52 protein-coding genes (1 of these 52 running past the window's edge) are annotated in these 57,671 nt (G+C 49.4%); 23 read left to right on the top strand and 29 right to left on the bottom strand.

Annotation, left to right across the window (positions count from 1 at the left end):
* Positions 1 to 347, bottom strand: partial view of a MalY/PatB family protein gene (locus tag OGY01_RS23390; RefSeq protein WP_286493835.1) — the 5' end (the start) only. 826 nt of this gene lie to the left of the window's left edge; the window shows 347 of its 1,173 coding nt (coding positions 1–347); it begins with the start codon at positions 345 to 347; its stop codon lies off the left edge, out of view.
* Positions 348 to 357: 10 nt separating this feature from the next.
* Positions 358 to 1,950 (bottom strand): maltose/glucose-specific PTS transporter subunit IIBC, encoded by a 1,593-nt coding sequence (gene malX, locus OGY01_RS23385; protein WP_045442589.1) that lies wholly within the window; start codon positions 1,948 to 1,950, stop codon positions 358 to 360.
* A 170-nt stretch (positions 1,951 to 2,120) separates the two neighbouring features.
* On the opposite strand from malX, the gene OGY01_RS23380 reads away from it, so the two are divergent.
* Positions 2,121 to 3,146 (top strand): Mal regulon transcriptional regulator MalI, encoded by a 1,026-nt coding sequence (locus tag OGY01_RS23380; protein WP_045442599.1) that lies wholly within the window; start codon positions 2,121 to 2,123, stop codon positions 3,144 to 3,146.
* A 56-nt stretch (positions 3,147 to 3,202) separates the two neighbouring features.
* Here OGY01_RS23380 and OGY01_RS23375 read toward each other — a convergent pair whose 3' ends face one another.
* Both OGY01_RS23375 and manA read right to left on the bottom strand, forming a co-directional pair.
* Positions 3,203 to 4,711 (bottom strand): YdgA family protein, encoded by a 1,509-nt coding sequence (locus OGY01_RS23375; protein WP_286493855.1) that lies wholly within the window; start codon positions 4,709 to 4,711, stop codon positions 3,203 to 3,205.
* Positions 4,712 to 4,818: 107 nt separating this feature from the next.
* Complete coding sequence (manA, locus tag OGY01_RS23370; RefSeq protein ID WP_045442602.1) at positions 4,819 to 5,994, bottom strand: mannose-6-phosphate isomerase; 1,176 nt, start codon at positions 5,992 to 5,994, stop codon at positions 4,819 to 4,821.
* 264 nt (positions 5,995 to 6,258) lie between these two features.
* Between manA and fumB the strand changes: the two genes are divergently transcribed.
* Positions 6,259 to 7,905: a class I fumarate hydratase gene (fumB, locus tag OGY01_RS23365; protein WP_286493833.1), complete on the top strand. Its 1,647-nt coding sequence runs from the start codon at positions 6,259 to 6,261 to the stop codon at positions 7,903 to 7,905.
* A gap of 142 nt (positions 7,906 to 8,047) precedes the next feature.
* A complete protein-coding gene (gene fumC / locus OGY01_RS23360; protein ID WP_048221503.1) occupies positions 8,048 to 9,451 on the top strand; it encodes a class II fumarate hydratase in 1,404 nt (467 codons plus the stop codon).
* Here the strand turns inward: fumC and tus are convergent.
* Together tus and rstB are read right to left on the bottom strand one after the other, a co-directional pair.
* Complete coding sequence (tus, locus tag OGY01_RS23355; protein ID WP_286493831.1) at positions 9,448 to 10,377, bottom strand: DNA replication terminus site-binding protein; 930 nt, start codon at positions 10,375 to 10,377, stop codon at positions 9,448 to 9,450. The genes fumC and tus overlap by 4 nt on opposite strands.
* Positions 10,378 to 10,450: 73 nt before the next feature.
* Positions 10,451 to 11,752 (bottom strand): two-component system sensor histidine kinase RstB, encoded by a 1,302-nt coding sequence (rstB, locus tag OGY01_RS23350; protein WP_045442610.1) that lies wholly within the window; start codon positions 11,750 to 11,752, stop codon positions 10,451 to 10,453.
* A 181-nt stretch (positions 11,753 to 11,933) separates the two neighbouring features.
* Between rstB and OGY01_RS23345 the strand changes: the two genes are divergently transcribed.
* Both OGY01_RS23345 and OGY01_RS23340 read left to right on the top strand, forming a co-directional pair.
* Complete coding sequence (locus OGY01_RS23345) at positions 11,934 to 12,752, top strand: aminoglycoside phosphotransferase family protein (RefSeq protein ID WP_286493829.1); 819 nt, start codon at positions 11,934 to 11,936, stop codon at positions 12,750 to 12,752.
* 132 nt (positions 12,753 to 12,884) lie between these two features.
* Entirely contained in the window at positions 12,885 to 13,913 is a 1,029-nt protein-coding gene (locus tag OGY01_RS23340; RefSeq protein ID WP_286493827.1) for a HoxN/HupN/NixA family nickel/cobalt transporter, read from the top strand.
* A 70-nt stretch (positions 13,914 to 13,983) separates the two neighbouring features.
* On the opposite strand, the gene OGY01_RS23335 is transcribed toward OGY01_RS23340, so the two are convergent.
* Together OGY01_RS23335 and rstA are read right to left on the bottom strand one after the other, a co-directional pair.
* Positions 13,984 to 15,324, bottom strand: coding sequence for a cation:dicarboxylate symporter family transporter (locus OGY01_RS23335; protein WP_286493825.1), 1,341 nt, complete (start codon positions 15,322 to 15,324; stop codon positions 13,984 to 13,986).
* 288 nt (positions 15,325 to 15,612) lie between these two features.
* On the bottom strand, positions 15,613 to 16,347 hold the full coding sequence (gene rstA, locus OGY01_RS23330) for a two-component system response regulator RstA (protein WP_286493823.1): 735 nt from the start codon (positions 16,345 to 16,347) through the stop codon (positions 15,613 to 15,615).
* A 126-nt stretch (positions 16,348 to 16,473) separates the two neighbouring features.
* On the opposite strand from rstA, the gene OGY01_RS23325 reads away from it, so the two are divergent.
* Positions 16,474 to 16,809: a GlpM family protein gene (locus OGY01_RS23325; RefSeq protein WP_045442622.1), complete on the top strand. Its 336-nt coding sequence runs from the start codon at positions 16,474 to 16,476 to the stop codon at positions 16,807 to 16,809.
* Here OGY01_RS23325 and folM read toward each other — a convergent pair.
* The 3 genes from folM to ydgH all read right to left on the bottom strand — a co-directional run bounded on the left by folM (position 16,806) and on the right by ydgH (position 20,148).
* Complete coding sequence (folM, locus tag OGY01_RS23320; RefSeq protein WP_045442625.1) at positions 16,806 to 17,528, bottom strand: dihydromonapterin reductase; 723 nt, start codon at positions 17,526 to 17,528, stop codon at positions 16,806 to 16,808. The two genes, OGY01_RS23325 and folM, sit on opposite strands and share 4 nt — an antisense overlap.
* A gap of 37 nt (positions 17,529 to 17,565) precedes the next feature.
* Positions 17,566 to 18,948 (bottom strand): amino acid permease, encoded by a 1,383-nt coding sequence (locus OGY01_RS23315; RefSeq protein ID WP_225760887.1) that lies wholly within the window; start codon positions 18,946 to 18,948, stop codon positions 17,566 to 17,568.
* Positions 18,949 to 19,203: 255 nt separating this feature from the next.
* Entirely contained in the window at positions 19,204 to 20,148 is a 945-nt protein-coding gene (ydgH, locus tag OGY01_RS23310) for a DUF1471 family protein YdgH (RefSeq protein WP_045442630.1), read from the bottom strand.
* Between the two features lie 525 nt (positions 20,149 to 20,673).
* Here ydgH and pntA point away from each other — a divergent pair.
* Positions 20,674 to 22,203 carry a Re/Si-specific NAD(P)(+) transhydrogenase subunit alpha gene (gene pntA / locus OGY01_RS23305; protein WP_048222692.1) on the top strand — a complete coding sequence of 510 codons (1,530 nt, stop codon included), beginning with the start codon at positions 20,674 to 20,676 and terminating at the stop codon, positions 22,201 to 22,203.
* 10 nt (positions 22,204 to 22,213) lie between these two features.
* Positions 22,214 to 23,602, top strand: coding sequence for a Re/Si-specific NAD(P)(+) transhydrogenase subunit beta (gene pntB, locus OGY01_RS23300; protein WP_048221498.1), 1,389 nt, complete (start codon positions 22,214 to 22,216; stop codon positions 23,600 to 23,602).
* Between the two features lie 180 nt (positions 23,603 to 23,782).
* Here pntB and OGY01_RS23295 read toward each other — a convergent pair whose 3' ends face one another.
* The gene (locus OGY01_RS23295) at positions 23,783 to 24,817 is read right to left on the bottom strand and encodes an AI-2E family transporter (protein ID WP_045442636.1); all 1,035 of its coding nucleotides are present in this window, start codon (positions 24,815 to 24,817) and stop codon (positions 23,783 to 23,785) included.
* Positions 24,818 to 24,961: 144 nt separating this feature from the next.
* On the opposite strand from OGY01_RS23295, the gene OGY01_RS23835 reads away from it, so the two are divergent.
* From OGY01_RS23835 to mdtI, 3 genes are all read left to right on the top strand, one after another.
* Positions 24,962 to 25,132 (top strand): protein YdgV, encoded by a 171-nt coding sequence (locus tag OGY01_RS23835; protein WP_136345589.1) that lies wholly within the window; start codon positions 24,962 to 24,964, stop codon positions 25,130 to 25,132.
* 107 nt (positions 25,133 to 25,239) lie between these two features.
* Positions 25,240 to 25,605 carry a multidrug/spermidine efflux SMR transporter subunit MdtJ gene (gene mdtJ, locus OGY01_RS23290; RefSeq protein WP_190284577.1) on the top strand — a complete coding sequence of 122 codons (366 nt, stop codon included), beginning with the start codon at positions 25,240 to 25,242 and terminating at the stop codon, positions 25,603 to 25,605.
* Positions 25,592 to 25,921, top strand: a complete 330-nt coding sequence (gene mdtI / locus OGY01_RS23285) for a multidrug/spermidine efflux SMR transporter subunit MdtI (protein ID WP_045442642.1) — start codon at positions 25,592 to 25,594, stop codon at positions 25,919 to 25,921. Before mdtJ ends, mdtI begins: the two co-directional genes overlap by 14 nt.
* A gap of 35 nt (positions 25,922 to 25,956) precedes the next feature.
* Here the strand turns inward: mdtI and OGY01_RS23280 are convergent, their stop codons facing one another.
* The 4 genes from OGY01_RS23280 to OGY01_RS23270 form a co-directional block, all read right to left on the bottom strand.
* Positions 25,957 to 26,778 carry a trypsin-like serine peptidase gene (locus tag OGY01_RS23280; RefSeq protein WP_286493822.1) on the bottom strand — a complete coding sequence of 274 codons (822 nt, stop codon included), beginning with the start codon at positions 26,776 to 26,778 and terminating at the stop codon, positions 25,957 to 25,959.
* Between the two features lie 100 nt (positions 26,779 to 26,878).
* Positions 26,879 to 26,962 (bottom strand): small membrane protein YdgU, encoded by an 84-nt coding sequence (gene ydgU, locus OGY01_RS23830; RefSeq protein ID WP_476579522.1) that lies wholly within the window; start codon positions 26,960 to 26,962, stop codon positions 26,879 to 26,881.
* A gap of 86 nt (positions 26,963 to 27,048) precedes the next feature.
* Positions 27,049 to 27,444, bottom strand: coding sequence for an acid resistance repetitive basic protein Asr (gene asr, locus OGY01_RS23275; RefSeq protein WP_048221496.1), 396 nt, complete (start codon positions 27,442 to 27,444; stop codon positions 27,049 to 27,051).
* 137 nt (positions 27,445 to 27,581) lie between these two features.
* Positions 27,582 to 29,069, bottom strand: coding sequence for a carboxypeptidase M32 (locus tag OGY01_RS23270; protein WP_045442650.1), 1,488 nt, complete (start codon positions 29,067 to 29,069; stop codon positions 27,582 to 27,584).
* 239 nt (positions 29,070 to 29,308) lie between these two features.
* On the opposite strand from OGY01_RS23270, the gene OGY01_RS23265 reads away from it, so the two are divergent.
* The gene (locus OGY01_RS23265; RefSeq protein WP_404842380.1) at positions 29,309 to 29,935 is read left to right on the top strand and encodes a CPBP family intramembrane glutamic endopeptidase; all 627 of its coding nucleotides are present in this window, start codon (positions 29,309 to 29,311) and stop codon (positions 29,933 to 29,935) included.
* Positions 29,936 to 29,980: 45 nt separating this feature from the next.
* Here the strand turns inward: OGY01_RS23265 and ynfM are convergent, their stop codons facing one another.
* Complete coding sequence (ynfM, locus tag OGY01_RS23260; protein WP_045449601.1) at positions 29,981 to 31,234, bottom strand: multidrug efflux MFS transporter YnfM/SxtP(Kp); 1,254 nt, start codon at positions 31,232 to 31,234, stop codon at positions 29,981 to 29,983.
* Between the two features lie 106 nt (positions 31,235 to 31,340).
* Here ynfM and ynfL point away from each other — a divergent pair, with 106 nt between their 5' ends.
* From ynfL to bioD, 3 genes are all read left to right on the top strand, one after another.
* Positions 31,341 to 32,240 carry a multidrug efflux transcriptional activator YnfL/SxtR(Kp) gene (gene ynfL / locus OGY01_RS23255; RefSeq protein ID WP_286493821.1) on the top strand — a complete coding sequence of 300 codons (900 nt, stop codon included), beginning with the start codon at positions 31,341 to 31,343 and terminating at the stop codon, positions 32,238 to 32,240.
* Between the two features lie 128 nt (positions 32,241 to 32,368).
* Positions 32,369 to 33,589 carry a sugar metabolism global transcriptional regulator Mlc gene (gene mlc / locus OGY01_RS23250; protein ID WP_045442657.1) on the top strand — a complete coding sequence of 407 codons (1,221 nt, stop codon included), beginning with the start codon at positions 32,369 to 32,371 and terminating at the stop codon, positions 33,587 to 33,589.
* A 124-nt stretch (positions 33,590 to 33,713) separates the two neighbouring features.
* Complete coding sequence (bioD, locus tag OGY01_RS23245; protein ID WP_045442660.1) at positions 33,714 to 34,409, top strand: dethiobiotin synthase; 696 nt, start codon at positions 33,714 to 33,716, stop codon at positions 34,407 to 34,409.
* Here the strand turns inward: bioD and clcB are convergent.
* From clcB to OGY01_RS23215, 6 genes are all read right to left on the bottom strand, one after another.
* Positions 34,365 to 35,654 (bottom strand): voltage-gated ClC-type chloride channel ClcB, encoded by a 1,290-nt coding sequence (gene clcB, locus OGY01_RS23240; protein ID WP_284097235.1) that lies wholly within the window; start codon positions 35,652 to 35,654, stop codon positions 34,365 to 34,367. The genes bioD and clcB overlap by 45 nt on opposite strands.
* A gap of 119 nt (positions 35,655 to 35,773) precedes the next feature.
* Complete coding sequence (dmsD, locus tag OGY01_RS23235) at positions 35,774 to 36,388, bottom strand: Tat proofreading chaperone DmsD (protein ID WP_045442664.1); 615 nt, start codon at positions 36,386 to 36,388, stop codon at positions 35,774 to 35,776.
* A 42-nt stretch (positions 36,389 to 36,430) separates the two neighbouring features.
* The gene (locus tag OGY01_RS23230) at positions 36,431 to 37,285 is read right to left on the bottom strand and encodes a dimethyl sulfoxide reductase anchor subunit family protein (RefSeq protein ID WP_286493819.1); all 855 of its coding nucleotides are present in this window, start codon (positions 37,283 to 37,285) and stop codon (positions 36,431 to 36,433) included.
* A 1-nt stretch (position 37,286) separates the two neighbouring features.
* Positions 37,287 to 37,904 carry a DMSO/selenate family reductase complex B subunit gene (locus OGY01_RS23225; RefSeq protein WP_045442670.1) on the bottom strand — a complete coding sequence of 206 codons (618 nt, stop codon included), beginning with the start codon at positions 37,902 to 37,904 and terminating at the stop codon, positions 37,287 to 37,289.
* A gap of 10 nt (positions 37,905 to 37,914) precedes the next feature.
* Complete coding sequence (ynfE, locus tag OGY01_RS23220; protein WP_286493853.1) at positions 37,915 to 40,353, bottom strand: selenate/tellurate reductase subunit YnfE; 2,439 nt, start codon at positions 40,351 to 40,353, stop codon at positions 37,915 to 37,917.
* A 149-nt stretch (positions 40,354 to 40,502) separates the two neighbouring features.
* Complete coding sequence (locus tag OGY01_RS23215; protein ID WP_045442674.1) at positions 40,503 to 40,808, bottom strand: DUF1161 domain-containing protein; 306 nt, start codon at positions 40,806 to 40,808, stop codon at positions 40,503 to 40,505.
* 106 nt (positions 40,809 to 40,914) lie between these two features.
* Here OGY01_RS23215 and OGY01_RS23210 point away from each other — a divergent pair, with 106 nt between their 5' ends.
* On the top strand, positions 40,915 to 41,625 hold the full coding sequence (locus tag OGY01_RS23210) for a YnfC family lipoprotein (RefSeq protein ID WP_286493851.1): 711 nt from the start codon (positions 40,915 to 40,917) through the stop codon (positions 41,623 to 41,625).
* A gap of 6 nt (positions 41,626 to 41,631) precedes the next feature.
* On the opposite strand, the gene speG is transcribed toward OGY01_RS23210, so the two are convergent.
* Together speG and OGY01_RS23200 are read right to left on the bottom strand one after the other, a co-directional pair.
* On the bottom strand, positions 41,632 to 42,192 hold the full coding sequence (gene speG / locus OGY01_RS23205) for a spermidine N1-acetyltransferase (RefSeq protein WP_045442679.1): 561 nt from the start codon (positions 42,190 to 42,192) through the stop codon (positions 41,632 to 41,634).
* Between the two features lie 36 nt (positions 42,193 to 42,228).
* Positions 42,229 to 42,570: a DUF1283 family protein gene (locus tag OGY01_RS23200; RefSeq protein WP_045442681.1), complete on the bottom strand. Its 342-nt coding sequence runs from the start codon at positions 42,568 to 42,570 to the stop codon at positions 42,229 to 42,231.
* Positions 42,571 to 42,711: 141 nt separating this feature from the next.
* On the opposite strand from OGY01_RS23200, the gene OGY01_RS23195 reads away from it, so the two are divergent.
* The 5 genes from OGY01_RS23195 to OGY01_RS23175 all read left to right on the top strand — a co-directional run bounded on the left by OGY01_RS23195 (position 42,712) and on the right by OGY01_RS23175 (position 48,388).
* Entirely contained in the window at positions 42,712 to 43,038 is a 327-nt protein-coding gene (locus OGY01_RS23195; protein ID WP_200013001.1) for a YnfA family protein, read from the top strand.
* Positions 43,039 to 43,145: 107 nt separating this feature from the next.
* A complete protein-coding gene (gene rspA, locus OGY01_RS23190; protein ID WP_048221489.1) occupies positions 43,146 to 44,360 on the top strand; it encodes a starvation-sensing protein RspA in 1,215 nt (404 codons plus the stop codon).
* 14 nt (positions 44,361 to 44,374) lie between these two features.
* The gene (locus OGY01_RS23185; RefSeq protein WP_045442687.1) at positions 44,375 to 45,394 is read left to right on the top strand and encodes a Zn-dependent oxidoreductase; all 1,020 of its coding nucleotides are present in this window, start codon (positions 44,375 to 44,377) and stop codon (positions 45,392 to 45,394) included.
* Positions 45,395 to 45,451: 57 nt separating this feature from the next.
* A complete protein-coding gene (locus OGY01_RS23180; protein WP_071828925.1) occupies positions 45,452 to 46,819 on the top strand; it encodes an MHS family MFS transporter in 1,368 nt (455 codons plus the stop codon).
* A 102-nt stretch (positions 46,820 to 46,921) separates the two neighbouring features.
* Positions 46,922 to 48,388: a mannitol dehydrogenase family protein gene (locus tag OGY01_RS23175; protein ID WP_286493818.1), complete on the top strand. Its 1,467-nt coding sequence runs from the start codon at positions 46,922 to 46,924 to the stop codon at positions 48,386 to 48,388.
* A 76-nt stretch (positions 48,389 to 48,464) separates the two neighbouring features.
* Here OGY01_RS23175 and ydfZ read toward each other — a convergent pair whose 3' ends face one another.
* From ydfZ to ydfG, 3 genes are all read right to left on the bottom strand, one after another.
* Positions 48,465 to 48,668, bottom strand: coding sequence for a putative selenium delivery protein YdfZ (gene ydfZ, locus OGY01_RS23170; protein WP_045442690.1), 204 nt, complete (start codon positions 48,666 to 48,668; stop codon positions 48,465 to 48,467).
* A 190-nt stretch (positions 48,669 to 48,858) separates the two neighbouring features.
* Positions 48,859 to 49,545, bottom strand: a complete 687-nt coding sequence (gene rspR, locus OGY01_RS23165) for a DNA-binding transcriptional regulator rspR (protein WP_045442691.1) — start codon at positions 49,543 to 49,545, stop codon at positions 48,859 to 48,861.
* 86 nt (positions 49,546 to 49,631) lie between these two features.
* The gene (gene ydfG / locus OGY01_RS23160; protein WP_045442692.1) at positions 49,632 to 50,378 is read right to left on the bottom strand and encodes a bifunctional NADP-dependent 3-hydroxy acid dehydrogenase/3-hydroxypropionate dehydrogenase YdfG; all 747 of its coding nucleotides are present in this window, start codon (positions 50,376 to 50,378) and stop codon (positions 49,632 to 49,634) included.
* A gap of 140 nt (positions 50,379 to 50,518) precedes the next feature.
* Here ydfG and dcp point away from each other — a divergent pair, with 140 nt between their 5' ends.
* Positions 50,519 to 52,561, top strand: coding sequence for a peptidyl-dipeptidase Dcp (gene dcp / locus OGY01_RS23155; RefSeq protein WP_286493849.1), 2,043 nt, complete (start codon positions 50,519 to 50,521; stop codon positions 52,559 to 52,561).
* Positions 52,562 to 52,846: 285 nt separating this feature from the next.
* Here the strand turns inward: dcp and OGY01_RS23150 are convergent, their stop codons facing one another.
* Positions 52,847 to 53,380, bottom strand: coding sequence for a response regulator transcription factor (locus tag OGY01_RS23150; RefSeq protein WP_045442694.1), 534 nt, complete (start codon positions 53,378 to 53,380; stop codon positions 52,847 to 52,849).
* 1,132 nt (positions 53,381 to 54,512) lie between these two features.
* On the opposite strand from OGY01_RS23150, the gene OGY01_RS23145 reads away from it, so the two are divergent.
* On the top strand, positions 54,513 to 57,668 hold the full coding sequence (locus tag OGY01_RS23145; protein WP_286493817.1) for an autotransporter outer membrane beta-barrel domain-containing protein: 3,156 nt from the start codon (positions 54,513 to 54,515) through the stop codon (positions 57,666 to 57,668).
* The last annotated feature ends 3 nt before the right edge of the window (positions 57,669 to 57,671 follow it).

The following is a 57,671-nucleotide window of genomic DNA, read 5'->3' as shown; positions in this document are numbered from 1 at the left end:
ATAACCACGGCATCACCGGCAGACGACCACTGGCGGATCAGCTCTGACACCATATAGATGACGGAGGGGCCGTAAACCAAAGACTGAGGGTCAATCCTGGTATCGTGGCGGGTAAGAAACCAGTGGCTGATCGCCGCTAAAAACTCATCATTTTTCCAGCGACTGTAGCCCAGCACTCCGTGTGAAAGGCGCTTTGTCAGCGCCTCCAGGATGCAGGGGGCGGTGGTAAAATCCATGTCAGAGATTGTGAATGGCAGCAGATCGGCAGAGCCAAAACGATCGGCGACATAATCCCACTGGGTACACCATGTGCCATGCCTGTCCACAACCTTTGAAAAATCAAACATTTCGTTGTCCTTAAGCCTGTACGGTATTCATCAGAACCGCGATTTCGTCTTTGACTGACTGGACCTGCGGACCAATAACGACCTGAAGGTTATGCTGATTAAGTTGTACTACGCCAATCGCACGATTGTCCTTCAGTGCCTGGACGTTAACAAGCGACATATCTTTTACTGATAAACGCAACCGCGTAATACAGTTATCCAGACTGACGATATTTTCCGCACCGCCCAGCGCTGCCAGAATAGCTGGTACGTTGTAGCCAGATTTACCCGGTGTTCCCGCCATGACTTTTTCGATATTGCTGGCAATTTCAACGTCACGACCCGGTGTTTTCAGATTAAATCGCGTGATCGCAAAGCGGAAGATAATGTAGTACACCGCGAACCAGATGGCCGCCACAACAGGGACCAGATACCATTTGGTGGACAGCCCGTGCAGGATACCGAACACCACAAAGTCAATCAGGTTGCCGTCAGTATTGCCGATGGTTACGCCGAGAATTGCCATTACGGTGAAGCCAAGGCCGGTCAACAGAGCGTGAATAACATACAGGACTGGCGCTACGAACAGGAACAGGAACTCCAGAGGTTCGGTGGTACCACCGATGACGCAGGCGATGAGGCCGGAAATTAATAACCCTTTAATTTTATGACGATTTTCAGGTCGTGCGCAATGGTACATCGCTAATGCAGCTCCTGGTAATCCACCAAGGAACGCCGGCATTTTACCCTGCGACAGGAAGCGAGTTGCGCTTTCAGAGAAGCCCTGCGTTGTCGGGCAGCTCAGCTGCGCCTGGAAAATCGTCAGCGCGCCACTTACGCTATGACCACACACTTCCTGTGTACCACCTGCTTCGGTGAAACGAATGAGTGCCACCAGAATATGATGCAGACCAAAAGGCAACAGCAGACGTTCACCGGTACCAAACAGCATCGGACCAAATTCACCCGCGCTATTGATGATGTGGCCTAGCCCGGTAATACCCATGGCAAAAACAGGCCATATCAGTGGAATTACCAACCCAACCAGTCCCATCACGACCGAGGAGATGATAGGAACAAAACGGGTGCCACCAAAGAATGCCAGCGCATCAGGAAGACGGATATTGTGGAAGCGTTCATGCAGCATCCACACGATGATCCCGGCAATTACCGCCCCCAGGATCCCGGTATCGATCGACTGGATCCCAAGAATATTTTGTACGTTGTTGGCTTTCAGGATCGCCGCATCAGTCGTGGGTAAAATCCCTTTGGCCGTTAACCAAAAGTTGACGGCGAGATTCATTACCGCATAGCCGACAAATCCCGCAAATGCGGCCACGCCTTTATTTTCACGTGCCAGACCGAGGGGGATGGCGATACAAAACATCACTGGCAGGAAGCTAAAAGCGAAAGAGCCGACTTTACTCATCCAGGTAAAAATAGCCTGTAGTACTGGATTACCCAATGCCGGGATCAACGTTAAGACATCATGACTGCTTAACGAGCTGCCGATCCCCAACATGATCCCGCAAAAGGAGAGCAGAGCTACGGGCAGCATAAAGGTTTTGCCCAACTGTTGGAAAAATTCCCATAACGTTATTTTTGGTGTGGTTCTCGTCGTCATCTAACGACTCCTCATGTAAAGCTCGGTGACTAATGATGGCGAGAAGATAAAACGTTTTACCTAATTTTAGTGCGGTATAAATCACATTATCGAATGATAATAGGGCGTATAAATATAACCGATTGATAAAACGTTTTATCTGTCACGTTATCAGGGGGTTTTCCGTTTTTATGGCTATAGCCAAAAAAATCACCATCCATGATGTTGCACTGGCTGCGGGGGTTTCGGTCAGTACAGTCTCATTGGTACTCAGTGGAAAAGGGCGTATCTCATCAGCAACCGGCGAACGGGTAAATGCGGCCATAGAGCAACTGGGTTTTGTACGCAACCGGCAAGCATCAGCACTTCGCGGTGGGCAGAGCGGTGTTATTGGTTTGATTGTTCGCGATCTCTCCACCCCTTTTTATGCTGAACTTACCGCAGGGTTGACCGAAGCGTTAGAAGCTCAGGGACGTATGGTGTTTTTATTGCATGGCGGTAAGGATGGTGAGCAACTGGCGCAGCGCTTTGCAATGTTACTTAATCAAGGCGTTGATGGTGTGGTGATCGCCGGTGCTGCAGGCAGTAGCGATGCGCTTCGATACCTGGCCAATGATAAAGGGATCCCCGTTGTATTTGCTTCCCGCGCCAGCTACCTGGATGATGCAGACACCGTCAGACCTGACAATATGCAGGCAGCACAACTGCTGGTTGAACATCTCATCCATCATGGGCATCAACGGATAGCCTGGTTGGGGGGACAAAGCTCATCGTTGACCCGAGCTGAACGCGTGGGAGGGTATTGTGCAACGCTGCTAAAATTTGGTCTGCCATTTCATAGCGATTGGGTTCTGGAGTGTTCTTCCAGTCAGAAGCAGGCCGCTGAGACCGTTACGGCGCTTTTACGCCATAATCCGACCATCAGCGCGGTGGTTTGTTACAACGAAACCATTGCGGCTGGTGCATGGTTTGGCCTGATGAAAGCAGGGCGTCAGAGCGGCGAAATCGGTGTCGATCGTTACTTTGAGCAACAGGTCTCACTGGCCGCTTTTGCCGATGTGGCGGAAAACGCGCTGGACGATCTCCCTATTACCTGGGCCTGTACGCCCGCGCGTGAGATGGGTTACACCCTTGCTGAACGCGTGCTGCAACGAATTGGACATGATGAAAGTCACTCGCGCAATATGACGCTTTCCGCCCGACTGGTAACGTGCTAAGCATAAAAAAGCCCGATAAACAAAGTTACCGGGCATACGCTGATAGCAGATAAGGATTACTGCTGTGGGGTCGCCGGTGCATCCGGCTCTGAAAGCGTCGGCATACCAAACATGCCAACAAATTCATCCAGCGACATTTTTTGGCCGTTGAGAGTTACCTGACCATTTGCATACTGCAGACTGGAGCCGATAGTGTTGTCCTGCATCGTAGTTACACGGAACATTTGACCCATTGCCGCCAGACCATTGACTTGCTGCCTGGCAAGCCCTGCCGCTTCTTCCTGCTGGTATCCTTCCAGTTTGGCAATCTGTGTCATGAACTCAGTTGCCATATCTACGGGGATAGCAAGCTTAGCGTCCAGTGATTTGACTGAACGATCAACTTCCTGCGCCAGCGTTTGCGGCTCGTCCTGATTTGTCGATGGATCTTTCAGGAACAGTGACAGATTAAAGGCCGTCTCACCTTTGGCATTCTTCCAGCTTAGTGGGGCAATGGTGATAACCGGTTCGCCTTTCATCAGCACTGGCAGGGCGCTAAAGAACGCTTCTGTCACTTTTTGTTGATAAAGTTCAGGATTCTGTACCACATCGATCTGCGCCATCAGCGCCTTGGTTTGCGCGGTATACTGCTGACTGAACTGATGTAACGCCTCACCATCAATCTGGGCCACTTTCAGCGTCAGCTTGCCGCTACCTAAATCCTGACCCTGCAATTTAAGGCTGTTCAGTGTGTAATCCAGCTGGCTGTTGACAGTTTTACCATCGTTAACCAGATCGGATTTACCATCGATGCCCATGCCTTCAAGGACGGCCAGCTCTTTACCTTCAACCGAAATCGACAGCTTATCGAGAGACAATTTTTGATCGCCAATGCGTTCGCCAAAACTGGCTACGCTGCTGGAGCCTTCGGTTGTCAGGTTATTAAAGGTAACTTGTACTTTCTGGTTGTACTCATTGACTGCATTCACCACACCGCTCTGCGCTTCTCCTGTCACAGAGACTGCGTTCCCGTCTTTGTCTGCCGTGAACTGGAATTCTCCGCCGCTAAAGGCCACTTTTTCGTCGCCTTTTTCGTAGTTCAGTGGTTTGAGAGAAAGATCGGAACGGGTGTCGCCGCTATAGCCAATACGGGAATTAATGGTGAAAGGAGATTCCCCTTTAGCGATGTCAAATAGCGGTTTTGTAACGTCGTTATTCACCAGCGTTGTTTTCACTGCCGCCATGGCTGGCATAAGATTCAATGATTTAAGCTGCACCAGCGGGAAGGGGCCGTGATCAACAGATTCATTCAGAACGATAGTTTGCCCAGGTTTCAGCCAGGCATTTTCCTGACCGGCAATAGGTTTCACCACCAGTTGCAACTGGCTGTTAAACACGCCGCGCTGGTAGTTCTGATAACTCAGTTCAATACCGGACTCAGGTGAGTAGCGTTTGATCTGATCATTTGCCTGCGTCACCATCTCGGCGAGATGCGTTTCAAGTTTCTTTCCGGTGTACCAGGCGCCGCCTGTCCAGACGATACCTAACGCAACTACCACACCCGCAGCTACCAGCGATTTTTTCATTTCGATATCCATAAAATAAATCCAGGCGTTTGAAAGCGCCTGGAGGAGTGACATGTCTTTGACTCACTATTAGCTTAGCAAGAGTTGCTAAAAATATCAGTATCTTGCTAGAGCTTGTTGTAAACCCGAGCTAAACGGCCGACGCCGCTGACATTAATCGGTGATTCGTTTGCACTAATAAATGCCGATTCACCCGGTTTCAGTACCAGTCGCTGCTCGCCTTTATGTAGCACGGCCTCTCCCTCGATACAGAACAGGATGGCGGCGCTTTGTTGGCTAATTGCCGCTTCTCCGGCTGACAGTTCATGCAGGGAGAAAGCGAAGTCATCAACCGGGATCGGGAAGTCCAGCTCTCCACCTGTTTTATTTGGGGTCGTTAGCAGTTGGTTTGCCGGTTTAGCTTCAAATTTAACGTTGGCGACCAGTTCAGGAATATCAATATATTTTGGCGTGAGTCCGGCGCGCAGAACGTTATCGGAGTTAGCCATCACCTCGAGCGCAACACCCTGCAGGTAGGCATGGGGCGTTTCAGCAAACAAAAACATAGCTTCGCCAGGATTCAGCTTAACCACGTTGAGCAGCAGAGGAGAGAAGAGACCGCTATCGTCAGGGTAGAAGTCAGCGATTAGGCGAATAGTTTGCCATGGTTCACCCTGTTGGCTGTTAAGCGCAGATTTCAGGACTGCCAGTGCGCGGGATTTCTCTTCGCCCTGCATATTCAGCAAGCTGGCGAAAAGATGGCTCAGACGCTCTGCACCTGGTTCCTGCAGGAAATGTGCAATGGCAGGATGCGCACCAGCGACAGGTTGTAACAATGCCACAATGTCAGAGAACTCGCGGAACGCATTCATGGCCAGGAAGGGCGTCAGGGCAAAAACCAGCTCAGGCTTGTGGTTAGGATCTTTGTAATTACGCTCCGCGGCGTCCATCGGGATCCCTGCGGCGTTTTCTTTAGCAAATCCAATTTCAGAGTTGCGTTTGTTAGGGTGAACCTGAATAGAAAGAGGTTGTGCGGCACAGAGCACTTTAAACAGGAAGGGCAATTCACCAAAGCGCTTCGCCACGGCATCACCTAACACAGCAGATTTATCGTGTTCGATAGCATCACGCAGAGAAATTAACTGACCCTCAGCGCTCTGAACCTGAGAGCTGCTTTTCGGATGGGCGCCCATCCACAGTTCAGCCATCGGCTGGTTTGACGGATTGGCAATGCCATAAAGTTCGGTTAACGCCGTTTTACTTCCCCAGGCGTAGTTCTGCACTGAGTTGATGAGTTTTTGCATTATCAATGCCCTGTTTCAATGTTGAAATTTCTCTGTCCATTAAACCAAGAAAACCGGGGGGAAGTAACCTGCACATGTAAAAAGTCGTCTTTGTCTCAGTTTTTGTTAAAAAATTGTGTAGGATATGGTGACTCGCTTTTAATACCCTGAGCAATTCCGGTTGCAGAAAAGCCACGCCTTCTACAACCCGAGCTGCGACAGGGAAGCAGGGCAACGGAACATCTGCCCAGAGAATAACCAGACCGAGCTGTAAGTGAGAGCACAATGTCAAACAAACCCTTTCATTATCAACATCCTTTTCCCCTCAACAAGGATGATACCGAATACTATCTGCTGACCAGCGACCATGTTTCCGTTGCCGAATTTGAAGGGCAGGAAATCGTAAAAGTTGCGCCTGAAGCGTTAACTCTCCTCGCGCGTCAGGCATTTCATGATGCGTCGTTTATGCTGCGGCCTGCGCATCAGCAGCAAGTCGCTGATATTCTGCGCGACCCGGATGCCAGCGAAAACGACAAATATGTTGCCCTGCAATTCCTGCGCAACTCAGATATTGCGGCAAAAGGTGTTTTGCCGACCTGTCAGGACACCGGGACGGCCATTATCGTTGGTAAAAAAGGTCAGCGTGTCTGGACCGGAGGTGGCGATGAGGCTGCGCTGGCGCGAGGTGTCTATAACACCTATATCGAAGACAACCTGCGCTATTCACAAAATGCTGCGCTGGATATGTACAACGAGGTGAATACCGGGACTAACCTTCCTGCGCAAATCGATCTGTATAGTGTGGATGGTGATGAGTATAAATTCCTGTGCATTGCCAAAGGCGGTGGCTCGGCGAATAAGACCTATCTGTATCAGGAAACCAAAGCGCTTTTAACGCCGGGGAAATTGAAAAATTACCTGGTGGACAAGATGCGTACGCTGGGAACCGCAGCATGTCCACCGTACCACATTGCGTTTGTGATTGGCGGAACTTCCGCAGAAACCACTTTGAAAACCGTCAAGCTGGCTTCTGCGAAATATTATGACGAGTTGCCTACTGAAGGTAATGAGCATGGACAGGCCTTCCGCGACGTTGAACTGGAAAAAGAGTTGCTGATTGAGGCGCAGAATCTGGGGTTAGGCGCGCAGTTTGGCGGGAAATATTTCGCCCATGATATCCGCGTGATCCGTCTGCCGCGTCACGGTGCATCGTGCCCGGTTGGAATGGGCGTCTCCTGTTCGGCTGATCGTAATATTAAAGCCAAGATCAACCGTGAAGGTATCTGGATCGAGAAGCTGGAAAACAACCCAGGCAAATACATCCCGGAAGAGCTGCGTCAGGCAGGCGAGGGCGAAGCCGTACGTGTGGACCTTAACCGCCCGATGAAAGAGATCCTGGCCCAGTTGTCGCAGTATCCTGTTTCCACCCGTCTGTCGCTCAATGGTACGATCATTGTCGGGCGTGATATTGCGCATGCAAAACTGAAAGAACGTATGGATAACGGCGAGAGTTTGCCGCAGTATGTAAAAGATCACCCTATTTATTACGCTGGCCCGGCCAAAACGCCGGAAGGTTATGCTTCGGGCTCGCTGGGTCCAACCACTGCTGGTCGTATGGACTCATATGTTGACCAGCTTCAGTCCGAAGGCGGGAGTATGATTATGCTGGCAAAAGGAAACCGTAGTCAGCAGGTCACAGATGCCTGTCATAAACATGGCGGCTTCTACCTGGGCAGTATTGGCGGTCCCGCAGCGGTGCTGGCACAGGGCAGTATCAAAAGTCTGGAATGTGTGGAATATCCGGAACTGGGGATGGAAGCCATCTGGAAAATTGAAGTGGAGGATTTCCCGGCGTTTATCCTTGTGGATGACAAAGGTAATGATTTCTTCCAGCAGATTCAGACGTCGCAGTGCGCACGCTGCGTTAAGTAACGTCAGCCGCCCTTCGGGGCGGTTTTTTTTACCGCACGAACCACCAAACGACAGCTTTATCCTCGTTAATACTCATAAGACCAATGGCAAGTGGGCAATGTCGAAACATAACCTAATCAATAGATAATATAAGGAGCAGGTAATGGTAACGGTACGCCGCGAAAATGATTCAATGGGTGCGATAGATGTTCCGGCTGATAAACTCTGGGGGGCGCAAACCCAACGATCGCTGGAACATTTTCGCATCTCAACGGAGAAAATGCCGGTCTCGCTGATCCATGCACTGGCGCTGACTAAACGCGCCGCTGCGAAGGTTAATCAGGATTTGGGACTGTTGGCGGCAGACAAAGCGAACGCCATCATGCAGGCGGCGGATGAGGTGTTAGCGGATAAGCATCGTGATGAGTTTCCGCTGGCTATCTGGCAGACCGGTTCCGGTACGCAAAGCAATATGAACATGAACGAAGTGCTGGCAAATAGAGCCAGTGAATTGCTGGGCGGCGTACGGGGTATGGAGCGTAAAATACATCCAAATGACGACGTGAATAAAAGCCAAAGTTCTAACGACGTCTTTCCCACGGCGATGCACGTTGCCGCGCTGCTGGCTCTGCGTGAGCACCTTATCCCGCAACTGAATGTGTTAACCACCACGCTGCGAGAAAAATCGCATGCTTTTGCTGATATCGTAAAAATCGGACGAACCCATCTGCAGGATGCCACGCCGCTGACGCTGGGCCAGGAGATCTCAGGCTGGGTCGCGATGTTAGAACATAACCTGAGGCATATCGAATACAGCTTACCGCACGTTGCTGAACTGGCGTTGGGTGGTACTGCGGTCGGCACCGGGCTGAATACCCATCCTGAATATGCCGTGCGTGTCGCGGATGAACTGGCGGCGCTAACCTCCGCACCGTTTGTTACCGCGCCGAATAAATTCGAGGCGTTAGCTACTTGCGATGCGCTGGTACATGCTCATGGGGCGCTAAAAGGACTGGCTGCGTCGCTGATGAAAATCGCTAATGATGTGCGCTGGCTGGCATCCGGCCCACGCTGTGGTATTGGCGAGATATCAATTCCTGAAAATGAGCCGGGTAGTTCTATTATGCCGGGTAAAGTTAATCCGACTCAGTGTGAAGCGCTGACTATGCTGTGCTGTCAGGTAATGGGTAATGATGTCGCGGTTAATATTGGTGGGGCGTCAGGTAATTTTGAGCTGAATGTCTATCGTCCGATGGTTATTCATAACTTCCTGCAATCAGTTCGCCTGCTGGCAGATGGTATGGAAAGTTTCAACGAGCACTGTGCTACCGGGATTGAACCGAATCGCGAGCGAATTGATCAGTTACTCAATGAATCGCTCATGCTGGTTACCGCGCTCAATACTCATATTGGTTACGATAAAGCCGCAGAGATTGCCAAGAAGGCCCACAAAGAAGGACTGACCTTAAAAGCGTCCGCCCTGGCGCTGGGGTATCTTACCGAAGCCGAGTTTGACAGTTGGGTACGTCCGGAACTGATGGTCGGTAGCATGCGACCAGGACGTTAATCCGCAACATACAGGTGCAGCCGGGGGATAATGAGTCTTAACGGCTGTGCCTGAGGTTTAAAGCGGTGCTGCACGTTTTCAGCATCGTAATTCAGCAGTTCACCGATATCAGGCACACTCATACCATTGTCGCTATTAATCAGTGCAATCAGCGGAGTCGGGCAAGCATATTGCACCTGTTTTTGCTGTCCTTTGTACCAAACGCGGGCAATGGGCTGGACTTTTACCGGTCTTTTGATCTTCAGTTTGGCCTGCTGTGGCAGTGCAGCGATATCCTGATATTCACGCTCCAGTCTGGCCTGCCATTCTTCACGCGTCCAGGGATGCACGCTGCGTGGTGAGTTTAGGCTCTTTTCCAGTTGTTCCAGCATCTCATCACGTTTCAGGTTTTTAATGATGTGTTTGTTCGCCCAGCCAAATCGCAGGGTAGCCGGTTCCCTGACAACGGTTAGCGTGCGATAAGCGTTTAGCGTAATCAGGCCGGGTAAGTGTCGATGTACCCATTCGAAACGTGCTGCCGGAGCCAGCCCGGAATCCACTGTCACAATGCGTTCAAACGTTGTTTTCAACTGGTTAATGCGTTGTATTTGCTCTTCAAGTGCGGTCTGTACGCTGTTATTGACCTGGTAGCACAACACGCCAGGCAGGCGAACGGCCGCTTTGCTGCTGCGGTTCTCAGATTGCTGCTGAATAAACAGGTGGCGGAAGTGGCGTAGCGCCAGCATTTCAGCCTCTTTGCCCAAATGCTGCTTAACATCAATGCTCTCCAGCGGGGCATGTTCTGCCTCTTTTGCCACTTCTGGCAGAGAAAACACGCGCGCAATCAGCAGCGTTCGCTGCTGCAAATTTTCAGTCAGTTGCGCCAGTTCCTGTTCCATCTGGCGAAAGGTGCCGTTCAGTCGTTCGACGAGATCGTAACGAGTCATAGGGTTACCATTTTAGTTACAACATACTTTTTTATAGCACAATGTTTAGCACCTGACCACCGAGCTGTATAGGTCAGGCAGCGGAAAATTCGGGAATGTTATGCCAGACGGGCCAGCTAAAAGTGAATCTGGCTCCGCCCAGCTCGCTTTCGTCACAGACTACAGTACCGCCCATTGCCAGCGCGATGGAGTGCACGATAGCTAAACCCAGCCCGCAGCCACCGGTGGCGCGGTCGCGGCTGGGATCAAGGCGAACAAACGGTTCAAAAATTTGCTCGCGGGCGTTGGGTTCGATACCCGGACCGTCATCTTCGACAACCAGTGTTGCCTGATTTCCGTGCAGCAGCAGGCTGGCTTGTACCGTAGACTGGCAATAGCGCAGGGCATTATTTAGCAAGTTATCCAGTACGCGCTCCATCAGACGCATATCCAGTGCGCCGTAATCACCGGTTATAAGATGACGCAAACGCACCGAACGCTCAGGGGTGACGCTTTGTACATCTTCCAGATGGGTTACCAGCCAAACGGGCAGGTCCGGTACACTGAGCTTTAGCTCATTCTGCGGGCGATCCAGTCTGGCGTAAGTGAGTAATTCTTCAATTAGCGCTTCCAGTTGGCCAATATCGCGGTTCAGAGCCTGAGACTCTTGCTCGGTGAGGTTATCACTCATCTCCAGTCGGTAACGTAATCGCACCAGGGGGGTACGAAGTTCATGGGCAATACCATCGATAAGCTGCTTTTTGCTGGCGATCAGCGCATTGATATTGTCCGCCATCTGATTAAACGCCACGCCCAGCCGTTCAAAACTGGATCCGCTGTCAAAGTGCAGTCGCTCACTCAGATGTCCTTCTCCAAAACGCTGCGCGGCGGCTTCCAGTCTAAGCATCTCCTGCCAGTGTGGGCGCATCCAGATTAGCACCGGGAAGGCGAGGGAGATGGCAATAAACGCCATTAGCGCGACATCCAGCAGGCGCATTTGATGCAGAAAATAGAGATAGGGAACCGGACCTACGGCCAGCACGTAATGGCTGCGGGGAATACGCTGAATAAATGTGTACTGATCGTCGAGTGCAACGATATCGCCTTCGCGCAGCCGCTGCATGGTCGGAGCATCCAGATGGTATTTATTCAGTGGCTCAACGCGGAGATCAAACGAGAGGTTCAAATCCATCTCCTTCAGCGTTTTCCCCCAGTCGCGTGGGGGAATTTCACGTAATTCGCTGCGCATCAGATACAACGAGCTTTTCATCAAATCATCAAGTGACTGTCTGCCAGCGCGCTCTGCGGTAAATTTGTACACCAGCCCGACCAATAAGGTCATGACCAGAAAGCAGACGAACAGCAAGAGGTAAAACTGCACAAACAGCTTCTTCATAAAAATTCACCGGATACTTAACATGGTAGCGATGCGTTTTAGCTATGGAGGCGTTTTTCGGTTCAGAACTGCTCTCCGTTTACCATCACGCGCACTTATCCTGGCAGAGTACAGTTATACTGCTGCAAAAGAAACTCGCTAAACGTTCTTACCCGGCAACCAAAAATGTTGGAAATAACACATGTTCAGTAACTATCTCAGTCGCTGGGGACTTATTCCTGATGGCGTTCCTGTCATAACTCATACGTCGCAGCTTTTACCGGTAATGATGCGTAAAGATCACCAAAAAGCGATCCTAAAAATCACGAATGATGATAGTGAGCGTCGAGGTTGCGAGCTAATGGCCTGGTGGAACGGGCGGGGAGCAGCGAACGTGCTGGCTCATGAGGATGGGGCAATACTCTTAGAGCGGGCGACAGGGGTTGGCTCTTTATCTACCCTGTCGATCACAGGACAGGATGAGCAAGCATGTCGCATAATCTGCCACACGGCAAGGCAGCTCCATGTACCGCCAAATGCATCTTTGCCAACGCTAATTCCACTGCATCACTGGTTTCATGATCTTGCGCCTGCTGCACAAATTCATGGCGGTATCATGATGCGTTGCGCAGAGTTGGCAAAATCATTGTTCTCCAGTCCTCGCGAGGTTGTAGTTCTTCACGGTGATTTGCACCACAACAATGTTCTTGATTTTGGTGTTTCAGGATGGCTGGCAATTGATCCCAAAGGATTAATCGGTGAGCGTGGGTTTGATTATGCCAATATTTTCACTAATCCCGATCTTGCGGATACCACAATGTCAGTTGCTATTGAACCTGAAACATTCGTACAACGCGTAGACGTTGTCTCTGAGGTTGCCGAACTTGAACGTGAACGACTCCTGATGTGGATAGCGGCATGGTGCGGACTGTCTTCCGCATGGTTTCTGGAAGAGGGTGATAATGCGGCTATAACCCTGCGGGTGGCTGAGTTAGCCATAGCTGAACTTGAGCATGGCTAGCATCAACTTTGATCTACAGCACTGGTTGGTAATTTTTAAACGTTATCATTAGGCTGGTAAATGTTTTATTAATCAACCAGAGAACAGCGGTTCAGTTGTGTCTTTGACTACAAAATTAATTTGGCGGAAATAGTGAATTTGTTGTTTTCCTTCCTTAAAAAACGCCCACACATTATTCTGCTGGTGACTCTTCTGGTCGGTGCAAATGTTGTGGCCTGGCTCTGGGCGTTCACTGCGTTTAGCAATAACACTTCACTACTGGCGCTATGTCTTATCGCATGGTGTTATGGGCTGCGCCACGCTGTTGACGCCGATCACATTGCCGCCATCGACAGTGCGACACGAAAACTTATTCAGCAGAAAAAACGCGCGCTGACCACCGGGGCTTGGTTTTCATTGGGGCATTCCACCATTGTGGTGCTGGCCAGCATTGGTATCGCCCTGACTACCAGTGCATTTAAACAGCATATGCTATGGTTGCAAAATGTCGGGGGAGTTATAGGGACCGCAGTTTCTGCCGCATTTTTGCTTATTCTGGCTACCATCAATCTCATCATTTTTTGTCAGGTATGGAAGGCATTTCGTCACCTGAAAAAGACGGGTATCTATGCTGGTTCCACTGAAGATGTCACCGTTGCTGGTCCGCTGAGCTGGATCTTCCGCCCGGCATTCAGACTGGTGGGCAAAGACTGGCATATGTACTTTGTCGGTTTCTTATTTGGTCTGGGTTTTGATACTGCTACGGAAATTTCGCTGTTAGGTATTTCTGCTTCAAGCGCTTCGAGTGGTATGTCCATCTGGTCAATCCTGATATTTCCGGCGCTCTTCACCTGTGGAATGGCGTTGATTGATTGCCTTGACAGTATGTTGATGGTCGAAGCCTATGGCTGGGCGTTTAATAAGCCGCAACGAAAACTCTATTACAATATGACCATCACCGGGACATCAGTAATTGTTGCTGTATTTATCGGTGGGCTGGAAGCTCTGGGTCTGTTGTCAGAGGTATTTTCACTGCAGGGCGGTTTATGGGACACAGTAGGCCGCCTGAGTGAACATATGGGGAATGTTGGGTTCGTTATTATCGGCGTATTTATTACCTGTTGGATTATCTCTGCATTGAATTATCGCTGGAAAAAATACGACGGGTTGACGTTCAGTTGAAATATTAAAGCCTTTCTGTGGACAGAAAGGCTTTTGTCTGCAGAGCAATTAACGGGTTTATTGAGGACGATTAATTCGCATTGACCCGTTGCTGTGCAGGCGACTCCTTATTCAAAATACGGTTTGCCAGTACCCCAGACATCATCGAGCCATTAACGTTTAATGCCGTCCTTGCCATATCGACAATGGGTTCAATGGCAATGAAAATACCCACCAGTGCGACCGGAAAATTGAGTGTTGAAAGGACGATCAGTGCGGCAAATGTGCCACCGCCACCGACACCAGCAACCCCAATCGATCCCAGCGCAATCGCCGGTAGCATGGCAAGGAGAAAGTGAATTGAAAGCGGATCGATGCCCATCGTCGGGGCAATCATTGCTACCATAATCGCGGGGTAGATCCCGGCGCAGCCATTTTGCCCCATACTGGAGCCAAATGAAGCAGCGATATTGGCAATGGTATTTTGAACGCCAAACTTTTCCTGCGCTGTAATAGCCAGCGGAATCGATGCCGCGCTGCTGCGCGAAACAAACGCAAAGGTTAATACCGGCCAGACAGTTTTAAAATAGCGAATGGGATTGTTACCACTCAGTACCAGTATCAGTGCGTGAACGAAAAACATCATCAGTATCGCGATGTAACAGGCACCAATAAATCCCAGCAGACTGGCAAATTGCTCTAAGCGATAAGCGGAGAAGACTCCGGCCATTAATGCCATCACGCCATATGGGGTCAGCGCAATAACTATCCGCACCATTTTCATGACCCAAATCTGGATGGCATTGATCCCTGCGCTTAATTTTTCACCTTCTTCTGGCGCGTCCTGTTTGACTTTTAATAATGCCACGCCGGCGAGGAGAGTGAAGATAACAATACCAATAACTGAAACACTTCTGGCCCCCGTAAGGTCGAGGAAAATATTGGTGGGAATTAAAGAAGTGACCAGTTTAGGCAGCGAAATGGCCGCTGTTTTACTCACATCGGCATCCGTCAGCGTAGACTGCATATGACCGAAAGCACTGGCATCCAAACCTAAAACATGCGCCGTCAGTAGCCCAATAAACCCGGCAATCATCACCAGACATAACATGCATCCGACGATAGTTAGCGACATTTTGCCAATGCCAGCACTGTTTTCGAGGTTGTTAATAGCAGAGAGAATAGAGATAAATATCAGAGGGACCGCAACCAGTTTCAGTAAATTTACGTAACCGTTGCCGATGATATTATACCAGTCGATAACCATTTTACTGCGGTCAGGAGTTATAAGATGCAGGGACAAGCCTATAATGGCACCCAAAAAAATGGCAATGAAAACACTTTTTGACAGGGAATTACTTTTTTGATTGATTCTGAATATTGCCCATGAACAAACCAAAAAAAACGCGATATACGCGAGTGTAACGAACATATTGTAGCCTCTTGCCTCATTCAGCACCTGAAATGCCGGAAAGAGTTTTGATTTCTGAAATAAACCTACGAACCCTAAGGGTTCAGGACCGGGACGGATTATAGGGAGAGAGAATGCCTGGGGCCACACAAAAAGTGTGGTTCTGACTCAGGTGTGGTTCTTATGCTTATCCAGCATACAATTTGTGTGACAGTGTCACTTTGATGGGCTGTATTAAAGACAATAATATGTCTGAAAGCAGGGGGATTTCACCAGACCGGTTGAATCAACCAGCCTGGCGAGAACAGTTTATTTGCGCTGTTCGTCATCCCAGGCATGCGGGGCGAACAGGTAACCTTTATTGCGGATGGTTTTGATACGGTACGGTTCCGTGGCGTTATCGAGCAGCTTTTTACGCAGCCGGGAAATCGCCACATCCACACTACGGTCAAGTCCGTCATAACTCACGCCGCGCAGATTCTTCAATAACGCATCGCGATCCATAATTTGTCCCGCGTGTGTAGCCAGTTCCCAGAGTAACTCGAAATCAGCGGTCGAGAGGGCGACTTGTTCTCCAGCGAGCAGTACGGAGCGGTTGGTAGGGTCGATAGTTAGTGTGCCAAAGCGCAGTGTGGTATGCGGCGTAATCGTGGCTGCCTGAATTCCTTTTGATTGTGCTGAATGTTCATTCTGACGTAAATGCAGACGCAGGCGAGCCAGTAGCACTGCCGGAGGCGTCGTTTTCAGTATGTAGTCGCAGGCGCCCATTTCAAGCGCCAGAATATGGTTCATGTCGCTGTCCAGCGATGTCAGAAGGACTATTGGACCTTGCCAACGGCTGCGTAAATCGCGGCAGATAGTCATTCCGTCTTTACCCGGAAGCATAATATCTAACAACACCAAATCGGGTTGAACTTGCAGGATCTTCTCTTCGGCTAGATCACCACGAGGCTCAACAATAACCTCAATGTCATGCCGGGCCAGATAGGCGGCAATCAGCGAGCCTACCTCGGGATCATCTTCAACAAATACGATGGTGTTCATATCATTCATTTTGAATATAAAACGCCAACATACACCGCCCCCGTTTTTCCTTCCATTAATCTTTTCTAAACGAGAACGCTTCCGTTATGCTAGAGGCTGATGTTGTCAATGTGTTAAGGCTAAGTGATGGGGCTCGTTATAAAAGCGGCGCTGGGTGCGCTGGTCGTGGTGTTGATTGGTTTGCTGGCTAAAACAAAGAATTACTATATCGCGGGATTAATTCCTTTGTTCCCGACATTTGCGCTGATCGCTCATTATATTGTGGCCAGTGAGCGTGGAATTGAAGCGTTACGTACCACCATTGTGTTCAGCATGTGGTCGATTATTCCCTATTTTGTCTATCTCATTTCGCTTTGGTACTTCACCGGTTTTATGCGCTTACCCGTTGCGCTCGGCGGGGCAGTTGTATGCTGGAGCCTGAGCGCGTGGTTACTGATTTTCTGTTGGATAAAACTGCACTAACGCAGATGACGACCGCCATCAACGGCGAAGCTACGGCCCGTGACAAAACAGCTGGTCAACAGATAGTCTATTAAATCAATGACCTCTTTTTCACCTGGAGCTGTTTTCATCAACGATTTGTTCAGCGCCTGTTGGCGATACTCGGCATCATCACCCTCGTTAAACAGGATCAGTGAGGGGGCGATAGCGTTAACTTTTACCTCTGGTGCCAGTTTTCGGGCGAATGAACGGGTCATATTGTCCAGTGCAGCCTTACTGGCTGCATAGGCAATATGCTTGTCGCTGCCACGCTCCACGACGTAATCCGTAAAGTGGATAATGTCGCTGGCTGCGTGTCCGTGACCGCGAAGGCAACCTTCCAGCGCGTGGTTAAGCAGGTAGGGGGTATTGACGTGGATCTGCATCATGCTGGACAACACTTCAGACAGCGGGGTGCCTGGTTTTTCTGCTATCCAGGCGCTGGCGTTATGCACGATAGCGCGTAACCCATTTGTGCGTGTTTTGACCTCGTCTGCAAAAGTCAGTACACCTGCATCGGTTGAGAAATCAGCCTGGATACACAATGCGCCGGCGTCACGTAGGCCATCAATGGCCGGATAATGCGTTCGATAGCTGACGATTACTGGCTGTTTTTGATTCAGAAAATGCCATGCGATAGCGAGGCCGATGCGACGACCTCCGCCGGTGATAAGAATTGGTAAAGGGGGCTTATTACCCATCGTAATCTCCATTTGCATCAAACGATGGGACTGACGCTTACCCCATCAACATCCAGGTTGCCGGAACGGCGGCTACGAGTAGCAGACCGATCAATGCTATTTCCTGGCGTTTTAATACGTTATCGTGCGTGAGCGTTTTGCGGGCGTAAAGAAAAACAAGTAACCCTGGCGCATACAGCACAACAGACAGCAACAGGTGCATTGGGCCTGACGCATACAATAACCATAAGCCATAAATACATGCACCGATACCGACAGCCTGATGAACCGGACGGGTGGCGATTTTCAGCAGGAATGCGCCGACCAGGAAATAGGGCACCAGAATCATCTCTGAGGCAATAGTCAGCAGCGTATTGTAGTCAGAACCTGTGAGCCAGATCAGAACCAGACAAACCTGTACGCAGATGTTGGTCAGCCACAGGGATGCTGATGGTGCACCCTGCGCATTTTGTCGGGCAAATATACGCGGGAAGGCTTTGTGCGTGGATGCCAGGAAAGGCACTTCTGCAGCCATAATCGTCCAGCTTAAATAAGCACCGCAGACGGAGACAATCAGACCGGCGGCAATGATAATTTCGCCCCACGGTCCCATCATTTTGACCATCAAACCGGCCATCGACGGGTTGCGGATCTCGGCCAGTTCAGGACGGGCAACAACGCCAAGAGATAGCAGGGTAACTAACAGGTAAACACCCAATGCGGCGAGGACCGCCAGCAGCGTAGCGCGACCAACATCGCGTTTATTGCGCGCACGCGCAGAAACCACCACTGCACCTTCCACGCCAATGAACACCCATAGCGTGATGAGCATGGTATTTTTGACCTGCTCCCAGACGGGGACACCAAGCTTCACGCCGGTAAAATCAAGAGTAAAGGTATCGAGCTTAAACAGCATAAATGCCAATACGATAAACAATCCCAGCGGCAGTAATTTCGCCAGCGTAGCAACCAGATTGATGCTGGCTGCCGTTTGTACTCCACGCAGAACCAGAAAATGGACTACCCACAGCAGCACCGATGCCCCAACGATAGATTGCCAGGTATTGCCGTCGCCGAACAGACGCCATTCAGGAGTATCAGTGAAGAAGCTGAGCGCAGAAAAAACGATAACCAGATAGGAAACGTTAGCGATAACGGCGCACAGCCAGTATCCCCACGCAGAGCAGAAGCCAATCAGCTCACCGAAGCCTTCACGCGCATAGGTAAAAATACCGCCATCCAGGTCCGGGCGAATACGCGTCAGAATTAGCATAGCGAAAGCGAGCAGGAGGATCCCCGCACCGGTGATCGCCCAACCAATCAGTAATGCCGCCGGGCTGGCTACTGCCGCCATGTTTTGTGGCAGACTGAAAACACCAGCGCCAAGCATTGAGCTTAAAACCAGCGCTGTTAGTGCGCTCAGACCCAATTTCTTTTCCATTTGTATCCAGTTACAAAAACGAGAGTGAGAGAATAATTATTTTGGCAAACCGCATAAAAATGGTGAAAGCCACTAAGGCGCGGGATTTTACGGAGAGAAGAGAGCGCATGCAATGGGGTTAGAGAGATTTGTGACTGATAGTGTGAAAAGTCGGCTTAATCGTGATGTTTGAGTCTGGCCTGATGGCATTCTGGCTGTGAATAATCTGGCCTACAGAGCTGTAGGCCAGATAAGACATTTATAACGTCATCGACATTATTTATACAGATCGGCGCTGATGGTCATGTTGTTACCACGTTCCTGCCACTGGCGGGTAATGTGGTAGTACTTAGCACCTTTCTTCGCGGCACGTTTAGCGACCTGATACGACACTTCAGTCATATTGCCGTAGTTACCGGTGAACTTGATGCTGTCGAATGGCACCATCATTGCGGCGGTTGCTTTGTTCAATTCTTCGACTTTGGTTCCATCCGGCAGAGTGACAGTGTAACGTCCGCCTTTGGTTGACTGGGTTTCGAAGAAGCGGCCCACTTCAGCACTCGGAGAAGCGGTTGTTGCTACGCCTGGGATCTCAACTTTCTTCGCTGCCTCGCCACCTGCAGCTAACGCTGCACGACCAGCATCAGAATCCGCAGGGATTGCATCAGGGCTTTGGACAATACGTTTTTTAGCATCGGCTTTATAGATAAACGCAGTAATACGCTGGTTGCCGCCCTGGTTGGCATCGACCTGACGAACGATATAGAAAGAGTAAGCCCCTTTTTCTTTCGCCGCTTTGGTGATGGCGTCGTTTACTTCAGGTTGGCTGCGGTAGAAACCCTGTACCGTAACGGTATCAAAAGGTTCCAACAGAACGGCCTGATCTTTCGGTAATTCTATAACGCCATTGATCACGCGATTTTTGGAGACTTCCGCTTTTTCCGCGTCAGCTTTATAGACGTCGGCTACAACGCGCCAGTTACCACCACTGCCAAAATCTGAGGTATCAACAACGTAAAAGGAGGCTGCACCGTCTTTATCTGCACGGCGGGACACGGCGGTAACCGCATCGCCAATAGCATTAAAACGGCCGGTAACCACAATGCGGTCATAGGGTTTCAGGGCAGCCGCTTGCTCCGGCGTCAATTCTGTCGCTGCATTTACAGAAAAAGCAGTCGCAGAAAGGAGTGCGGACGCCAGGAGAGTGTTCTTAAGCTTCATAAAAATAATCCTTCGCCTTGCGCAAACCAGGTACTGGTATTGTTATTGACTAGAAACGTGGCTGATTATTGCATTTAAATTGTGTCAGTGTCTGCGTCATTTTTCACTCATCGTGCCACGCAAAGTAACAATGGCGATAACATTTTGTGATATGTCCAAAAATTCGACGTTTGAGCGCTAAAACTAATGAAGCAGTTGAATTTCATAAGTTAATTTAATGTTAATCAATTGTTTTATGGTGGCGCTTAATCATGTTTTGCCGCTTCGCTTGAGCGAATTATCGGCCTTTGTGGGCTATTTCAAGGGCATTATCCCTGTCTGAGGGGAAATTCATCCCTGTTTTGCGAATTTCATAATAAATACTGTTTTTTGGCGCTAGATCACAAGCGCTAATTTCAGTAGGTTATACAGAGTTTGTTACTGTTTTATTTTGTTGAGGTAACGCTTACCTCTTACGTGAGTGCGCAGATGCCTCTTGCGAACATTGATAAACCATCATCAAAAATACAGATGGAAGGGAACATTATGCGAATTGGCATACCAAGAGAACGGTTAACCAATGAAACCCGTGTTGCAGCAACGCCGAAGACGGTTGAGCAGTTACTGAAGCTGGGTTTTAGCGTCGCGGTTGAAAGCGGCGCGGGTCAACTGGCTAGTTTTGACGACAAGGCGTTTGTGCAAGCGGGCGCAGAAATTGTTGACGGGGATGCTGTCTGGCTGTCAGAGATTATCCTGAAGGTCAATGCACCGGAAGAATTCGAAATTCCGTTGCTGAATCCGGGAACTACGCTGGTCAGCTTTCTGTGGCCTGCACAAAATCCTGAGTTATTGCAAAAGCTCGCTGAGCGGAATGTAACGGTAATGGCAATGGACTCCGTGCCGCGAATTTCGCGCGCGCAGTCGCTTGATGCCCTAAGTTCAATGGCTAATATTGCCGGATATCGCGCCATTGTTGAAGCTGCGCATGAATTCGGTCGGTTCTTTACCGGGCAAATCACCGCTGCAGGTAAGGTTCCTCCTGCGAAGGTGATGGTTATCGGTGCCGGTGTTGCAGGTCTTGCAGCCATTGGTGCGGCAAATAGCCTGGGGGCGATTGTTCGCGCTTTTGATACACGTCCGGAAGTTAAAGAACAAGTTCAGAGTATGGGCGCTGAGTTCCTCGAACTGGATTTCAAAGAGGAAGCAGGCAGCGGCGATGGTTATGCCAAAGTAATGTCCGAAGCGTTTATTAAAGCCGAGATGGAGCTGTTTGCCGCTCAGGCGAAAGACGTTGACATTATCGTAACAACCGCGCTGATCCCGGGCAAACCGGCACCGAAACTGATCACCCGTGAAATGGTTGACTCCATGAAAGCGGGCAGCGTTATTGTCGATCTGGCCGCGCAAAACGGCGGTAACTGTGAGTACACCGTTGCCAATCAGGTGACCACTACCGAGAACGGTGTGAAGGTCATTGGTTATACCGATCTTCCGGGCCGTTTACCAACCCAGTCCTCCCAGTTGTACGGTACTAACCTCGTTAACCTGCTTAAACTGCTATGCAAAGAGAAAGACGGCAATATCACCGTTGATTTCGATGACGTGGTCGTGCGTGGTGTGACGGTAGTTCGCGAGGGTGAAATAACGTGGCCTGCACCGCCAATCCAGGTTTCCGCTCAGCCGCAGGCTGCGCCAAAAGCAGCGCCTGCACCAGTAGAAGAGAAGAAACCGGTATCGCCGTGGCGTAAGTATGCATTGATGGCACTGGTAGTTATTCTGTTTGGCTGGCTTGCCGATGTGGCGCCAAAAGAGTTCCTGGGGCACTTTACGGTGTTTGCGCTTTCCTGCGTGGTTGGTTACTACGTGGTGTGGAATGTGTCGCATGCGCTGCATACACCGCTGATGTCTGTGACTAACGCCATTTCAGGGATCATCGTTGTGGGCGCATTATTGCAAATTGGCCAGGGTGGCTGGGTGAGTTTCCTGAGCTTTATCGCGGTGCTTATTGCCAGCATTAATATTTTCGGTGGCTTCACCGTGACTCAGCGCATGCTGAAAATGTTCCGGAAAAACTAAGGGGTAACACATGTCTGGAGGATTAGTTACAGCTGCATACATTGTTGCCGCGATCCTGTTTATTTTCAGCCTGGCGGGACTTTCAAAACACGAAACATCCCAACAGGGGAATAACTTTGGTATCGCCGGGATGGCGATTGCGTTGATTGCGACGATTTTTGGCCCGGATACCGGCAACGTTGCATGGATCCTGGTGGCGATGATCATCGGCGGCGCGATTGGTATTCGTCTGGCGAAGAAAGTTGAGATGACCGAGATGCCGGAGCTGGTTGCGATTCTGCACAGTTTCGTAGGCCTGGCCGCGGTGCTGGTAGGCTTTAACAGCTACCTGTATCACGATACCGGTCTGGAACCGATTCTGGTGAATATTCACCTGACCGAAGTGTTCCTTGGCATCTTCATCGGTGCGGTGACCTTCACAGGTTCCATCGTGGCGTTTGGCAAACTGCGCGGCAAGATCTCTTCTAAGCCGCTGATGCTGCCAAACCGTCATAAACTGAACCTTGCAGCGCTGGTTGTTTCGTTCCTGCTGTTGGTGGTATTTGTTCGTACCGAAAGCGTAGGGCTGCAGGTTCTGGCTCTGCTGGTGATGACCATTATTGCGCTGGCTTTCGGCTGGCATCTGGTGGCGTCTATCGGTGGGGCAGATATGCCGGTTGTGGTTTCAATGCTGAACTCCTATTCAGGATGGGCGGCAGCGGCAGCAGGCTTTATGTTAAGCAACGACCTGTTGATTGTAACCGGCGCGCTGGTTGGTTCTTCGGGTGCGATCCTGTCTTACATTATGTGTAAGGCGATGAACCGCTCGTTCATCAGCGTTATTGCCGGTGGTTTTGGTACCGATGGCTCTTCCGCTGGTGATGCCGAGGAAGCAGGTGAACATCGTGAAATTAATGCGGAAGACACGGCGGAAATGCTGAAAAACTCGCATTCGGTGATCATTACCCCAGGCTACGGTATGGCAGTGGCTCAGGCTCAATATCCGGTCGCTGAAATCACTGAGAAACTGCGTGCGCGCGGCATTAAGGTGCGTTTTGGTATTCACCCGGTAGCGGGGCGCCTGCCTGGTCATATGAACGTTCTGTTGGCGGAGGCCAAAGTGCCGTATGACATCGTGCTGGAAATGGATGAGATCAATGATGATTTCGCCGATACCGATACCGTGCTGGTTATCGGTGCGAACGACACGGTGAACCCGGCGGCGCAGGACGATCCGCGCAGTCCAATTGCCGGTATGCCGGTGCTGGAAGTGTGGAAAGCGCAAAACGTTATCGTGTTCAAACGTTCAATGAATACCGGTTATGCTGGTGTGCAGAACCCGCTGTTCTTTAAAGATAACACCCATATGCTGTTTGGTGATGCCAAAGCCAGCGTGGACGCTATTCTGAAAGCGCTGTAATACATTAGCAAAAAATACGACGGCCTCTTCGGAGGCCGTTTTTGTATAAAGATCCCGTGCATTGGGTATGCCATTCTTCCGATGCCTTATCCGATGCGAAAAACACTCTGGTACCGGCCATCTTGTATACGTCAAAACCGTGCAGAGCATCTCTATAGCGCTCTTTAGCACAACTGCGATTTACGTTTTGTTGAGGTCGCTAAGCAGGACGGCAATGCTTTGACCGCCTTCAGTTTGCTCAAGCGCAATTTTAACGATGATGGTCAGCGGCACGGAAAGTAGCATACCCACCGGTCCGAGCAACCAACCCCAAAAGATTAACGACAGAAACACTACCAGTGTGGAGAGTCCCAGCCCGCGTCCCATAATGCGGGGTTCGAGGATATTGCCGAATACCAGATTAATCACCAGATAACCCGCCAGTACCACCAGCGCATCATAAAAACCACTAAATACCAGCACCTGAGCAATAGGTGGAATGGCCGCCAGTACTGAACCGATATTAGGAATATAGTTGAGCGCGAAGGCCAGTAAGCCCCAGACAAAGGCGAAGCGTACATCCAGCGCTGCAAGCATGCCCCAGGCAACCAGTCCGGTGACGATACTGATAGCCGTTTTTAGTACCAGGTAGTGAGAGACGCTGTCGATCGCTCGTTGAATTGCCGCCATTCCTTCAAGTGGTCGGCTCATCATCTGTTGCAGTTTACAGGGCAGTTGCGGTACTTCCAGCAGCATAAAAACAACCGTCAACAGCAGCAAAAAAATCGATGACATAGCATTGGAAAGTTGTGTCAGTAAATTGGTGACCAGCGTCATTGCAGCGTTGGGATCGATATATTTGACAAGCTCGTCCACGGAGACGCCGATCCCAGCGCGCTGTAGCCACGGCTCGATATTTTTCAGCGGGATAACCAACGATGAACGGTATTGTGGAAGCGTGCGCGCCAGTTCATTTAAGGATGTACCTAAATAAGCCAAAAGCAGCACCATTAGCATGACAATAATAACAATCAGCAATGACACTGCTACTACTCGAGGTATGCGAAGTTTTACCATGCGCCGTACCATCGGATTAAGTACCACCGCGATAAATAACGCCAGGATAAATGGCACGATGATATCGGCGGCGAAGCGAATGCCGGTAAGAATGATAACCAACATGCCCAGCATGATGACTAATTTTAGACCGTTAAGCGTGATGATCGGTTTCGCCATGTTTATTCCTGATTTTTTATTTTTGAAACTGTACCTGAAATAATAATGTGACTTGTGTCGAGCCGTCCTAACAAAAAGCAAACGAACCGGGTAAAGAAGTGAAAAGGTTTTGAGTTCGTAATGAACCTATGATACAAATCATCTGTGTTTAACTACCGAGGACAATTATCATCCGCGATGACGAGAAGCAACACTGCGGATAATTGTAATATTATGGACAATATGTTCAGGCTTTTTTTGCGTTTACCTACACTTCTTCGTACCTCCTCTACTTTCCTGCTTGCGGGTGAGCAACACTGGCGCAACGCGCTTTAGTCCCTTCTTCTGCCTGAGCTGGCGTTATGCGCTGAGCTATCTGATTCTATTTTTTGGTTTGCTGCATGCAGTAGGCCCAAAGGACTATATTCTCAAGCAGGAGAAGCATCATGTTTTACTGGATTTTATTAGGTCTGGCCATTGCGGCTGAAATTACCGGAACGCTGTCGATGAAATGGGCAAGCGTAGGCCATGGCAATACAGGCTTTATTTTAATGCTGGTAATGATCGCCTTATCGTATATTTTTCTCAGTTTTGCCGTTAAAAAAATAGCACTCGGCGTGGCCTATGCTTTGTGGGAAGGCATTGGTATTTTATTTATTACGTTGTTTAGCGTGCTGTTATTTGATGAAACCTTATCCACGATGAAGGTTGCCGGTCTGGTCTCGCTGGTGTTAGGCATTGTCCTGATCAAGTCGGGTACGCGTAAGCCGTCTAAAGCGAGGAGGGAGGTGACCCATGCAGCAGTTTGAGTGGGTTCACGGTGCATGGTTGGGTATGGCCATTGTTCTGGAAATCGTCGCTAACGTATTTTTGAAATTTTCTGATGGTTTTCGTCGCAAGGCGTATGGCGTACTGTCATTGGTTGCCGTATTGGCTGCCTTTAGTGCACTCTCTCAGGCGGTAAAGGGCATCGATCTTTCAGTTGCCTACGCTTTGTGGGGCGGATTTGGGATTGCCGCAACGCTGGCTGCAGGATGGGTGCTTTTTGGGCAGCGCCTGAATAATAAAGGCTGGATTGGCCTGGCATTACTCCTGGCCGGAATGATTATGATAAAACTTGCCTGATGTTAGTGCTGCCTGCAAACGCGGGCAGCACAATGTTAATCCTTCATCAAAGCGTTCAGCTTATCGCGAAATCCGGTAACGGAAATGGCACGATTATCGGCCCGCCAGCGATCTTTTGCCGCCGGAGCAGAGCTTTGCACGCCAATCAATTGCCAACCGGAATCGGTTTTCAACATCAGTGGAGAACCGCTGTCTCCCGGGAGCGTATCGCATTGATGTGACAACACGGTATTTTGCGCCCAGCCGGTAACAACGCAGTCCTGATGCGCATACAGGTCATCCAGGTGATCTTCGGGGTAGCCTGACTGAGTCACTTTGCGATCGGCGGCTTTCAACGCCGCAGTTAACTCAGTTTTATCGCCTTCAAATAAGGGAAGTGGTGTGATTCCGCTGGGAGGATAACGCAACACCACCAGACCAAAATCCCAGGGAGCCGCGGAAGGTGGCACTATCCAGCCGTCGCCATCCGCTTTTAAACGCTTGCCAAGTGAAGCATCAACCCGACCCTCAATACCGTGGATTTCATAGCGCCAGACGCCTTTTTTCGATACGAAGCGCAGCGCGACAGCTTTATCTGGTCTGCCTTTGGGTGGGGTCAATAAACAATGTCCGGCAGTCAGGGCCAGATGAGGTGAGATGAGCGTTGCTGTACACAGGTTACCGCTGGCGGTTTCCAGTTGTCCTATAGCGTCCCAGGGGGACTGTGTCGGGTCAGTAATCTGTACGCGATCGTCATGCCCAAAAAATAGCGTTTTTATATCGTCAGCATCTTTGCTGGTCGTTGTGGACTGCTCCGCATGCGCAACGACAGGAAAAAAACAAATTGAACCCAGTAATACCGCAATGGTTTTATGCATATCACACTCTGGTGGGGAATTATGATTATTAACAGCAAACCCTCAGTTAATACTATAGACGGGACGGTGGGAAAGTGGGAGTAAAATCAGATAACTACACTCAGGAAAGATAAAAGTGCGTAGCAATTAGGGCGCAAATTATCAGTGTAATAAGAATGAACTCAAAGCGGTAATGTGACACCATTTTACCCTCCGAAAGGCGGCGCTAAATCAGGAAGACTTAGCGCCGTATGCGATGGCGTGGGGGACGCCATTGTTATTACTGATGTCTTATGCGGCAGGTTGAGCAGCAGGTTTAGCGGCTTCGTGTTTTACTGCTTTTTTGCTGTGTTTTTTAGCAGCCTGAGCTTTCTGCTCTGGTGCTTTTTGTTCTGCAGCAGGTTTAGTTGCCGCTTTTTTGGTATGTTTTTTCGCAGCCTGAGCTTTCTGCTCTGGTGCTTTTTGTTCTACAGCAGGTTTGGTTGCAGATTTTTTAGTGTGTTTTTTAGCGGCCTGAGCTTTCTGCTCAGCGGCTTTATGCTGTTTTTTATGATGCGTTGTTTTTGCCGGGGCTGCTTTTGTGGTCGCAGCAGCAGCCGGAGCGGTGGTAGCAGTTGTTTCAGCAGCAAAAGCAGCAGAGGACAAACCCATAGCAGCGGCAACAACCAGAGCTAATACTTTTTTCATTCTCATACCCTCGATTTGGTTTTTCATTCAACCCCACTGCGGGGCCGTTGAAATAACTATATCGCTGTAATCACAAGGCTTCCGTGAGTCATTGGTATCGGCATGTAACGATATGTACAATGACTCACGGTAAGCGATTACAGATAACGGGCTTCCAGATGGGCGCGGAAATAGCGACTGCTGAGAGGTTCGCCGGTGGCCTGGATAATAAGCTGTTCGGTGGTATAACGGCTGCCATGTTGCCAGACATTCTGATGCAGCCAGTCAAACAGGGTGCCAAATTCACCTTGCGCAATGGCACTTTCTAAATCAGGCAATGCGCGGTTTGCCGCACTAAACAACTGTGCTGCATACATGGCGCCCAGCGTATAAGAAGGGAAATAGCCAAACCCACCGTCGGTCCAGTGGATATCCTGCATACAACCATTGCGATAATTGCCGATTGTTGAAAGTCCGAGCCATGCCTGCATTTTCTCATTCCACAACGCTGGGATATCATCAACTTCAATGTCGCCGTTAATCAACGCACGCTCAATTTCATAGCGCAGAATAACATGAGCGGGATAGCTGACCTCATCAGCATCCACGCGGATAAAGCCAGGCTTCACTTGTTGGTTCCAGGCGATGAAGTTTTGTTGTTCAAACGCAGGCTGATCGCCAAAATGCTTTTTAACCGCTGGAATTAGTCCCTTCAGAAATGCCTGACTGCGGCCAAGTTGCATTTCAAAGAACAGACTTTGGGATTCATGAATTGCGGTTGAACGAGCCAGTGCGATAGGTTGTCCGGCCCAGTTGCGCGGCAGATTTTGTTCATATCGGGCGTGACCGGTTTCATGGATGACGCCAAAAAGTGCGCTGAGCAATTCGTTTTCATCATAACGCGTGGTAATACGAACATCTTCCGGTACGCCGCCGCAGAATGGATGCGCACTAATGTCCAGTCGACCGGCCGTAAAGTCGAATCCCAGCCGAGTCATCGTTTCAAGGCCTAACTCGCGCTGGATTGCTGTTGGGAAGGGGCCAACCGGCGCGATGAGTGACTGTTGAGACTGTTTCGCCACTACCTTATTTAACAGATCCGGAAGCCAGCTTTTTAGGTCTGTGAAAAGTCCGTCCAGCCGCGCGCTGGTCATTTCTGGTTCAAATACATCCAGCAACGCATCGTAAGGCGTACATCCTTTGGCCTCGGCCCGCAGTTTGGCTTCTTCACGGCTATATTTAACAACGTCTTTCAGATTCTCAGCAAAACCTTCCCAGTCATTTGCCGGACGTTGACTGCGCCAGGCATGTTCACAGCGGCTACCCGCCAGCGATTTTGCTTCTACCAGCGATTCCGGCAGCAGCGCAGCCTGATGATGCAACCGCGACATCTCGCGCAGATTCGCCTGCTCTATATCGCTAAGATCCTCCTGCTCGGCGGCGGCAATCCATTTTGCCACATTAGGATCGGTTAAAAGTTGATGCTCAAGTACGCTCAGTTCTGCCAGAGCTTCACCCCGGGCTTTGCTGCCGCCGGAAGGCATCATGGTAAACATATCCCAACTGGCGATAGCCGAGAGATGGGAGAAGCGAGAGAGCCGCTGGAAGGTGCGGGTGAGCTGTTGATAATTAGCAGTGTTACTCATTTTTTAGTTCTCGTTCTGATGGACCAGACTTGAGAGTCTAACGTGATTTTAGGCATTTACCCATTCATCACGGATGCGATGTAATTTTGGTAGGTTGTAAATGATAATGATACTTTTTATCATAAACAAAAATTATCTTTAGAACGACTGACATAACATTTTGTCAAGGAGAGGGTGTGCGACAGGAAGTAAGTAACGATTATATTGCCAGGACAAAGGCGGTATCTGGCTGCTTTTCGATGTTTTTGTTGATGTTTGGCATCACGTTCATCCCGCTATTCTTTTCTGAAAGCCAGACATTACAGGCGAAGGGTTTACTTTTTCCGCTGCTGTTTATCGCGGAGTTCGTCGTGCTGGTACCACTGTATTATTTCTTCTTTCGTCAAAGAAAAGGCTTAGGGAAAGGGAGCTTCAACATAAGATGGTTTGCTATTTTGTTCACGGCGCTTTTGGTGGTGCAGTTCGTCATGCCATGGGTGCTGGGTATCAGACAGAATGAAGAATGGGTTACAACTCAGGTGTCACTGAGCAGTTACGCGCTCTGGTTATCGAGTCTGACCCTGATATTTGTTGCGCCGATTTATGAAGAAATGGTGTTCAGAGGTTGCCTGTTCAACGCCTTTCAGTACTGGTTCAATGATAAAACATGGCTGACGTCGCTAGTGGTTTCGGCGATATTTGCGCTGATGCATACGCAGTATATGGACATGAGAACGTTACTGCTGCTGTTTATTGTTTCGCTGGTGTTGATCATTGCCAGAATAAAAAGCAACGGAATTCTGATGCCGATAGTGCTGCATATTCTGATGAATGGAACGGTTATTGGCCTGCAAATTGGAGCCCAGGCGATGCTGGCATCATCGTAGTCCATTGCTGCCCTGGTAATGTTTTGCATCCCAGGGCAACATATTTTATGCATGTAATCGGTGGTGCAAGCAGGAGCCAACGAGCAGGGCGAGGATCAGCATCAGCGCAATAAATCCGCCCACGCCGTTCCAGCCGTAGTTATGCCAGAACACACCCCCCAGCGTACCTGCAATGCTCGACCCCAGGTAATAAGAGAACAGATACAGTGAAGAGGCCTGGCCTTTAGCACGTTTAGCCCGTGGGCCGATCCAACTGCTGGCCACGGAATGTGCCGCAAAGAAACCCGCAGAAAAGAGCAACATTCCGGCAAATATTAACCATAGCGACGTGAATAACGTCATCAGCAGACCAAACAGCATCACCCCTGTTGAGAACAACATCACCGGACCACGACCATAACGCGTGGTCATTGAACCCGCTTTTGGCGAACTCCAGGTTCCGGTCAGGTAAGCGACGGACAGCAACCCAACAATCGCCTGGCTGAGTTCCCAGGGAGACAGCATCAGGCGATAGCCGATGTAGTTAAACAGCGTGACGAATGAGCCCATCAACAAGAAACCTTCCGCGAAAAGCAGCGGTAACCCTCTGTCACGCCAGTGCAAACGGAAGTTGATAAACAGCGTCTTAGGTCGCAACGATGTGGGCCTGAAGTGACGGGATTCCGGTAATATTTTCCAGAACATCAGCGCGGAAGCCAGGGCAAAACAACCGATAGCTGCCAGCGCGATTCGCCAGTTAAAAAAGTCGGTAAATACGCCACTGATCAAACGACCGCTCATGCCACCAATCGAGTTACCACTGATATATAAACCCATCGAGAAGGCCACAAAGCTGGGATGAATCTCCTCACTGAGATACGTCATTCCTACTGCTGCGACGCCACTTAGTGACAGACCAATCAGCGCGCGCATGATTAAAATTCCGTGCCAGCTGGTCATCATTGTCGAAAGCAGGGTACAGCAGGATGCTAACAGCAGCGCGGTCACCATCACCGGCTTGCGGCCAATTGCATCGGAAAGAGGACCGGTAAACAGTAAACCAATAGCGAGCATCGCGGTTGAGATAGAAAGTGAAATACTACTACTGGCTGGAGATACCCCAAATTCATGCGACAGCACTGGCAGTATGGGCTGCACGCAATAGAGGAGAGCAAATGTCGCCAGTCCGGCAGAAAAGAGCGCCAGTGTGACGCGCATAAAAGAGGAGGTACCGCGTTTTATATAACCATCCGGCGGGGTGATAATTTGTTTATCAATATCGCTTGCCGGTGCGGTATCGACAATAGTTGTACGACTCACTTGAAATCCTTGCTCAATCATTACGTCTACAGTACCAGCCTTAAGGGTATGAAAATCCCAATATTCTGTCTAATATATTAATAATCTCAAATAATATTTTAAAAATATGAATATTGAACTGCGTCACCTGCGCTACTTTGTGGCGGTTGCAGAAGAACTTCATTTTGGCCGTGCGGCGGCAAGGCTGAATATTTCACAACCTCCGTTGAGTCAACAGATCCAAATCCTCGAACAGCAAGTTGGGGCACGTCTTCTGGCGCGTACAAATCGTAGCGTGGCCCTGACAGCCGCAGGCAAGCAGTTTCTGGCAGACAGCCGACAGATCCTGGGGTTAGTGAATGAGGCGGCGGCAAGAGCGGAGCGTTTGCATCTGGGAGAAGCAGGGGAACTGCGAATTGGCTTTACTTCGTCAGCACCATTTATTAAAGCAGTTTCAGATACGCTGTCTCTCTTTCGCCAGTGCTGCCCCGCGGTGCATATGCAAACCCGTGAAATGAATACGCGTGAGCAAATTGCTCCGCTCAATGAGGGGACGCTGGATCTGGGACTCCTGCGTAATACGCAACTCCCTGACACGCTAAGCTGGGAGGTCATCCTGCATGAACCACTGATGGCAATGATCCCTCGTGTACATCCTTTGGCGCAAAAACCGGTTGTCACACTGGCTGAACTGGCGAATGAACCGTTTGTCTTTTTTGACCCGCATGTGGGGACCGGCCTGTATGATGATATTCTTGGCCTGATGCGTCGCTATGGCCTCACGCCGACCATCGCTCAGGAGGTTGGGGAAGCCATGACCATTATCGGACTGGTGGCCGCAGGATTAGGGGTTTCCATTCTGCCAGCCTCATTTAAACGCGTGCAGTTGTATGAAATGTGTTGGATCCCCATTGCGGAAGAAGATGCCGTGTCTGAAATGTGGCTGGTGTGGCCCAAACACCGTGAGCAGAGTTACGCTGCGCAACGCTTTCGCCAGCAGCTTTTAGCGGCCGTTCAGTGCGGTTAATTTAGTTTAAAAATGGTTGAAAATGTGCAGTAAATCACACGGCTAAGTAAAAAGTTGACGGAAGCCATTGAAGTGCTTCACCATAGCCTACAGATTATTTCGGAGCGCGAAAATAAAGGGAGTAAGTGGTGGTTGCTGATAGTCAGCCTGGGCATATCGATCAAATTAAACAGACCAATGCGGGCGCAGTTTATCGCCTGATTGATCAGTTAGGACCGGTGTCGCGTATTGATCTCTCTCGCCTGGCACAATTGGCGCCTGCCAGTATTACAAAAATTGTTCGGGAAATGCTTGAAGCACATCTGGTGCAAGAACTGGAAATAAAAGAAGCAGGGAGTCGCGGGCGTCCGGCCGTTGGTCTGGTGGTCGAAACGGAAGCGTGGCACTACTTATCGATTCGTATCAGTCGTGGCGAGATTTTTCTTGCGTTACGCGACCTCAGCAGCAAGCTGGTGGTTGAAGATTGCCTTGAAATGCCGCTTGTCTCCGAGATTCCTCTGCTGACTCGTGTTATTACACAGGTCGATCAGTTTTTTATCCGCCATCAGCAAAAGCTTGAGCGATTAACCTCTATCGCTATCACCTTACCTGGAATCATCGATACAGAAAATGGCATCGTTCATCGCATGCCGTTTTACGAAGATGTTAAAGAGATGCCGCTGGGCGAAGCCCTCGAGCAGCACACCGGTGTGCCCGTGTACATTCAGCACGATATCAGCGCCTGGACCATGGCTGAGGCACTTTTTGGCGCTTCGCGCGGTGCCCGCGATGTTATTCAGGTGGTGATTGACCACAATGTGGGTGCAGGGGTGATCACCGACGGTCATTTGCTGCATGCCGGGAGTAGCAGTCTGGTCGAAATTGGCCATACGCAGGTCGACCCTTACGGGAAACGGTGTTATTGCGGAAACCATGGTTGTCTGGAAACGATTGCCAGTGTTGACAGTGTTCTTGAGCTAGCGCAGGTACGACTTAAGCAGTCGATGAGTTCCTCACTGCACGGACAACCGCTGACGGTGGACTCACTGTGTCTGGCGGCCATGCAAGGCGATTTATTAGCGAAAGATATCATTAGCGGCGTCGGCACCCATGTTGGTCGAATTCTGGCCATTATGGTGAACTTGTTCAATCCGCAAAAGATTCTTATTGGATCTCCGCTCAGTAAAGCAGCTGATATATTGTTCCCGACTATTGCTGACTGCATTCGTCAGCAGGCGCTTCCGGCATACAGTCGACACATTGTGGTAGAGAGTACGCAATTTACTAATCAAGGGACAATGGCGGGGGCCGCGCTCGTGAAGGACGCGATGTATAACGGTTCTTTGTTGATTCGTCTATTACAGGGTTAACATTTTTTAACTGTCGTACGAAAAATTGCGCTATCTCAAGCTGGTCCTGGCTCTCATACCTTAGACTTTCTCCACTGTTTTATTTTCCTGGCTTATATTTCGAAGCATAACGGTGGAGTTAGTGATGCTGAAGCGTTTCTTTATTACAGGTACAGACACTTCTGTTGGGAAGACAGTGGTTTCCCGCGCATTACTACAAGCGTTAGCGTCAGGTGGTAAAAGTGTTGCGGGTTATAAACCCGTGGCCAAAGGAAGCAAAGAAACACCTGAAGGTATGCGCAATAAAGATGCGCTGGTGCTGCAAAGTGTTTCTTCAATTGAATTGCCTTACGAGGCAATCAACCCTATTGCTCTGAGCGAAGACGAAAGTAGCGTGGCACATAGCGGCCCTGTCAATTACACCTTGTTGTCAAACGGGCTTGCGAGTCTGAGCGAGAAGGTTGATCACGTTGTCGTCGAAGGTACCGGTGGCTGGCGCAGTCTGATGAACGATCTGCGTCCTTTATCGGAGTGGGTGGTGCAGGAACAACTGCCCGTGTTGATGGTGGTGGGTATTCAGGAAGGCTGTATTAATCATGCCATTCTGACGGCGCAGGCTATCGCCAGCGATGGACTGCCGCTAATTGGCTGGGTAGCGAACCGAATCAATCCGGGGCTGGCGCATTATGCGGAAATCATTGATGTGCTCAGCAAAAAGTTACCGGCACCGCTGATTGGCGAATTGCCTTACCTGCCTCGCGCTGAGCAGCGCGAGTTGGCCCAGTACATCCGCCTGTCAATGCTGGGTAATGTGTTGTCGGTAGACAGAGTCCTGGTGTAACGTTCGGGACAGCACTGAAGCAACGACACAAGCAATCAACAAGCCGGGGAGCAGACGATACTCCCCGGTCATCTCGCAAACCATCAATGTTGACATGATCGGCGCATGCGTTGTTGCAGCTAAGAGTGTGGCCATCCCCGCTAATCCAAGCAGAACTGCAATCTCATCCGTACCGGGAAGCCAGAGTCCCCACACGCGACCAAACAGCATACCAATTGACAGTCCGACAAACAGAGTTGGCGTAAACACGCCCCCAGGCGCGCCTGACCCACTGCTGGCGAGCACAGCGAGTAATTTGCAGATAAAAATCCCACTGACAATCGACAACAGCGGTGGGGAGAGTAAAAACGACTGCACTACGCTGTAACCATTTCCCCAGACAGTCGGTGTCAGTAACGAGAGCAGGCCAACAATAAGTCCTCCCAATGCCAGTTGCCACGGAGGTGAAAGCTTCAGACGTAAAAATACGTTGTGGCTGATGGTCATAAGCCATATGAAGAGTGGTCCGCAAACCCCAGCAACCAGACCGGTGCAGACAATCATCACATACTCAAGCGCATGCAGCTCCCCCGATAAGTGCACGGTATATAGCAGGGCGTTGCTGTCGCTGAGCACATCCGTGGTCAACAGTGCAACGACGGCAGATACGACCACCGGTCCCAACGATGCCAGAATCAATGTGCCAAACAGAACTTCGGCAATAAACAAACTGCCCGCCAGTGGCGCATGATAGGCTGCGGCCATACCAGCGGCAGCACCGCAGGCAATCCACAGTTTCCATTCTGTACGCGGTGTAAAGCGTTGGGCAAAACATGAGGCTGCCAACGCTGCCAGCAAGATCATTGCACCTTCCCGACCAATGGCACTCCCGCTGGCGACAACCAGTAATGACGCCAGCGATTTCACCAGGCTTGCGCCAACGTCGAGCTGCCCGTCAGTTTGCAAAGCTTCCATATAATCTGTGGGCGCTTGCGGACGCAACTGGTTGAATTTTTGCCAGCCCCAGAGCAGTAACCCTGCAGCAAGTCCACCTAACGCAGGTGTGAGCATCCGACGCAGTGGTGACAGGTTCGTGGCCGCATTAACTAAACTGCCCGTATCGTTGCTCAGGAAAAGCCATTCAAGGAGTAGCATGGCGTGGCGAAACCCTGCGACGGCTAACGCGGCCAGAATGCCAGTCAGTGCGGCAAACAGCAGGCGGCGAAACATGGTGCGCAGGTCAGGATAAGCATGTAAATGATGCATGGTTTGCCAGACAGGAAAATTCAGACGATCTATTTTGCGGGGAATTGTTGCTGGAAGCAAAAGCACCGCGTGCGAAACGCCGGACAAAACGGCAGGGCAAAACCCTGCCACGGAAGAAATTAACGAAATAGCGGCTTAATGGCTACGGGGATCAATAACTGCGACTGCCATTCTGCCAGCGTCAGGCGAGCCAGTTCTCCCAGAGCCTGATAAAACGGATGATCCGCTTTTTCGGTAAAGACCTCAAGGAAACGTGCGGACCACGGTAACAGATGCCAGGCCAGCAATTGTTCGCACTCGGTGTGACGTTCGTTTTCGGCAAGCCAGGCAGTCAGTAACAACAGGGAGCCAAAGTGATCTTCCGGTTCATTCTGCTGCATTTCAAACTGGATGCCGTTGTCACGCATCCACTGACGTAATGCCAGCGTTGAGTCGCCAAATAGAACGTTCTCACGATCCAGCCAGACTGAGCCCCAGGGCGGAGAGGGAAGCGTATAAGGACCGATAAACAAACGCTGCCAGGCCTCTGGGAGCGTTTCATCGACTTCGGTCTGAAACTGTACAACCAGCGGGGAGAGGATATTCTCTGACAGCGGCCACTGGGCCTGCCAGCCATCGGCGGTTAATGATGAGACTAACGGAGCCGCTTCATCGCTGTCTGGCGCAAAGTAAAACAGCGCTCCCAGCACGCGCGCCGCGGTAGAAAAGTTGTCACGTTGTGAAAAATGGGTCATGCAAACAATCCTGAAAAGTGCGGGTCTCCCCGCACTCGAAAGTTAACCTGCAACAGCCATACCGACTGTCATATGCAAACCATAAAACAAGCCACGTCCGATGAGTTCACCGGCAAGCACTAAAATTAAACCCAACGCCAGCCCTGCAATGTGCGGGTCTTTGCGACGGATCAGAGGGCAAATCCAGCAACCCAGACCCGCGGTCAGCAGCATGATGCGCCAAACCTGCAGAATTCCATAGTCAGGAACCAGTGAATTTGCCTGTTGTACTGAACTGTGGATAGCGCCAAGTGACATGCCCTGTAGAACAATGACGGCCATGCAAATTAGCAAACCCAGCACACTAATAGTAGCGAATGTGGCGGCGTTAAATGAGACGCCAACGACACGCAACAGGAGCGCGGCGAATAGTGGGCCAGTCAGCAGCACGGTCATGAAAAATGCCGTGGTGGTATATCCATTATACCAGGTTGGCACCGTATCTATCTGATAAACGTTCGTCATTGCCCAGACAAACACTACGCCGAGGATCATGCTCACCAGTAGCCAGATTTTACCTAATGTGGTCGGCATTTTATCGAGAAAAGCCACCAGCCACCAGAATCCACCAACCGCAAAAAAAAGCGATCCACTGGCGATTTCATTACTCAGCGCTGATGCGCCAACTCTGTTTAGTGAGTTAAGCGCACGAAGTGGTGAACCCAGGTGCATTACCGAGGCAAGAAACCCGACTCCCATTACTACCCACAGAAAGAACATGCTGCGAACGATATGTTTTCTTGCGGCATCGTCTTTGGCAGTAAACCAACACAGTCCGCTAACAATAAGCGCGCCAGCCACGCATTGACCGAGAACTGTAAACAGTACCAGCGGCCATTCATGCCATCCATTTCCCATTTTACACCTCCCTCGGGTTTGCCAGATAACCGGAGGTATCCCCGGTTGGACGGCTATTGGTGTTAGGTTTGATCACGATATTCGGTTTAGTGAAGTGTGCACCGGGCAGTGGCGCAACGGCAGCCAGCTCTCCGTGCTTTTTACGCAGTTCATCAATCGGGCCGAAATCCAGCGCACGTAGCGGGCAGGATTCAACGCAGATTGGTTTTTTCCCTTCGGCAACACGATCGTGGCAGCCGTCGCATTTGGTCATATGCCCTTTGGCGGCATTGTACTGCGGCGCGCCGTAAGGGCAGGCCATATGACAATAGCGACAGCCAATACACACGTCCTCATCCACGACAACAAAGCCATCTTCGCGCTTGTGCATTGCGCCGCTCGGGCAGACCTTTGTACAGGCCGGATCTTCGCAGTGGTTACACGCGATGGAGAGGTAATAAGCAAAGACATTCTGGTGCCAGACACCGTTATCTTCCTGCCAGTCGCCACCTGCGTATTCGTAAATACGGCGGAAACTAACATCCGGAGTTAAATCTTTATAGTCTTTACAGGCCAGTTCGCAGGTCTTACAACCCGTGCAACGGGCGGAATCAATAAAAAATCCGTATTGCGCATTCATAAGCTAATCCTTAAACCTTCTCAATCTCGACCAGGTTTGTATGCTGTGGGTTGCCTTTGGCTAACGGTGACGGACGTTGGGTCGTTAGTGTGTTCACACATGCGCCATGGTCAATTTTGTCGCCAGACATATCGGCGTCGTGCCAGGCACCCTGGCCCATTGCGCTGACTCCTGGGAGAATGCGTGGCGTCACTTTTGCGGGAATTCGTACCTCGCCACGGTCGTTAAATACCCGCACCATATCGCCATTGGCAATCCCACGTTTCTGCGCATCCACAGGGTTTATCCAGACTTCCTGGCGACATGATGCCTGCAGGACGTCAATATTGCCGTAGCTTGAGTGCGTACGAGATTTGTAATGAAAACCAAACAGTTGGAGCGGGAATGTGTTGCGTTTGGGATCGTCCCAGCCTTCAAATGTTGACGCATAGACAGGAAGTGGGCTAATGACTTCATCTTTTTGCAGTTCCCAGGTACTGGCAATTTTTGCCAGCCGGCTGGAATAGATTTCAATCTTGCCCGAAGGTGTTTTAAGCGGATTTCCCTCAGGATCTTCACGGAATTTTTTGTAGGCGACAAAGTGTCCGTTAGGATCTTTTCGTTTATAGATCCCCATTTTCTTCAGTTCATCATACGAAGGGAGTGCAGGGTCTTTTGCCAGCATTTTTGCGTACAAATACTGTAACCACTGCTCCTGAGTGCGTCCTTCAGTAAACTTTTGATATACGTCGTCGCCAAGACGTTTCGCGACTTCGCTCATAATCCAGTAGATCGGCTTACGTTCAAACTTTGGAGATGTTGCCGGTTGAATGAAAATGAGATATCCCATGTTGCCAGCGTAATCGTTAGGAATGATGTCTTCCTGTTCGACGGTCATCAAATCAGGTAGCAGGATATCGGCATATTTGGCCGAGGACGTCATAAAATTCTCAATGACCACGATCATTTCGCATTTCGTGTCATCCTGGAGGATCTCGTGCGTTTTATTGATATCTGAATGCTGGTTAGTGATGGTGTTACCTGCGTAGTTCCAGATAAATTTAATCGGTACGTCGAGTTTATCTTTACCACGCACACCATCCCGGAGGGCGGTCATTTCCGGGCCACGGGTGATAGCGTCTGTCCAGGTAAAGACGGAAATCTGCGTTTTGACCGGGTTTTCCGGTATCGGCATGCGTTCAATCGTAATGGTGTAGGTTGACTCACGTGCACCACTGTTGCCGCCGTTAATGCCGACATTGCCGGTAAGAATAGGCAGCATCGCAATAGCGCGTGAGGCAAGTTCCCCGTTAGCCTGGCGCTGTGGCCCCCAGCCCTGACAAATGTAAGCCGGTTTTGTACTGCCGATTTCTCTCGCCAGTTTAATAATACGGTCGGCTGGGATCCCGGTGATATGAGATGCCCACTGTGGTGTTTTAGCGATACCGTCATGGCCGTCGCCCAGGATATAGGCCTTGTAGTGTCCGTTGGCTGGCGCGTCTGCCGGAAGCGTTTTCTCGTCATAACCGACGCAGTATTTGTCGAGAAATTCCTGATCGACAAGCGCCTCATTAATGAGCACCCATGCGATCCCCGCTACCAGTGCAGCGTCTGTGCCTGGGCGGATAGGGATCCACTCGTCTTCACGACCGGCTGCGGTGTCGGTATAACGCGGATCGATGACAATCATTCGGGCATTTGAACGTTCCCGGGCTTGTTCCAGGAAGTACGTGATACCGCCTCCGCTCATGCGCGTTTCAGCGGGGTTATTGCCGAACATCACCACCAGTTTTGTGTTTTCGATATCAGAGGTGCTGTTACCTAAGTTTGAGCCGTAGGTGTAGGGCATTGCGGCAGCGATTTGCGCGGTACTGTAAGTACCATAATGACTAAGGAAACCGCCATAGCAGTTCATCATACGAGCAACCAGCGAGGCGTAAGGGGAGGAGCGTGTAATATTGCCGCCCACAATGCCTGAGGTGTAGTTGATATACACCGCCTCGTTACCGTACTTCTGCACTGTATTTTTCAAGCTGGCGCTGATGGTATCTAGTGCTTCCTGCCAGCTAATGCGCTCAAATTTACCCTCGCCACGTTTGCCAACGCGTTTCATGGGGTAATTAAGCCGGTCCGGATGGTTAATTCTCCGACGAATCGAACGGCCTCTCAGGCAGGCTCGAACCTGGTGATGACCATAGATATCATCCCCTGTGTTATCAGATTCAACCCACACCACCTCGTCATCTTTAACGTGGAGTTGCAGAGCACACCGGCTGCCGCAGTTCACGGAACAAGCCCCCCAAACCACTTTTTCTTTAGCTGGTTGTATCGCCTGTTGCACCGCAGCGGCTGCGGTACGCATTCCAAAGGGGAGCGAGATACCCCCAGCTGCAAGCGCTAGCGATCCTATCGCTGAGGATTTAACTAACTCTCTACGACTAATACCTCCATATTGCTTTACTTCAGACATCATTCACCCCATTTTAGTTATCGCTATATATTTGATTTTACAACGAAATAAATAGCATGCTAATGATGGGGTTATTTTACCTACTTATGGGTACGCCGTATTAATGCATATCAAACCAGGGATAACCCTCCGCGAACGGAGGGGGGGATTTATTGCGGTTCGGCTGCGTGCCCATCCTGGGCAGCGCTATTATTAGTGGAGGTATTTCCGCTGTTGGTACGGATATAGAGGATCTTATGTGTATCGTTCGCACAGTGCCCGACAACCTGGGAATCCGGTTGATCGGCCTGGTCGTTGGGCACGATATTCAGCGTAAAGCTCGATTCCGCAACACCATTATTAATGATGCGTTGCTCGATATCACTTTTAACTCTCTCGCATGAGGCTGGCGCAGCCAGAACCTGCGGAGAAGCGATTATCAGCAAGCTCGCGGCAATTCCTGTGGTGAATTTCATCATCAACTCCTTTCATGACAGACATTAACTAAGATTAGCATTTCTGGTGTAAATAACTGTATTTGCTAATATGATTGAGAATTATCTCTTTATCCCGGTGAAAAATGTGAAGAAACAGACGCTGTTAGGTTTCCTGTGTGTGGTGCTGGTAGGCTGTGACAACGCCAAAGGACTGGTTTCCTTTACGCCGGAGATGGCCAGTTTCTCCAATGAATTCGATTTCGATCCGCTGCGTGGTCCGGTGAAGGATTTCAGTCAGACGCTGCTTAATGATAAAGGTGAAGTTACGAAACGTGTTAACGGTGCGCTCTCACAGGAAGGGTGTTTTGACACGCTGGAACTGCACGATGTGGAAAACAATACCGGAATGGCGTTAGTGCTGGACGCCAACTACTACCGTGATGCTGAAACGATGGAAAAAAGGATCCGGCTACAGGGTAAATGTCAGTTGGCGGAATTGCCGTCTGCGGGAGTGGTGTGGGATACAGACGATAATGGCTTTGTTGTCTCCGCAACCGGGAAAGAAATGAAGGTACAGTACCGGTATGATGCTGAAGGGTATCCGCTGGGAAAAACAACTATCAGCAAGGATAACACGTTGCAGGTGAAGGCCAGTCCATCAGCCGATCCGTTGAAAAAACTGGATTATACCGCTGTGAGTTTGCTGAACGATCACCCTGTAGATAACGTCAAACAGACGTGTGAATATGATGATTATGCGAATCCGATCAACTGCCAGCTTGTGATTGTAGACGAGAGCGTGAAGCCGGCAGTTGAACATCGTTACTCAATTAAAAACACCATTGACTACTACTAACCGCTATTACTGCGCAGTAGGTTGTAACAGGTTGGAGCCTGGTGCTTTGTGTTCCGCCAGATACTGATGCTGGAAGATACACATACGGATGGTGTTACGGTATTGGCCATTGATAAAGAATTCATGGATCAATTCACCTTCTACCATAAATCCAAGTTTGCGGTAGATATGAATGGCTTTTTCGTTTTCCTTATCAACGATCAGATACAGCTTGTATAAATTAAGTACGGTGAAGCCATAATCCATCGCCAGTTTTGCTGCTCGCGTGGCCAGGCCTTTGCCCTGGAAATCCGGGGAAATAATGATCTGAAATTCAGCCCGACGGTGTACATGGTTTATTTCAACCAGCTCCACCAGTCCTGCTTTTTCACCGTCACACTCGACGACAAAGCGTCGTTCGCTTTGGTCGTGGATGTGCTTATCATAGAGATCTGACAGCTCAACGAACGCTTCGTATGGTTCTTCGAACCAGTAACGCATGACGCTGGCGTTATTATCAAGCTGATGAACAAATCGCAAATCTTCACGCTCCAGCGGGCGCAGCTTAACACTGAGGGCGCTTGTCATATCGTATCCTTACAATTCCTTTGGTGAGTACAACTATTATGGTGCAACGGTACGGCCAGTGCGGCGGTCTAAGCAGCGCAGAGTATTAGGTTCCCAGTAAGCATTGATATTAGCGCTCTGTTCGCACTTATCACGGCTGTCAAATGCCGCGTCGGCTTTGTCCCACTCTTTCTCTACACGCGTGTTGACCTTATGACGCAAATTGCGCGTATCGTTCCATTGCTCCTTTTCCATTGCAGCTTGTTGACGGCTTTGTGCACTGTCTCCGGACTCAATGATCAGTTTGCTGGTTTCAGCAAATGAGGAAGAGGTGTAGACAACTGCCGCCAGCGTCAGCATTGCCGTCAGACACAGGCGTTTGCTCAGTGTATTATTCATGGCGAATTCCTTTTATGAGAACGAGAAAAACGATAAAACAGGGCTAAATTCTACACTATTCCGGCTGTAGGGCATACCCGGTCGGCGGATATCAGTATTCTGTCGTATCATGCTTAAACCTAATGTAACTGAATAACTTCAATGCTTAAGACCACACTACTTTTTTTCATAACAGCGTTGTGCGAAATAATGGGCTGTTTTTTGCCCTGGCTATGGCTAAAGCGCGGTGCGACAGCATGGTTGCTGATCCCGGCAGGCGTGTCGTTGGCCGCATTTGTCTGGCTGCTGACGTTGCATCCGGCAGCGAGCGGGCGGGTATATGCCGCTTATGGTGGAGTTTATGTCGTTACTGCGCTTCTGTGGCTTCGCATTGTTGATGGCGTAAAACTCAGTCTGTATGACTGGTCTGGTGCGCTGATCGCACTATGCGGAATGTTGATCATCGTAGCGGGATGGGGGCGCGCATAGCGCCTTTTTTGTGACCGGTTAGCGTTTTTTTGATCATCATACTTGTATGGTAGTAGCTCAGTTGAGTAAATTTCCTGCATCACAAGAAGAGATGTAAGGAATAAAGAATGAAGATTGTAGGGGCTGAAGTTTTTGTCACCTGTCCGGGACGTAATTTTGTCACACTGAAAATCACGACGGAGGACGGGATCACCGGGCTGGGGGATGCCACGCTGAACGGACGAGAGTTATCCGTTGCATCCTACCTTAAAGATCACGTGTGTCCGCAGCTCATTGGGCGTGACGCGCACCGCATTGAAGACATCTGGCAATTCTTTTACAAAGGCGCTTACTGGCGTCGTGGTCCGGTAACCATGTCAGCAATTTCTGCTGTCGATATGGCGCTGTGGGACATCAAAGCGAAGGCCGCGAACATGCCGCTGTATCAGTTGCTCGGGGGCGCATCCCGCGAAGGCGTGATGGTTTACTGCCACACAACAGGCCATACCGTTGATGACGTGCTGGAAGATTACGCCCGTCATAAAGAGATGGGCTTCAAAGCGATTCGCGTGCAGTGTGGCGTACCGGGTATGAAAACGACCTACGGGATGTCTAAAGGTAAAGGTCTGGCCTACGAACCTGCTACCAAAGGCCAGTGGCCGGAAGAGCAACTGTGGTCGACGGAAAAATACCTCGATTTCACGCCTAAGCTGTTTGAAGCCGTACGCAACAAATTTGGTTTTAACGAACATCTTCTGCACGACATGCACCATCGTCTGACGCCGATTGAGGCCGCTCGTTTTGGCAAAAGCATTGAACAATACCGCCTGTTCTGGATGGAAGATCCGACACCTGCTGAAAACCAGGAGTGCTTCCGTCTGATACGCCAGCATACGGTCACACCCATTGCGGTAGGGGAAGTCTTTAACAGCATCTGGGATTGCAAACAGCTGATTGAAGAACAGCTGATCGACTACATTCGTACCACCATTACCCATGCCGGTGGCATCACTGGTATGCGTCGCATTGCTGATTTTGCCTCTTTATACCAGGTCCGTACCGGCTCTCACGGTCCTTCAGATCTGTCTCCGGTATGTATGGCCGCCGCACTGCATTTTGATTTGTGGGTTCCGAACTTCGGTGTTCAGGAATATATGGGGTACTCCGAGCAGATGCTGGAAGTCTTCCCGCATAACTGGACATTCGATAACGGCTACATGCACCCAGGCGACAAGCCGGGTCTGGGTATCGAGTTCGACGAAAAACTCGCGGCGAAATATCCGTACGATCCGGCTTATCTGCCCGTCGCGCGCCTGGAAGATGGCACATTGTGGAACTGGTAAGGAGTCATACAATAATGAAAAGCATTTTAATTGAAAAACCGAATCAACTGGCAATTATCGAACGTGAAATTCCTAACCCGGCAGCGGGTGAAGTGCGGGTAAAAGTGAAACTTGCAGGGATTTGTGGATCGGATAGCCATATATATCGTGGACATAATCCTTTTGCGAAATATCCGCGTGTTATTGGTCACGAGTTTTTTGGCGTGATTGATGCAGTTGGCGAAGGAGTGGACAGCGCCAGGGTCGGTGAGCGTGTTGCGGTAGACCCGGTAGTGAGCTGTGGACATTGCTATCCGTGCTCTATTGGTAAGCCGAATGTTTGCACAACGTTAGCAGTACTCGGCGTCCATGCTGATGGCGGTTTCAGTGAATATGCCGTTGTTCCGGCGAAAAATGCCTGGAAGATCCCCGATGGAGTTGCAGATAAATTTGCAGTAATGATCGAACCTTTTACTATTGCTGCGAACGTTACCGGACATGGTAAACCAACCGAAGACGACATCGTACTGGTGTATGGCGCAGGCCCGATTGGCCTGACCATCGTTCAGGTATTAAAAGGGGTCTATAACGTCAAAAACGTGATTGTTGCTGATCGCATTGATGAACGTCTGGAAAAAGCTAAAGAGAGCGGAGCGAACTGGGCGATTAATAACAGTCAGACACCACTTGGCGAGATTTTTGCGGAAAAAGGCATCAAACCTACATTAATTATCGATGCGGCTTGTCATCCTTCAATTTTGAAAGAAGCGGTTACGCTGGCTTCTCCGGCGGCACGGATTGTGTTAATGGGCTTTTCCAGCGAGCCGTCTGAAGTCATTCAGCAAGGAATCACCGGTAAGGAGCTCTCTATATTCTCTTCCCGGTTAAATGCGAATAAATTCCCAGTGGTTATTGACTGGTTAAGTACAGGGTTAATTAATCCTGATAAATTAATTACCCATACATTTGATTACCAGCATGTTGCTGATGCTATTAGTTTATTTGAACAGGATCAGAAACACTGCTGCAAAGTTTTACTCACTTTTTCTGAATAATATAAATAACGGCGAGTAAGTAGTACGCATCTTACCTCTTTTTCAGAGATAACAATTATGACAATAGAAAAACATGAAAGAAGCACAAAGGATTTAGTGAAAGCCGCGATATCCGGCTGGCTAGGGACTGCTCTTGAGTTTATGGATTTTCAGTTGTATTCGCTTGGTGCAGCATTGGTGTTTCATGAAATATTTTTTCCTGAATCATCAACTGCGATGGCATTGATTCTGGCAATGGGAACCTACGGTGCTGGCTATGTCGCACGTATTGTCGGCGCATTTTTCTTCGGGAAAATGGGTGACAGAATAGGGCGTAAAAAAGTACTCTTTATTACAATCACCATGATGGGGATCTGTACCACCTTAATTGGTGTGTTGCCAACCTATGCACAGATTGGTGTTTTTGCTCCAATCTTACTGGTCACTCTGCGTATTATTCAGGGGCTGGGTGCTGGCGCGGAAATTTCTGGTGCGGGTACGATGCTGGCGGAATATGCGCCGAAAGGTAAACGCGGCATTATCTCCTCGTTCGTGGCGATGGGAACGAACTGTGGGACCTTAAGTGCAACAGCAATCTGGGCCTTTATGTTCTTTATTCTCGACAAAGAACAACTGCTGGCGTGGGGATGGCGTATTCCATTCCTGGCGAGTGTGGTGGTAATGGTCTTCGCTATCTGGTTGCGTCTGAACCTGAAAGAAAGCCCTGTCTTTGAGAAGGTGAATGACAGCAAGCAATCCGCACCAGTAGCGGTTTCTTCCGGCAGCATGTTCCAGAGTAAATCTTTCTGGCTGGCAACGGGTCTGCGTTTTGGACAGGCAGGAAACTCAGGTCTGATTCAAACCTTCCTTGCCGGTTATTTAGTCCAAACTCTGCTGTTCAATAAAGCAATTCCAACCGATGCATTGATGATCAGTTCCATTATCGGTTTTATGACGATTCCTTTCCTCGGTTGGTTATCCGATAAAATTGGTCGTCGTGTTCCCTATATCATTATGAATACTTCAGCCATTGTGCTGGCATGGCCAATGTTGTCTATCATCGTGGATAAAACCTATGCCCCGAGCACTATTATGATTGCCCTGATTGTAATTCATAACTGTGCGGTACTGGGATTATTTGCTCTGGAAAACATTACCATGGCAGAGATGTTCGGTTGCAAAGATCGTTTTACCAGGATGGCAATTTCCAAAGAAATTGGCGGTCTTATCGCTTCTGGTTTTGGTCCTATCCTGGCCGGTATTTTCTGTACCATGACTCAATCCTGGTATCCGATTGCGGTGATGATTATGTCTTACTCTGTTATCGGTTTAATCTCTGCGCTTAAAATGCCAGAAGTGAAAGACCGAGATTTAAGTGCGCTGGAAGATGCTGCGGAAGAGCAACCGCGCACTGTAAGTGCAGTACAACCTTCAAGAAGCGTGTAAATTCTGAAACCCTTCTCTAACTGGAGAAGGGTTTTTTACTGTTAAATAATCTTTCATAAAACAAAACAGTCAGCTTGCCATATTTAAATTAAAGGAATTGTCATGGGAAATAATTTGTTATCAGCAAAGGCCACGCTCCCTGTCTATGATCGTAATAAGTTGGTACCTCGGATAGTGCATTTAGGCTTTGGCGCATTTCACCGCGCGCATCAGGGTGTTTACGCTGATATCCTGGCCGCTGAGCACAGCAGCGACTGGGGTTATTATGAGGTGAACCTGATTGGTGGCGAACAGCAAATCGCCGATCTTAAGCAACAAGATAATCTCTATACCGTCGCGGAAATGTCTGCCAATGCATGGACTGCTCGTGTAGTTGGCGTTGTGAAAAAAGCACTTCATGTGGAATTGGATGGTTTAGAAACAGTACTGGCAGCCATGTGTGAACCGCAAATCGCTATCGTCTCCCTGACCATCACCGAAAAAGGCTATTTCCACGCTCCAGCGACCGGACAGTTAATGCTGGATCACCCAATGATTGTCGCCGATCTGAACAATCCTCATCAGCCCAAAACAGCAGTGGGGGTTATCATTGAGGCACTGGCACGCCGTAAAGCCGCAGGCTTACCAGCGTTTACTGTGATGTCTTGCGATAACATGCCAGAAAACGGTCAAGTTATTCGTGACGTTGTCACTTGTTATGCTCATGCAATTGATGTCGAGCTGGAGAAATGGATTGTTGAAAACGTCACTTTCCCTTCGACCATGGTTGACCGTATTGTACCGGCGGTGACGGCCGACACGCTTGATAAAATTGAACAACTTACTGGTGTGCGAGATCCGGCTGGCGTAGCCTGTGAGCCGTTCCGTCAATGGGTTATAGAAGATAGCTTTGTCGCCGGACGCCCGGAATGGGAAAAAGCGGGTGCTGAACTGGTCAGCAGTGTGCTTCCTTATGAAGAGATGAAACTGCGTATGTTGAACGGCAGCCATTCATTCCTCGCATATCTGGGGTATCTGGCTGGTTATCAGCATATCAATGACTGTATGGAAGATGAAAATTACCTCCGGGCAGCGCGTGAGCTAATGTTGCAGGAACAGGCACCGACACTGAAAGTGCAGGGCGTGGATTTACAAGGATATGCCGATCGGCTGATCGCCCGTTACAGTAACCCGGCATTGCGTCACCGCACCTGGCAAATTGCGATGGACGGTAGCCAAAAACTGCCTCAGCGTATGCTCGATTCCGTCCGTTGGCATCTTGTGCACGACAGTCGTTTCGATCTGCTGGCACTGGGCGTAGCGGGCTGGATGCGCTATGTCGGCGGTGTTGATGAACAGGGACAAGCGATTGACGTTAACGATCCGCTATTACCGATTATCCAGAATGTGGTGCAGAACAGTAATGAAGGTGAAGATCGTGTGCAGGCTTTACTGGCTATCGATGCGATTTTTGGCCGCGAACTGCCTCAGGTTGAACGGTTCAAAACCAAAGTCACAGAAGCGTATCTTGCTTTGCTGGCTGATGGAGCGAAGGCAACGGTTGCGAAGTATGCCGCGAAATTGAAGTAACACAGTAAAACTTATATGTCGCCATCCGGCTTTTACTACAGCCAGATGGCGCGTTATTTTCTGGCATTCACACCAATTAGTTCATTCCCAGACGAATCAGTTCGAGGGGGGCATATTTGCCTTCACAACCTTCAATTTCCACTGTTTTACCGCGACGAATTTGTTCAGCGGTCAGACCATCGGTGTCAATTGTTTTGATTCGACCAGTGATTCCGGTGTCGCTAATCATGACACGGCTGCCAGTAGTAATTGCGTTACGGTTACGATCGTATGTTTTCATGGTGTTTTCTCCTTTCCAACTTACCGTTAAAGCCCGTGGGCTTTTACTCCCACGTAACGGGCGCAATATAAATACGCTTATCGTTAAGGATTTTTTTTGTTTTCGATCAAAATCACAGCTTTTTTTATGTGGATATGCAGACAGGGATAAAGTACGGGGAAGCTCACCTCTGTACGAGGTGAGACAAGGGTTATTCTTCGCTGAACCAGTCGCTATTTTCCTGGCGGATTTGTTGCACGGATTCGCTGATCTCTTGCAAATGCAACGTCATGGCGCGTTCTACTGCATCGCCATCGTGTTTTTGTAGCGCAGAAAAAATATTCATATGCTGGCGCAACAACATTTCTGGTGGTGAAACATGGTCAAAACTCATATAGCGCACCCGGTCAACGGTTGCTTTCAGGTTTTCAATGGTGTCCCACGCTAACTGACAGTCGGCAATCTCGGTAAGAAGTTGATGGAAGTTATCATCAAGCTCAAAAAAGTCATCAAGTTGCTTGCGCTCAATGGCAATGCGTTGCTGATGAAGATTTTGCTCCAGTTGGTAGCACTGGCTTTCAGTGATCATTGATGCAGCCCGACGCGCCACAGCACACTCAATGGCCTGGCGGATAAAACTGCCATTGCGTACTTGGGTCATTGAGATTTTATTAACGTAACTGCCGCGCTGCGGACGGATCTGAATCAGACCGTTCTCCGCCAGTTTAATGAATGCTTCGCGAACGGGTTGGCGTGACACATTAAAGCGTACGGAAACCTCTTTCTCAGAAAGCGGTGTGCCAGGTGCAATCAGGCAATGCACGATGTCGCGACGAAGAATACGGTAAATCTGCTGATTTACTGGCTGTGTAGGGTTGAGCTGCGTTTCTACGGTCATTCATTCTTACTTTTTAGAGAGTTAACCTGTCTACTTTATCACTTATTTGATGCTATCTATACCCGGCACGAGGCCGGGTATAAAAATTAACGCCGATGGACGCTAAGACCTGCAAAAGACTGTGTGACTGGCATCATTTCAAGGGTGTTAATGTTGACATGGGCAGGTAACGAAGCAACCCACCAAACTGCCTCGGTAACATCTTCCGGTGTCAGTGCTGTGGTGTTTTCGTAGGTTTTTCCGGCTTTATCATCATCACCTTTGAAACGCACATTAGAGAACTCCGTCCCTCCAACCAGGCCCGGCTCAATATCGGTAACGCGCACCGCTGTTCCATGTAAGTCCGTACGTAAATTCAGACTGAACTGGCGAACAAATGCCTTTGTCGCGCCATAAACGTTACCACCAGCATACGGCCAGCTACCGGCGGTAGAGCCGATATTGATAATATGACCGCGATTGCGTTCGACCATGCCCGGCAGGACGGCTCGGGTCATATAAATCAGACCTTTGTTGTTGGTATCTATCATCGTTTCCCAGTCATCGACGTTGGCCTTATGGGCAGGTTCGAGACCCAACGCCAGGCCCGCATTGTTGACCAGAATGTCAATGTTGCGCCATTGTGCAGGGAGGGATGCCAGCATCTCTTCAATAGCCGCGCGATTACGGACATCAAGTTGTGCGGTGTAGATGTTGTCGCCCAACTCATCTTTCAGCTCCTGCAGGCGCTCCTGACGGCGTCCGGTGGCAATAACTTTATGCCCATTCTCAATAAAACGACGCGTAATGCACTCACCAAAACCTGCGGTTGCTCCGGTTACTAAAACGATCATCTCACTGTTCCTCAACGCTTTTTATGTGCTATTACCATAGCACGTCATTTCTGTTCAGGGCTATTGCTGCTTAACGAGATTGCGGTCGATTCCCGCGAGGCATACTCTAATAAACAAATCGTTTTCAGGAGTGAAAGATGTTGTTAACGAACCCTTTTTTGCAATGCAGCACCTTGCCTTATCAGGCCCCACAATTTGATCAAATTAAAGAGTGTCATTATCGTCCCGCTTTTGATGAAGGTGTGCGGCAAAAACGAGCTGAAATCGCTGCAATTGCGCAAAACCCACAGGTTCCTGATTTTGCGAATACGCTGCTGGCGCTTGAACAAAGCGGGGCATTGTTAACGCGTGTTACCAGTGTTTTCTTTGCGATGACCGCGGCGCACACGAACGATGAACTACAGCGGCTTGATGAGGAATTTTCCGCCGAGCTTGCAGCGCTGGCGAATGATATTTATCTCGATAGCGCACTTTTTGCGCGTGTAGATGCCGTCTGGCAACAGCGTGGATCACTGAAGCTGGACAGCGAATCATTACGTTTGTTGGAAGTGGTTCACCAGCGTTTTGTTCTGGCAGGCGCGCAGCTTAATGAGGCCGATAAAACTCGCCTGAAAGCACTCAATACAGAATCGGCCACCTTAACCAGCCAGTTTAATCAGCGATTGCTCGCGGCGAATAAATCAGGCGGTCTGGTGGTAGATGATGTCCGACTGCTGGATGGCTTAAGCGCGGATGAGCTGGCTATTGCCGCTCAGGCAGCAAAGGAGAGGGGGCTAACTGCCCACTGGGTTATTCCATTACTGAATACCACCCAACAACCTGCGCTTGCTGTGTTACGCGATCGTCAGACTCGCGAAAATCTGTTTACCAACGGCTGGACTCGAGCTGAAAAAAACGATGCAAATGATACCCGCGCAATTATTCGTCGGCTGGTGGAAATCCGTGCCCAGCAAGCCAGATTACTCGGCTTCGCGAATTATGCTGCGTGGAAAATTGCGGATCAGATGGCAAAAACTCCGGAGGCGGCGCTTTCTTTTATGCGGGCTATCGTTCCGGCAGCGCGTCAGCGAGCGTTAGCTGAACAAAACGAAATTCAGAAAGCGATTAATCAAGAACAGGCTGGATTTAGTGCCCAGGCCTGGGACTGGGCCTTTTATGCCGAACAGGTACGCCGTGAAAAATATGCGCTTAATGAGGCTCAACTCAAGCCCTATTTTGCTTTAGAGACAGTGCTCAGTGACGGTGTGTTCTGGACGGCAAATCAGCTCTTTGGCATTAAATTTATTGAGCGTTTTGACATTCCTGTTTATCACCCTGATGTGCGAGTGTGGGAAATTTTCGATCACGACGGTGTGGGGTTGGCACTGTTCTATGGTGATTTCTTTGCACGGGAAACGAAAAGCGGTGGTGCCTGGATGGGGAATTTTGTTGAGCAATCGGTGCTTAACGAAACCAGACCCGTGATTTACAACGTGTGCAACTATCAGAAACCCGCGAACGGTCAGCCGGCGTTGCTGTTGTGGGATGATGTCATCACACTGTTTCATGAGTTTGGGCATACCCTGCATGGATTGTTCGCTACACAACGATATGCAACGCTGTCAGGAACCAATACTCCACGCGATTTCGTTGAGTTTCCATCGCAGATTAATGAGCACTGGGCGAGTCATCCGCAGGTTTTTGCCCGTTTTGCTCGCCATGTTGAAACGGGGGAAACTATGCCCCAGACGTTGCAGGACAAGATGCGACGAGCCAGCCTGTTTAACAAGGGTTACGATATGACTGAGCTGCTGAGTGCAGCGTTGTTGGATATGCACTGGCACAGTCTGGACGGGAACGAATCATTTTCATCAGTAGACGAGTTTGAGCAACAGGCGCTGGAAGAGGAGGCGTTAAACCTCGAGGCTGTTCCGCCACGCTATCGCAGCAGTTATTTTGCCCATATCTTCGGCGGTGGTTATGCCGCAGGCTATTACGCCTATCTGTGGACGCAAATGCTGGCTGACGATGGTTATCAGTGGTTTGTTGAGCAAGGGGGATTAAACCGCGAGAATGGGCAAAAATTCCGTGAGGCGATTTTATCGCGTGGTAACAGTTCTGATCTCGCTGAACTTTATCGTCAGTGGTGTGGTCGTGATCCGCGTATGGAGCCTATGCTGGCCCATCGTGGGTTAAGCGCGTAAGGCTTGTTCAAATAGAGTGAAGAACCGGGTGTAAAACCCGGTTTTGTCCTGGATTTCGTTCCCAAAAGCTTCACCTGATTCACAGAGCGGTCGTTATTCGTACTGACGAGCCGCATCATCCAGTTTATTACTCAGTCCCTTGCGGGGACTGAATATAAAACAGCCAAAATTGACCATCAGGAAAACATGGTCATCAGAGTTTGCCGCACAAATCAGGCGATAAAGGACCGGGAAGGCATAAACAGGGCGGATTTGAGGTTCGTTGCCTGGTGCTGATAAGTCTGGCTATTCAATCGTATGGATGATTTTCATATATTTGATTAATAAATTTAAGGTGTTAATAAGATCCTGTTGGGTTTTTAGCCCAAGCTTTGTCATTGCACTCCTTTTATGGGAGCTAATGGTTTTAATGCTATTGCCAGTAAGTAGACTGCAGGTGTCGGGAGTGATGCCGCAGGCAAGAGCATGAATGGTGGCGACTTCCTTTTCTGATAACCTATATCGATGTTGAACGCTGTTAATAACATCATTACTGCCACAAGTTAAGGCATTAATCTTTTTCCTGATGTCTTTCACTGACATTGTCATATCTATGGTTTCTCCCTGTTTAACCTCAGTTGAAAACAACTCCTTCCATCCAATGTTATATTTTTTGGGTGTAATATAAACAATAAACCCGTCAAAATCAGCAGCCGATAGCTCTGACAGATATGTGATATCTATAAAGACAAGCCTCTTGGTTTTGCTCTCATCGAATGCATTCTTAACTAACGAAGATAGTCCTATATGAAGATATAAATTTTCAGTAATGATGCGCATAACAGCACTCACAGTCGTAAATTACCTAAGTCCCCCCAAATTACAGTATCACTTTGTGAGTTCCTTAAGAGCTAAGTAGTTCACCACATATCTCTTGCAAATGGTTTGCTACCAAACAATAACTAATGAAACAATAAGTGTTGAGCAGGGCGTAACAATGACACGCTTCTCGTTAATTTCGCTGCATATAAAAAACAAAAAAAACACATAATGCAAATTAATATCATAAAAACAACGATTGAATAGTTTTAATTTCAAAAGCAGTGTTGCATAACCTTATGATTTTTAATTGGTTATATTGTGTTGATTGCAATTTGAACAAATTAATGTGTCACAAATCATACTGTGATATCTATTTGATTTTAATGTAAAAAACAAATATCAAAACTAAAGTAATACTAAATGTTTCATTTGAAGGTTGGCTGTGCTGAATATCCGAAAGTTATTAATAGTTTGATTCTATTGATTCAAAAGTATTGATTACTGATAGCCCGTTAAAACGCTGTCTGAATTGGCGTGCAAGAGGTAGGATATTATTAATTTGTAAAACGCCACGCGCTAATGGTGATTTTAGGAGTCAAGCTTCATTTGCATGGAAAGATCCTAAATTGTCATTATCATCCCGATTAAACTTTGAATAATTATGGAGCGGCGTTATTATTCGATAAATCAAGAAATGGCTTGCCATAATCTGCACTTGTGCCTGTGTTTAGCTAACTTTTCGTGAATTAGAATGTAAGGATATTCATTTGTATGTTGTGAAAGTGTTATCTGTAGTTTAATGACTTTCATTTAAAAATGTTCTGTGTGAAATATATCAGAGTCCTGAGTTACTACCCCTTGGTTATTATTGCGGGGGGAGATTAAAAATCTATTCATTCTGAACATGTGCCGCTGTCTATGCAGGAATGAGCATGCTTAACTGATTCACTTCTAATTCTGACCTATGAAGGTATCCCTTCCTGTAAATGTAAAAAATGAAAGTATTACCTATAAGGTGGCTGCGCTACCTTTTTCATTATGCAACTAAGCACATATGCAGGCGATATCATCTACGGAGCTTGACCTTATATAGGTTTGGGAAAAATCTCATACCAAAATCTTAACTACCTGAAGGGTATGGCTGAAATTTATGAATACTATTTATAATATCGTCTGGAACCATTCACTTATGGCGTGGACTGTTGTTTCAGAATTAGGAAAAGGGAAGGTAAAAAGCTCTTTCTCTAAAGGAACCAGTTATAACGGAATTAAAAGTACATTAATTATTGCCCCGGCGTTACTGATTATTGCTGGCGGGGTAAGCGCCCATGACGTAAGTGGTATTGTCTATACCGACGGTTCGTCTTTCTCAAATTCACTTTCAGGCGATGAGCACGCTATCGTTTCCGGTAAAGCGCGCATCGTGGGTGCGAACCAGCCCTACGCGGGGAGTAACGGGAATATCACCGGTACGGTGACGACGGATAAAAACGCATCGTCAACTCACGACGATTTCGGTACGGATGAAATCAATATTACGAACGGCGCCACCCTGATCGCGCAAACCACAGGCAAATTTGATTTTGATAACAAACTGGTTGGTGATGGTGCTCTTATCGCCGACAACAACAATGGAAATTTCAACTTTACCGCAGCGGCGGGCGATCAATTTGCCGGGGATGTGACTCTCAAAAACGACCACTTCGCCCTGGAAAGTACCAATACCACCGCGCTCACCAATGCGACGCTGCATATCGGAAGTGGGAATATCACCACCGTTGGTACCGGAACACAAAATATTGGCGGGCTAGTTTTTGAAGGCGGTACTCTGGTATTTGGCGATGTTTCGCCGGGTACTACCACCAGCGATCGTGTTATTGAGACCAATAATGAACTCGATTTGACCGGTAGTGGGACGGTCAAAATCACCAACGATGGATTCTTTGATAACCAGCCGCAAACGCCAAACTCCGTTGCACCGCTGCTTCAGCAGGATAATACAGGGACAATGGTTGAGCTGATCGGCGCTAACGGGAAGGTCACCGGGAATGGCGGCAATCTCACCCTTATCGACCAGGACGGTAAAGTCATCTCAAATAAGGTGACCACAACTGTTGTAAGAAACGGATATATCGCGGCTGAAGCTACCTACGATTACCGTCTGACCAGTGGCGATAATAGCGATGGCTTGTATGTTAACTATGGCTTAGTCGAGCTTGAACTGGTGAATAGGGGCGACAATTCGCTGACGCTGAATGCGGAAGGCAACACCGACAACGCCGCCGATCTCAGTGCTAAAATCACCGGTACCGGGGATTTGCGTATCGACACCGACACCGACGTGAGCTTATCTAACAATGCTAACAGCTACACAGGTAATACTGATGTGGTCGCCGGTACCCTGAAAATGGGCAACGATAATGTACTGGGGGATACTCACTTGCTGACCGTTCACAGCGGCAGCAAGTTCGACATGAACGGCCATGCTCAGTCCTTGCGAAACATAGTGACAGAAGCTGGCAGTGTACTGGACTTTAACCAGGGCACCCTGACCATGACAGACGGTTGGGGGGGCAGAACCATTGCTGGTGATTTGACGGGTGATGGGCAACTGATACTGACTAAAGGTGCCCGCGTGATTATTAGCGGTAGTGGCGCGGGAATGACCGCCAACACCACCAATGACTCCGGGAATATTACGTTGTTATCTGCTGATGGCCTGGGCAGCGGCGATGTTGATAACCGTGGTTGGATCACACTCGGCCAGGATGGCGTTAATGCAGCTGTCACCGACTATCATACCGGCTCCATGAACAACAGCGGCACGGTGACGATAGGTTACCGTGACGCTGCATATAAACCGGTGGCAGGCACCACGCTGACTGTGAATGGCAACTACACGGGAAATGGCGGGCACCTGCTGCTTAATACCGTGCTGGGCAATGACAGTTCAGTAACTGATAAGTTAGTGGTTACTGGCAATACCTCGGGTAATACCGATGTTAGCGTCACCAATGCCGGGGGTAATGGTGACTACACGCTAAATGGCATCGAGATTATCAGCGTAGGCGGTAAATCTGACGGTATCTTTACCCAGAAGGGCCGTATTGTGGCCGGGGCTTATGACTATTCACTGGTCCGCGGTACCGGCGACAATAGCAGCAACTGGTATTTAACCAACACAATGCCACCGGTTGACCCTGTTGATCCTCCCGTTGACCCCGTGGATCCACCTATCGATCCCGTAGAGCCGCCGGTGGACCCTGTTGACCCTCCCGTTGATCCTGTAACACCGCCGGTTGACCCCTCTGATGAAACACATGTTAACCGCCCTGAAGCAGGTAGCTATCTTGCAAACATTGCGGCTGCGAACACGTTATTCAACACCCGTCTGCACGACCGTCTGGGGGAAACGCAGTACGTTGATGCTCTGACCGGTGAGAAGAAAGTTACCAGTCTGTGGCTACGCCAGGTCGGTAGCCATAATAACTGGCGTGATGGCAGTGGTCAGTTGAAAACACAGAGCAACAGTTATGTCGCACAGTTGGGTGGCGATGTTGCGCAGTGGTCAACCGATGGCCTGAACAGAGGCCACCTGGGTCTGATGGCGGGTTACGGTAATAACCACAGTTCTACCCGCTCTTCCGTCACGGGTTATGATTCAAAAGGTTCCATAAACGGTTACAGCGTTGGCGCTTACGGCACCTGGTTCGCCAGCGATGCGGATAAAGCAGGGTTGTATGTGGACAGCTGGCTCCAGTACAGCTGGTTCAACAACCAGGTTAACGGGCAGCAACTGGCCAGCGAATCCTACAAGTCTAAAGGCTTTACGGCCTCGCTGGAGACGGGTTACACCCAGAAACTGGGCGAGTTTGCTGGCAGCAAAGGGACGCTTAATGAATGGTTTATCCAGCCACAAGCCCAGGCCACCTGGATGGGCGTGAAAGCAGACAACCATCGTGAAACCAATGGAACCCGCGTTAGCAGCGGTGGCGACGGTAACGTACAAACCCGCCTGGGCCTTCGTACGTACCTGAAGAGCCATCATGCGATGGATGACAACAAAGACCGTACTTTCGAGCCGTTCATTGAAGCCAACTGGTTGCATAATACGCGCAGTTATAACGTGAACATGGATAATGTCCACATCAGCCAGGCTGGCGCCCGCAACATTGGTGAAGTCAAAGTGGGTGTTGAAGGACAGATTAACCCTCGGGTCAATCTGTGGGGCAATGTCGGCGCCCAGATGGGGGATAAAGGATACAGTGACACCAATGCCATGGTGGGTATTAAGTATAACTTTTAATGC

The sequence above is a fragment of the Citrobacter sp. Cm038 genome, from assembly GCF_030333105.1.
GTDB lineage: Bacteria > Pseudomonadota > Gammaproteobacteria > Enterobacterales > Enterobacteriaceae > Citrobacter > Citrobacter murliniae.
Note: the sequence above shows the minus strand (reverse complement) of the source record. Positions and strands in the feature narration are given on the sequence as shown.

Coding starts and splice junctions, on each gene's coding strand:
- malX (WP_045442589.1), bottom strand. CDS start 1,950: ATGACGACGAGAACCACACCAAAAATAACGTTATGGGAATTTTTCCAA.
- OGY01_RS23380 (WP_045442599.1), top strand. CDS start 2,121: ATGGCTATAGCCAAAAAAATCACCATCCATGATGTTGCACTGGCTGCG.
- OGY01_RS23375 (WP_286493855.1), bottom strand. CDS start 4,711: ATGAAAAAATCGCTGGTAGCTGCGGGTGTGGTAGTTGCGTTAGGTATC.
- manA (WP_045442602.1), bottom strand. CDS start 5,994: ATGCAAAAACTCATCAACTCAGTGCAGAACTACGCCTGGGGAAGTAAA.
- fumB (WP_286493833.1), top strand. CDS start 6,259: ATGTCAAACAAACCCTTTCATTATCAACATCCTTTTCCCCTCAACAAG.
- fumC (WP_048221503.1), top strand. CDS start 8,048: ATGGTAACGGTACGCCGCGAAAATGATTCAATGGGTGCGATAGATGTT.
- tus (WP_286493831.1), bottom strand. CDS start 10,377: ATGACTCGTTACGATCTCGTCGAACGACTGAACGGCACCTTTCGCCAG.
- rstB (WP_045442610.1), bottom strand. CDS start 11,752: ATGAAGAAGCTGTTTGTGCAGTTTTACCTCTTGCTGTTCGTCTGCTTT.
- OGY01_RS23345 (WP_286493829.1), top strand. CDS start 11,934: ATGTTCAGTAACTATCTCAGTCGCTGGGGACTTATTCCTGATGGCGTT.
- OGY01_RS23335 (WP_286493825.1), bottom strand. CDS start 15,324: ATGTTCGTTACACTCGCGTATATCGCGTTTTTTTTGGTTTGTTCATGG.
- rstA (WP_286493823.1), bottom strand. CDS start 16,347: ATGAACACCATCGTATTTGTTGAAGATGATCCCGAGGTAGGCTCGCTG.
- OGY01_RS23325 (WP_045442622.1), top strand. CDS start 16,474: ATGGGGCTCGTTATAAAAGCGGCGCTGGGTGCGCTGGTCGTGGTGTTG.
- folM (WP_045442625.1), bottom strand. CDS start 17,528: ATGGGTAATAAGCCCCCTTTACCAATTCTTATCACCGGCGGAGGTCGT.
- OGY01_RS23315 (WP_225760887.1), bottom strand. CDS start 18,948: ATGGAAAAGAAATTGGGTCTGAGCGCACTAACAGCGCTGGTTTTAAGC.
- ydgH (WP_045442630.1), bottom strand. CDS start 20,148: ATGAAGCTTAAGAACACTCTCCTGGCGTCCGCACTCCTTTCTGCGACT.
- pntA (WP_048222692.1), top strand. CDS start 20,674: ATGCGAATTGGCATACCAAGAGAACGGTTAACCAATGAAACCCGTGTT.
- pntB (WP_048221498.1), top strand. CDS start 22,214: ATGTCTGGAGGATTAGTTACAGCTGCATACATTGTTGCCGCGATCCTG.
- OGY01_RS23295 (WP_045442636.1), bottom strand. CDS start 24,817: ATGGCGAAACCGATCATCACGCTTAACGGTCTAAAATTAGTCATCATG.
- mdtI (WP_045442642.1), top strand. CDS start 25,592: ATGCAGCAGTTTGAGTGGGTTCACGGTGCATGGTTGGGTATGGCCATT.
- OGY01_RS23280 (WP_286493822.1), bottom strand. CDS start 26,778: ATGCATAAAACCATTGCGGTATTACTGGGTTCAATTTGTTTTTTTCCT.
- ydgU (WP_476579522.1), bottom strand. CDS start 26,962: ATGGTGTCACATTACCGCTTTGAGTTCATTCTTATTACACTGATAATT.
- asr (WP_048221496.1), bottom strand. CDS start 27,444: ATGAAAAAAGTATTAGCTCTGGTTGTTGCCGCTGCTATGGGTTTGTCC.
- OGY01_RS23270 (WP_045442650.1), bottom strand. CDS start 29,069: ATGAGTAACACTGCTAATTATCAACAGCTCACCCGCACCTTCCAGCGG.
- OGY01_RS23265 (WP_404842380.1), top strand. CDS start 29,309: ATGTTTTTGTTGATGTTTGGCATCACGTTCATCCCGCTATTCTTTTCT.
- ynfL (WP_286493821.1), top strand. CDS start 31,341: ATGAATATTGAACTGCGTCACCTGCGCTACTTTGTGGCGGTTGCAGAA.
- bioD (WP_045442660.1), top strand. CDS start 33,714: ATGCTGAAGCGTTTCTTTATTACAGGTACAGACACTTCTGTTGGGAAG.
- clcB (WP_284097235.1), bottom strand. CDS start 35,654: ATGCATCATTTACATGCTTATCCTGACCTGCGCACCATGTTTCGCCGC.
- dmsD (WP_045442664.1), bottom strand. CDS start 36,388: ATGACCCATTTTTCACAACGTGACAACTTTTCTACCGCGGCGCGCGTG.
- OGY01_RS23230 (WP_286493819.1), bottom strand. CDS start 37,285: ATGGGAAATGGATGGCATGAATGGCCGCTGGTACTGTTTACAGTTCTC.
- OGY01_RS23225 (WP_045442670.1), bottom strand. CDS start 37,904: ATGAATGCGCAATACGGATTTTTTATTGATTCCGCCCGTTGCACGGGT.
- ynfE (WP_286493853.1), bottom strand. CDS start 40,353: ATGTCTGAAGTAAAGCAATATGGAGGTATTAGTCGTAGAGAGTTAGTT.
- OGY01_RS23215 (WP_045442674.1), bottom strand. CDS start 40,808: ATGAAATTCACCACAGGAATTGCCGCGAGCTTGCTGATAATCGCTTCT.
- speG (WP_045442679.1), bottom strand. CDS start 42,192: ATGACAAGCGCCCTCAGTGTTAAGCTGCGCCCGCTGGAGCGTGAAGAT.
- OGY01_RS23200 (WP_045442681.1), bottom strand. CDS start 42,570: ATGAATAATACACTGAGCAAACGCCTGTGTCTGACGGCAATGCTGACG.
- OGY01_RS23195 (WP_200013001.1), top strand. CDS start 42,712: ATGCTTAAGACCACACTACTTTTTTTCATAACAGCGTTGTGCGAAATA.
- rspA (WP_048221489.1), top strand. CDS start 43,146: ATGAAGATTGTAGGGGCTGAAGTTTTTGTCACCTGTCCGGGACGTAAT.
- OGY01_RS23185 (WP_045442687.1), top strand. CDS start 44,375: ATGAAAAGCATTTTAATTGAAAAACCGAATCAACTGGCAATTATCGAA.
- OGY01_RS23180 (WP_071828925.1), top strand. CDS start 45,452: ATGACAATAGAAAAACATGAAAGAAGCACAAAGGATTTAGTGAAAGCC.
- OGY01_RS23175 (WP_286493818.1), top strand. CDS start 46,922: ATGGGAAATAATTTGTTATCAGCAAAGGCCACGCTCCCTGTCTATGAT.
- ydfZ (WP_045442690.1), bottom strand. CDS start 48,668: ATGAAAACATACGATCGTAACCGTAACGCAATTACTACTGGCAGCCGT.
- rspR (WP_045442691.1), bottom strand. CDS start 49,545: ATGACCGTAGAAACGCAGCTCAACCCTACACAGCCAGTAAATCAGCAG.
- ydfG (WP_045442692.1), bottom strand. CDS start 50,378: ATGATCGTTTTAGTAACCGGAGCAACCGCAGGTTTTGGTGAGTGCATT.
- OGY01_RS23150 (WP_045442694.1), bottom strand. CDS start 53,380: ATGCGCATCATTACTGAAAATTTATATCTTCATATAGGACTATCTTCG.
- OGY01_RS23145 (WP_286493817.1), top strand. CDS start 54,513: ATGAATACTATTTATAATATCGTCTGGAACCATTCACTTATGGCGTGG.